45 protein-coding genes (1 of these 45 running past the window's edge) are annotated in these 57,671 nt (G+C 65.3%); 23 read left to right on the top strand and 22 right to left on the bottom strand.

Features of this window, described 5'->3' with window-relative positions; translation table 11 throughout:
* A protein-coding gene (locus ABB30_RS11215) for a sensor domain-containing protein (protein ID WP_057638399.1) crosses the window boundary here: on the top strand, nt 1-1,389 show its 3' portion. Its footprint begins 1,179 nt before the window's first position; the window shows 1,389 of its 2,568 coding nt (coding positions 1,180-2,568); its start codon lies beyond the left edge, outside the window; its stop codon occupies nt 1,387-1,389.
* A gap of 4 nt (nt 1,390-1,393) precedes the next feature.
* Here ABB30_RS11215 and ABB30_RS11210 read toward each other — a convergent pair whose 3' ends face one another.
* Genes ABB30_RS11210 through ABB30_RS11190 form a run of 5 tightly spaced genes read right to left on the bottom strand, consistent with a single transcriptional unit; the run spans nt 1,394 to nt 5,495 of the window.
* A complete protein-coding gene (locus ABB30_RS11210; RefSeq protein WP_057638398.1) occupies nt 1,394-1,828 on the bottom strand; it encodes a hotdog fold thioesterase in 435 nt (144 codons plus the stop codon).
* Nucleotides 1,829-1,863: 35 nt separating this feature from the next.
* Nucleotides 1,864-3,801, bottom strand: coding sequence for a phospholipase D family protein (locus ABB30_RS11205; RefSeq protein ID WP_057638397.1), 1,938 nt, complete (start codon nt 3,799-3,801; stop codon nt 1,864-1,866).
* Nucleotides 3,798-4,361 (bottom strand): YceI family protein, encoded by a 564-nt coding sequence (locus ABB30_RS11200; protein ID WP_083489842.1) that lies wholly within the window; start codon nt 4,359-4,361, stop codon nt 3,798-3,800. Before ABB30_RS11200 ends, ABB30_RS11205 begins: the two co-directional genes overlap by 4 nt.
* Before the next feature lie 3 nt (nt 4,362-4,364).
* Entirely contained in the window at nt 4,365-4,841 is a 477-nt protein-coding gene (locus ABB30_RS11195; protein WP_057638396.1) for a SixA phosphatase family protein, read from the bottom strand.
* A gap of 21 nt (nt 4,842-4,862) precedes the next feature.
* Nucleotides 4,863-5,495, bottom strand: coding sequence for a ParA family protein (locus ABB30_RS11190; protein WP_057638395.1), 633 nt, complete (start codon nt 5,493-5,495; stop codon nt 4,863-4,865).
* A gap of 118 nt (nt 5,496-5,613) precedes the next feature.
* Here ABB30_RS11190 and ABB30_RS11185 point away from each other — a divergent pair, with 118 nt between their 5' ends.
* Nucleotides 5,614-7,095, top strand: coding sequence for an AAA family ATPase (locus tag ABB30_RS11185; RefSeq protein ID WP_057638413.1), 1,482 nt, complete (start codon nt 5,614-5,616; stop codon nt 7,093-7,095).
* 223 nt (nt 7,096-7,318) lie between these two features.
* On the opposite strand, the gene ABB30_RS11180 is transcribed toward ABB30_RS11185, so the two are convergent.
* From ABB30_RS11180 to ABB30_RS11160, 5 genes are all read right to left on the bottom strand, one after another.
* A complete protein-coding gene (locus tag ABB30_RS11180) occupies nt 7,319-8,254 on the bottom strand; it encodes a hypothetical protein (protein ID WP_152980713.1) in 936 nt (311 codons plus the stop codon).
* Nucleotides 8,255-8,434: 180 nt separating this feature from the next.
* Complete coding sequence (locus ABB30_RS11175) at nt 8,435-9,349, bottom strand: AEC family transporter (protein WP_057638393.1); 915 nt, start codon at nt 9,347-9,349, stop codon at nt 8,435-8,437.
* A gap of 89 nt (nt 9,350-9,438) precedes the next feature.
* Nucleotides 9,439-10,077, bottom strand: coding sequence for a tetratricopeptide repeat protein (locus tag ABB30_RS11170; protein WP_057638392.1), 639 nt, complete (start codon nt 10,075-10,077; stop codon nt 9,439-9,441).
* 199 nt (nt 10,078-10,276) lie between these two features.
* Nucleotides 10,277-12,124 carry a M61 family metallopeptidase gene (locus ABB30_RS11165; protein ID WP_152980712.1) on the bottom strand — a complete coding sequence of 616 codons (1,848 nt, stop codon included), beginning with the start codon at nt 12,122-12,124 and terminating at the stop codon, nt 10,277-10,279.
* A 75-nt stretch (nt 12,125-12,199) separates the two neighbouring features.
* Complete coding sequence (locus ABB30_RS11160; RefSeq protein WP_057638390.1) at nt 12,200-12,820, bottom strand: DUF938 domain-containing protein; 621 nt, start codon at nt 12,818-12,820, stop codon at nt 12,200-12,202.
* 99 nt (nt 12,821-12,919) lie between these two features.
* On the opposite strand from ABB30_RS11160, the gene ABB30_RS11155 reads away from it, so the two are divergent.
* The 14 genes from ABB30_RS11155 to ABB30_RS11085 all read left to right on the top strand — a co-directional run bounded on the left by ABB30_RS11155 (nt 12,920) and on the right by ABB30_RS11085 (nt 34,570).
* Nucleotides 12,920-14,548, top strand: coding sequence for a TldD/PmbA family protein (locus tag ABB30_RS11155; RefSeq protein ID WP_057638389.1), 1,629 nt, complete (start codon nt 12,920-12,922; stop codon nt 14,546-14,548).
* A 124-nt stretch (nt 14,549-14,672) separates the two neighbouring features.
* On the top strand, nt 14,673-16,307 hold the full coding sequence (locus ABB30_RS11150; RefSeq protein ID WP_057638388.1) for a TldD/PmbA family protein: 1,635 nt from the start codon (nt 14,673-14,675) through the stop codon (nt 16,305-16,307).
* A 21-nt stretch (nt 16,308-16,328) separates the two neighbouring features.
* Nucleotides 16,329-17,663: a TldD/PmbA family protein gene (locus ABB30_RS11145; protein WP_057638387.1), complete on the top strand. Its 1,335-nt coding sequence runs from the start codon at nt 16,329-16,331 to the stop codon at nt 17,661-17,663.
* 63 nt (nt 17,664-17,726) lie between these two features.
* Entirely contained in the window at nt 17,727-18,491 is a 765-nt protein-coding gene (locus tag ABB30_RS11140; protein ID WP_152980711.1) for a DUF4159 domain-containing protein, read from the top strand.
* Between the two features lie 17 nt (nt 18,492-18,508).
* Nucleotides 18,509-19,501, top strand: a complete 993-nt coding sequence (locus ABB30_RS11135; protein ID WP_057638385.1) for an AAA family ATPase — start codon at nt 18,509-18,511, stop codon at nt 19,499-19,501.
* A gap of 3 nt (nt 19,502-19,504) precedes the next feature.
* Nucleotides 19,505-20,404, top strand: coding sequence for a DUF58 domain-containing protein (locus ABB30_RS11130; protein WP_057638384.1), 900 nt, complete (start codon nt 19,505-19,507; stop codon nt 20,402-20,404).
* Nucleotides 20,401-21,558 (top strand): BatA domain-containing protein, encoded by a 1,158-nt coding sequence (locus tag ABB30_RS11125; protein ID WP_057638383.1) that lies wholly within the window; start codon nt 20,401-20,403, stop codon nt 21,556-21,558. The genes ABB30_RS11130 and ABB30_RS11125 overlap by 4 nt, the downstream gene beginning before the upstream one ends.
* Entirely contained in the window at nt 21,555-23,714 is a 2,160-nt protein-coding gene (locus ABB30_RS11120) for a hypothetical protein (RefSeq protein WP_057638382.1), read from the top strand. Before ABB30_RS11125 ends, ABB30_RS11120 begins: the two co-directional genes overlap by 4 nt.
* The gene (locus ABB30_RS11115; RefSeq protein WP_057638381.1) at nt 23,711-25,501 is read left to right on the top strand and encodes a hypothetical protein; all 1,791 of its coding nucleotides are present in this window, start codon (nt 23,711-23,713) and stop codon (nt 25,499-25,501) included. Before ABB30_RS11120 ends, ABB30_RS11115 begins: the two co-directional genes overlap by 4 nt.
* Nucleotides 25,502-25,576: 75 nt before the next feature.
* Complete coding sequence (locus ABB30_RS15855; protein ID WP_083489840.1) at nt 25,577-27,025, top strand: ATP-binding protein; 1,449 nt, start codon at nt 25,577-25,579, stop codon at nt 27,023-27,025.
* Entirely contained in the window at nt 27,018-29,738 is a 2,721-nt protein-coding gene (locus ABB30_RS11105; RefSeq protein WP_083489839.1) for a Z1 domain-containing protein, read from the top strand. Before ABB30_RS15855 ends, ABB30_RS11105 begins: the two co-directional genes overlap by 8 nt.
* On the top strand, nt 29,722-30,678 hold the full coding sequence (locus ABB30_RS15850; RefSeq protein WP_161808858.1) for a PD-(D/E)XK motif protein: 957 nt from the start codon (nt 29,722-29,724) through the stop codon (nt 30,676-30,678). Before ABB30_RS11105 ends, ABB30_RS15850 begins: the two co-directional genes overlap by 17 nt.
* 14 nt (nt 30,679-30,692) lie before the next feature.
* Nucleotides 30,693-32,816: an AIPR family protein gene (locus tag ABB30_RS11090; protein ID WP_057638376.1), complete on the top strand. Its 2,124-nt coding sequence runs from the start codon at nt 30,693-30,695 to the stop codon at nt 32,814-32,816.
* A gap of 197 nt (nt 32,817-33,013) precedes the next feature.
* Nucleotides 33,014-34,570 (top strand): DNA cytosine methyltransferase, encoded by a 1,557-nt coding sequence (locus ABB30_RS11085; RefSeq protein ID WP_057638375.1) that lies wholly within the window; start codon nt 33,014-33,016, stop codon nt 34,568-34,570.
* Here the strand turns inward: ABB30_RS11085 and ABB30_RS15845 are convergent.
* Nucleotides 34,489-35,031 (bottom strand): very short patch repair endonuclease, encoded by a 543-nt coding sequence (locus ABB30_RS15845; RefSeq protein WP_083489837.1) that lies wholly within the window; start codon nt 35,029-35,031, stop codon nt 34,489-34,491. The genes ABB30_RS11085 and ABB30_RS15845 overlap by 82 nt on opposite strands.
* Before the next feature lie 76 nt (nt 35,032-35,107).
* Complete coding sequence (locus ABB30_RS11080; protein WP_057638374.1) at nt 35,108-37,015, bottom strand: M61 family metallopeptidase; 1,908 nt, start codon at nt 37,013-37,015, stop codon at nt 35,108-35,110.
* Nucleotides 37,016-37,161: 146 nt separating this feature from the next.
* Between ABB30_RS11080 and ABB30_RS11075 the strand changes: the two genes are divergently transcribed.
* The 3 genes from ABB30_RS11075 (at nt 37,162) to ABB30_RS11065 (ending at nt 40,553) form a co-directional block, all read left to right on the top strand.
* The gene (locus ABB30_RS11075) at nt 37,162-37,722 is read left to right on the top strand and encodes a hypothetical protein (protein ID WP_152980710.1); all 561 of its coding nucleotides are present in this window, start codon (nt 37,162-37,164) and stop codon (nt 37,720-37,722) included.
* 82 nt (nt 37,723-37,804) lie between these two features.
* The gene (locus tag ABB30_RS16665; RefSeq protein WP_211263485.1) at nt 37,805-39,772 is read left to right on the top strand and encodes an N-acetylmuramoyl-L-alanine amidase; all 1,968 of its coding nucleotides are present in this window, start codon (nt 37,805-37,807) and stop codon (nt 39,770-39,772) included.
* Between the two features lie 181 nt (nt 39,773-39,953).
* A complete protein-coding gene (locus tag ABB30_RS11065; protein WP_057638371.1) occupies nt 39,954-40,553 on the top strand; it encodes a nitroreductase family protein in 600 nt (199 codons plus the stop codon).
* Between the two features lie 576 nt (nt 40,554-41,129).
* On the opposite strand, the gene ABB30_RS11060 is transcribed toward ABB30_RS11065, so the two are convergent.
* From ABB30_RS11060 to glyQ, 5 genes are all read right to left on the bottom strand, one after another.
* Complete coding sequence (locus ABB30_RS11060) at nt 41,130-44,966, bottom strand: translocation/assembly module TamB domain-containing protein (protein WP_057638412.1); 3,837 nt, start codon at nt 44,964-44,966, stop codon at nt 41,130-41,132.
* Nucleotides 44,967-44,989: 23 nt separating this feature from the next.
* A complete protein-coding gene (locus tag ABB30_RS11055) occupies nt 44,990-46,810 on the bottom strand; it encodes an autotransporter assembly complex protein TamA (RefSeq protein WP_425477407.1) in 1,821 nt (606 codons plus the stop codon).
* A 121-nt stretch (nt 46,811-46,931) separates the two neighbouring features.
* Nucleotides 46,932-49,106 carry a glycine--tRNA ligase subunit beta gene (gene glyS / locus ABB30_RS11050; protein ID WP_057638370.1) on the bottom strand — a complete coding sequence of 725 codons (2,175 nt, stop codon included), beginning with the start codon at nt 49,104-49,106 and terminating at the stop codon, nt 46,932-46,934.
* The gene (locus ABB30_RS11045) at nt 49,103-49,363 is read right to left on the bottom strand and encodes a hypothetical protein (protein ID WP_057638369.1); all 261 of its coding nucleotides are present in this window, start codon (nt 49,361-49,363) and stop codon (nt 49,103-49,105) included. Before ABB30_RS11045 ends, glyS begins: the two co-directional genes overlap by 4 nt.
* The gene (glyQ, locus tag ABB30_RS11040; RefSeq protein WP_057638368.1) at nt 49,363-50,274 is read right to left on the bottom strand and encodes a glycine--tRNA ligase subunit alpha; all 912 of its coding nucleotides are present in this window, start codon (nt 50,272-50,274) and stop codon (nt 49,363-49,365) included. Before glyQ ends, ABB30_RS11045 begins: the two co-directional genes overlap by 1 nt.
* A 320-nt stretch (nt 50,275-50,594) precedes the next feature.
* Between glyQ and ABB30_RS11035 the strand changes: the two genes are divergently transcribed.
* Nucleotides 50,595-51,314, top strand: a complete 720-nt coding sequence (locus ABB30_RS11035; protein WP_057638367.1) for a glutamine amidotransferase — start codon at nt 50,595-50,597, stop codon at nt 51,312-51,314.
* A gap of 80 nt (nt 51,315-51,394) precedes the next feature.
* Entirely contained in the window at nt 51,395-52,306 is a 912-nt protein-coding gene (locus tag ABB30_RS11030; protein ID WP_057638366.1) for a BPSS1780 family membrane protein, read from the top strand.
* A 78-nt stretch (nt 52,307-52,384) separates the two neighbouring features.
* On the opposite strand, the gene tatC is transcribed toward ABB30_RS11030, so the two are convergent.
* From tatC to ABB30_RS11010, 4 genes are all read right to left on the bottom strand, one after another.
* On the bottom strand, nt 52,385-53,125 hold the full coding sequence (tatC, locus tag ABB30_RS11025; protein WP_057638365.1) for a twin-arginine translocase subunit TatC: 741 nt from the start codon (nt 53,123-53,125) through the stop codon (nt 52,385-52,387).
* Nucleotides 53,118-53,579 (bottom strand): Sec-independent protein translocase protein TatB, encoded by a 462-nt coding sequence (tatB, locus tag ABB30_RS15835; protein WP_083489836.1) that lies wholly within the window; start codon nt 53,577-53,579, stop codon nt 53,118-53,120. Before tatB ends, tatC begins: the two co-directional genes overlap by 8 nt.
* A gap of 14 nt (nt 53,580-53,593) precedes the next feature.
* Nucleotides 53,594-53,824 (bottom strand): Sec-independent protein translocase subunit TatA, encoded by a 231-nt coding sequence (gene tatA / locus ABB30_RS11015; RefSeq protein WP_057638410.1) that lies wholly within the window; start codon nt 53,822-53,824, stop codon nt 53,594-53,596.
* A gap of 83 nt (nt 53,825-53,907) precedes the next feature.
* Nucleotides 53,908-54,801 (bottom strand): YSC84-related protein, encoded by an 894-nt coding sequence (locus ABB30_RS11010; RefSeq protein WP_057638364.1) that lies wholly within the window; start codon nt 54,799-54,801, stop codon nt 53,908-53,910.
* 157 nt (nt 54,802-54,958) lie between these two features.
* Between ABB30_RS11010 and hemH the strand changes: the two genes are divergently transcribed.
* Nucleotides 54,959-55,918, top strand: coding sequence for a ferrochelatase (gene hemH, locus ABB30_RS11005; RefSeq protein ID WP_057638363.1), 960 nt, complete (start codon nt 54,959-54,961; stop codon nt 55,916-55,918).
* A 4-nt stretch (nt 55,919-55,922) separates the two neighbouring features.
* Here hemH and ABB30_RS11000 read toward each other — a convergent pair whose 3' ends face one another.
* Nucleotides 55,923-56,501 carry a biotin transporter BioY gene (locus tag ABB30_RS11000; protein ID WP_161808857.1) on the bottom strand — a complete coding sequence of 193 codons (579 nt, stop codon included), beginning with the start codon at nt 56,499-56,501 and terminating at the stop codon, nt 55,923-55,925.
* Between the two features lie 133 nt (nt 56,502-56,634).
* Here ABB30_RS11000 and ABB30_RS10995 point away from each other — a divergent pair, with 133 nt between their 5' ends.
* The gene (locus ABB30_RS10995; protein WP_161808856.1) at nt 56,635-57,504 is read left to right on the top strand and encodes an alpha/beta fold hydrolase; all 870 of its coding nucleotides are present in this window, start codon (nt 56,635-56,637) and stop codon (nt 57,502-57,504) included.
* Nucleotides 57,505-57,671: the final 167 nt, after the last annotated feature.

The raw sequence follows: 57,671 nt of genomic DNA, 5'->3' as shown, positions 1-57,671 counted from the left end.
CATCTGCGCCTGATCCAGACCTGCGTGCACCTGTGCGCGGTGGCCCTGGAGCGCGACCTGTCGCGCCAGCGCATCCACCACCTGGCCTACCACGACAACCTGACCGGCCTGCCCAACCGCAGCCAGCTCATTGCCCGTGCCGGCCAGGCACTGGCCGCGGCCGAACATGACGACCATGGCATGGCGGTGATGTCGCTGGACATCGAGCGCTTCAAGCAGATCAACGAGGTCATGGGCCAGGGCAACGGCGACAACCTGCTGCGCGAGATTGCCCAGCGCATCCAGTCGGTGCTGGGCGCGGCCGATATTGCCGGGCGCCTGTCCGGCGACGAGTTCGCCCTGGTCATCGCCCACTGCGATGCCGAACACGCACGCAGCATCAGCCAGACCCTGCTGGACCGTCTGCAGGCCCCGCTGACCCTGGGCCAGACCGAACTGCGCCTGCGCGCCGCCGTCGGCATCAGCCTGTTCCCGGACAACGCCAAGACCATCCCCTCCCTGATGCAGCAGGCCGACCTGGCACGGATGCAGAGCAAACTGCCCGGCGCCACCCAGGCACGCTTCTACAGCGAGGCCATGGACCACGCCATGCAGCAACGGCGGGCACTGGAGATCCACCTGCGCCAGGCCCTGCCGGACAACAGCCTGCAGCTGCATTACCAGCCACAGGTGAACCTGCATGATGGCCAGCTGCACAGCGTGGAGGCACTGGCCCGCTGGGATCACCCCGAACTGGGCAGCATCAGCCCGGACTGCTTCATCCCGCTGGCCGAGGAATGCGGGGTCATCGGTGAGCTGGGCATGTGGGTGATCAACCAGGCCTGCAGCGACCTGCGCCAGTGGCGCGAGCAGGGCCTGAACGTGCCGGCGGTGTCGGTCAACCTGTCACCGACCGACTTCCGTGACCCGGCCCTGCCGACCCGGGTCAAGCAACGCATCGATACCCACGGCCTGCAGGCCGCCGACCTGGTGCTGGAAATCACCGAGGCGGTGCTGCTGGACCGCCACCCGGATACCCTGCGCACCCTGCGTACCTTGGCCCAGCTCGGCGTACGCCTGTCACTGGATGATTTCGGCACCGGCTATTCCAGCTTCAACTACCTGCGCGAGCTGCCGGTATCGGAAATCAAACTGGACCAGAGCTTTGTGGCCGACATGGACAACGACCCGGTCGCCGAAGCCCTGGCCGAGGCGGTGTGCCGGATCGGTGCGGCACTGCAGCTGGCGGTGGTCGCCGAAGGCGTCACCACCACCGCGCAGATCGACAAACTGCGCCAGTTCGGTTTCACCGCCGCCCAGGGCTTCCACTACGCCTGCGCCCTGCAGGCCCAGGCCCTGGCGGTATGGCTCAAGCAGCGCCGGCTGGCCCAGTCGATATTGAGTGCCTGAGCGCTCAGCGCTGCTGGATCGGCACCACGGCCAGGGTCAGGCGCGACACACAGACACGCTTGCCGGCGGCATTGCGGATGCTGATTTCCCAGACCTGGGTGCTGCGTCCCACATGCACGGCGGTGGCGCGGCCGGTCACCACCCCGCTGCGCTCGCCGCGCAGGTGGTTGGCATTGATCTCCAGGCCCACGCACATCCAGCTGGCCGGATCCACGCACAGGTTGCCGGCGGTGCTGCCCAGGGTCTCGGCCAGCACCACCGAGGCGCCGCCGTGGAGCAGGCCATACGGCTGATGGGTACGCGCATCCACCGGCATGGTCGCTTCCAGCCAGTCCTCACCGGCGGCGGTGAACTCGATCCCGAGATGGGAAATCAGGCTGTCGTGGCTGAGCGCATTGACTGCGGCCAGATCCACCGGTGCCAGGAAAACACTCGCCATCGTCAACAACTCCCGTCAAAAGCGTCGAAAACCAATCAAAGAATCGGCACCAGGCCGGCGCCGAAGGCGGTCAGCATGCGTACCAGCACCCACTTGCCACCGAGGTTGACCTCGGGGAAATCACCCAGCGCGCGGTAGCAGTCGTAAAAGCCCGGATCACGGCTGGACAGCGGCTGCGCGCACTGCGCCGAGGGCTGGTATTCAAACACGGTGGCATAGCGCCAGGGCCACACATCCAGCACCGGCAGGGCTTCGGATGCCTTGCCGACGCTGTAGTTGAGCTGGCCCAGCACCGGCATGCGCTGGCGCGGCGCCACCACCCAGGAGTTTTCCGGCTGCATGTCGTGCTCGATGCTGCGCGCCAGGGCCTGGGCAAAGGCCTCGTCGGCAATCACCACCATCGCCTCGGTGTTGTAGTTCTCGCTGCGCGGGTCGAAGTTGTGGGTACCGATCACACCGATGCGGCGGTCGATCACCAGTGACTTGGCATGCAGGCCCATGCGCACACCGTCGCGGGTAACCGGCAGCGGGCGGTTGGTGGCGCCGGAGCCCAGGAACGAGGGCCGGGTTTCGGTACGCAGCACATCACGCTCGATCTCGCTGCCGCCGGGCTGACGCCGGCGCAGGTCACCGCGGGCATTGGGGGTGCTCGATTGCGGCGCCAGCACCCAACCGGGCAGGGTATCGGACAGCGCGCCCGGCTCCTGGTTCACCGGGGCCACCGGCGGATCGAGCGGGAAGGGTTTGTACTCGTGGATTTCCATCCCCAGCTCGCGCATGTTGCGGCGCTTGTACTTGTAGGACAGCGCATACACGATCGGGTTGTCGGTGGCGGCCAGGCTGTTGGTGGACACCCGCACGCGCACCTTCTGCTCGCGCTGGCGCAGCTGGCCGAACAGTTCGCGGGCCGCGTCGGACATGACCAGGTACGGGGTCTGCAGCAGCACATCCTGGCGGGCATTGCTGATCAGCCGGTCCAGGCGGAAGCTGGCGTGCTGCTCATCCACTGCGGCTTGGTGCTTGTCCGGCAGGTCGGCCACGTAATGGACCTGCCCCACCTCCAGCGCGGTATCGACAAAGCGCGCCTGCACCCAGGCCGGGTCATCGGCCAGGCGCTGTGCCCGTGCCACCCGCTCCGGGTTGCGTCCGGGCAGCGGCGGCAACGACGGCACCCCCTCACGCAGCAGCAGGCGGCCGACATCATTGAGCTTTTCCACCGCCACCGCGCGCGGCGCCGCCCAGTAGGCGTCGAAGTTGGCGGCCATTTCGCGCACCTCCGGCCCGCTGATGATGACGTCACGATCGCGGAAGTTGTACTCCGTATCCCAGTCGTAATAATCATCCTGGTAATTGCGGCCGCCGACCACGCCAACCGCGTGGTCAATCACCAGCAGCTTGTTGTGCATGCGCTGGTTGAAGCGGCGGAAGCAGCAGATCACGCTGGCCGCATAGTCCAGGTAATTGGGATCGGCCTTGCCGAAGGTCGGGTTGTAGACCCGCAGCTGCAGGTTCTGGTGGGCACCGGCCAGGGCACCCAGGGTCTGCAGGTCGGTGATCGCCGAGAGCTGGTCGATCAGCACGCGCACCTTGACCCCGCGCCGGGCCGCGGCCAGCAGCTCGTCCAGTACCAGCCGGGCACTGTCGTCGGTATCGAAGATGTAGGTCTGCAGGTCGATGGAGCGGGTGGCGCTGCGCAGCAGGTTGACGCGCGCCACCAGCGAGGCCTCGCCCTCGTCCAGGATGGTGGCGTAGTGCACCGGCCGGTCCGGCTGCGAGCGCACGAAGGCCTGCCCGGCCAGCGCCCGCAGCGGTGAATCAAGGGCGCAGTTGTCCTCGCGCTGGCATTCGCGCAGATCCGAACGGGCCTGCAGCGCAATGCCCGCAGCACGTTCGCGCTCCAGTTGCGACAACGAGCTGCAGCCGGTGCCCAGCAGCAGCACCGCCAGTGCCAGTACGCGCAGGACGCTGGTCACGACGGGTCGGCGCCATCAAGGCGGATCTGCAAGAGGAAAGTCACCCGATCACCCACAACCAACTGCCAGCCATCCATTCCATAGGCGGTGCGCGAAACCGTTCCGCGCCCGGAAACCGGGCAATCATAGCCGGGCGCCCCGCATTCAGCTGAATCGACGTGCATCTGGATTGCCCCGGTATGCCCGCGCAGGGTCAGTTCACCGGCCACCGAGCCGCCCTGCCGGGACAGCCCGGCGGCATGCGGCTGGGAGCGGAACACGATCTGCGGATGATGGGCCACGTCGAAGAAATCCTCGCCCAGCAGCCAGCGGGTGTAGCGCGAGGGCCCGTCCATCTGCGCGTGGCGGGCATCGATGTCCAGCACCACCTGCTGACGCCCGTCCGGCAGGTTCAGCAGTTGCCCGCTGAATACCGGGAAGCGCCCACTCAGGCGCTGCCCGTAACGGGTGCGGATCTCGAACCCGATGACACTGCGCTCGGTATCAATGGCAACCGGCGCGGCGCTGGCCCATGCCATCGGCGACAGCGCCAACAGGCACAGCCAGCGCCAGTTGCGCATGCCTCACGGCCACCAGAACTGGGTCAGGGTGGCCACCCCGGGCTCCAGCGCAGCCCCGGCCGGCACCGACAATACCGCGATACCGGCCGGCGGCATGCCGCGGTATTCGCCGGTGCGGCCGCTGTGCAGCAGGGCCACCAGCTGTTCCAGGCCCGGGTTGTGGCCGACCAGCATCAGCCGCTCGACCTCCCCGTGCTGCTCGACCAGGTTGATCAGGCTGCCCGGCATGGCTTCGTAGATGCGCTCTTCCAGCCGCTGTTCGACATAGCCGGTCTGGCCCAGCACCGCTTCCAGGGTCTCGCGGGTGCGCCGTGCCGGTGAGCAGATCACCCGGTCCGGCAACAGGTGGTTGTCACGCAACCAGCGCCCGGCCGCCTCGGCCTCGGCCTGGCCCACCGCCGACAGCGGACGGTCCATATCGGCCTGGCCGGTAGCCGCGGCTTCGGCATGGGCGTGACGCAGCAAAATCAGTTCCAGCATGGTGTTGCCTCCAGGGCGCCGTCAGGCGCGTTCAACCCAATCCAGCAGTGGCTGCCAGTCCGCCTGGTGCTCACGCACGGCGGCATTGTTGTAATCAAACAGGCTGCGCCCGTGGCTGGTCATCAGCACATAGCCCTGGCTGTCACGCAGCTGCGCCAGCACCGGATAAGGCCACTGCGCGAGCAGGCCGATGGCGGCCTGGCTGGTCTGGGTCCAGGGCTTGGTCCGGTTCAGCACCAGACCGACCGGCAGCGAGCCATTGCGTACACGCTCGTCCTCGGCCAGGGAATCCAGAAAGCCGATGATCGCCTCGATATCCAGCACCGACGGCAGCACCGGCACCACCACCGCATCGGCAGCGGCCAGAAACGGCGCCAGGTCCTCGGCATAGGCGCCGGCCGGGGCATCGATGACCACGGTATCGGTGCCATCGGGAATCAGGCCTTCCCAGGTTTTCTTGCGGTAGACATTGACCGGCAGCACCGCACTGTCCAGCTCGACCCGGCGCTGGGCCCAGCGGCTGGCCGAACCTTGCGGGTCGGCATCGGCAATCACCGTGTTGCGGCCCTGCAGGGCACTGTATGCGGCCAAATGGGTCGACACCGTGGTCTTGCCCACGCCGCCCTTGGAACCGGCCACCAGGATCGTCTTCATCCGTCTTCCTCACATGGCAACCAGCCGAGCCTACACCGTCGCGCGTTGCCGGCGGTAGAGCGGCGCGCCGATTGCCGGCTCTGCTATCGTGCCGGTTTGATTGCCGTTGCCGCTGGCCATGAGTGAATTGCAGGACCTGTCGGCACTGATCCGTGCCAATACCCCGCTGATCGTGATCCAGAGCGCCGACGAGGCGCAGGTGGTGGACCTGTTCCGGCAGAGCCTGATGCAGGTCTGGCGGGCCCTGCACCGCTGGTCCATCACCGAGGGCCTGCGCCGCCTGGACATCGACCGCGAGGACGAGGCCGAGGGGCCGACCGACCCCAGCTCGGTGCTGCGCCACATCCATGGCGCCGACCAGCGCGGGGTCTACCTGCTGCTGGATTTCCACCCCTACCTGGGCTATGCCAGCCACCAGCGCCTGCTGCGCGACATCCTGCTGCGCCGCCACTGCCAGCCACACGTGGTGGTGCTGGTCGGCACCAAGGTCGAGCTGCCGGCGGACCTGGAAGCGATGGCCACCCGCTTCAACCCGCGCCTGCCCGATGCCGCCGCCCTGCTGCGCATGCTGCGCGAGGAAGTGGCCAGCTACGCCCGTGAACACGGCGGCCGCCGGGTCGAGGTGGATACCGAGGCGGCCAAGGCGATCCTGCGCAACCTGCAGGGCCTGAGCCTGGGCGATGCCCGGCGCATCGCGCGCCAGCTGATCCATGCCGATGGCGCCCTGGCTGCCAATGACCTGCCGCAGCTGGCGCGGCTGAAGTTCGAACTGCTCAACCGTTCCGGCCATCTGCACTACGAGTTTGATACCGCCCGCTTTGCCGAGGTGGCCGGGGCCAACCGGCTCAAGCGCTGGATCAACCAGCGCCGGCTGCCCTTCATCGGTGGCAATGCCCCGCCCGGGCTGGACCCGCCCAAGGGCATGCTGCTGCTCGGTGTGCAGGGCTGCGGCAAGTCCCTGCTGGCCAAGGCCACGGCGGCCGGCTTCGGTGTGCCCCTGCTGCGGCTGGATTTCGGCACCCTGTACAACAAGTACCACGGTGAAACCGAGTCCAACCTGCGCGATGCGCTGGCCTCGGCCGAGCAGCTGGCACCGTGCGTGCTGTGGATCGATGAAATCGAGAAGGGCCTGGCCAGTGGCGGTGAGGATGGCGGCGTCTCACGCCGGGTCCTGGGCTACCTGCTGACCTGGATGGCCGAGCGCAAGGCGCCGGTGTTCATCGTGGCCACTGCCAACGCCGTGCACGAGCTGCCACCGGAACTGCTGCGCAAGGGCCGCTTTGACGAGATCTTCTTTGTCGACCTGCCCGGCGCCGATACCCGGGTCGAGCTGCTGCAGCTGCACCTGTCAAAGCGCGGCCTGGATGCCGAACAGTTCCAGCTGCCGGCCCTGGCCGCGGCCAGTGACGGCTTTTCCGGCGCCGAGATCGAGCAGGCCGTAGTCTCCGGCCTGTATGCCGCCTTTGCCGAAGCCAAACCGCTGGATACGCAACTGCTGATGGACGAGATCCGCGCCACCCGGCCGCTGTCGGTACTGATGGCAGAACAGGTACAGGCCCTGCGCGCATGGGCCCTGCCCCGCACCGTGCCGGCCGATTGAACCCGCACCGGAGCATCCGGCGCTGCCGGACAACACCCGGTCGCGCCCGGGTGCGCTCCCACAACATCCCCTAACCGCCCCGGCCTGCCCCCGTGGGAGTGGCCCAGGCCGCGATATACCGCCGCCCCGACACAAGCACATCGCGCCCGGGTGCGCCCCCCCCTAACCGCCCAGGCCTGCCCTGTGGGAGTGACCCAGGCCGCGACGCCGTACCCGGGGAACGTCAGTAGCCGGTCGGTTGGCCGGGCTGCCAGTGTGGCGGCGGGCTCAGCGGCAATCCGCGCTGGCGCAGCAGCCAGGTGATGGCTCCGCGCTCGCCCAGGCGTGCCACCTGCTGCGCATAACCCGGCTCGGCGTCCTGCCGCGGCGCGGCCAGCGCCGCTTGCCAGTACAACTGCCGCAGCTGCTGCCGCCACAGGGCCGCCTCGGCCGGGGACAGCGCCTGACGCAGCAATAGCGCCATGCCAACGCCGGCACTGGCATGGGTCGGGCTGTCGGCCATCCGCAGGAGCAACTGACGGCACTGCCGCACCCGCTCGGTCACCCGCGTGGTCGCCGGGCAACGCTGCCTGATCGTGTCCACGTCAGACATCCCCATCGCCGAGATGATGGCAAACGCCTCTACGGTGCGCAGCAGGTCGTTGGCCGGGCTGGTGGCCAGCGGCGCTGTGACCGCCATCAGCACCTCCAACTGGGACTCGAACGCATCGACGTAATACGGTGCCTGCACCGCTGCCACCCAGGCCGCCTCCTGCGCATCCGGCGCACTCAGGCGCAAGCGCAACAACTGCAGGTAAGCATCGTCCCGGGCCAGGGCGGCGGTCGCCACCAGCACCTGTTCCCGCGGGCAATCCGGCCACCGCGCGCAGGCGGCCAAGGCCTGGGAGGCCAGCGCCGGTTCGGCTGCATCACCGGCCAGCAGCAGCGCCACCAATTGCGCGTTACGCGCATCGTCGGGGAGCCCGTCCTGCAGCATCAGGGCCGCCAGCCGCTCCCGCGTCGAGCCAGCCGCCAGCAACGGCAGCAGACGCTGCTTGCTGGCCTGGTACGAAGCGATCTGGTCTGGACTCGGCAGGGAAGCCGGTGCCGACGACGGTGACACGGTGGCGGGTGCTACCGATGTCCTCCCAGCAGTTGCGGCGTTGTTGAGGCGGGCCACCCGCTCGGCGGTGCTCCCTGCTTGGTCTGTACCTGCCGATGGGGAACGCCCGCCGGTGCAGGCCGCCATTCCCAGCACAAGCAAGACTGCGGCAACTACATCCACCCCATATCGCATCCGTCATCCATCCGTGCATGAGCAGCTGCCGACGATGGCACAGGCGCCCGCAGGCTGTCTACGTCAGCCCAGTTGCTGCAGCAGCCACACCCAGGCCGGCAGGGTGAGCAGCGAAAACACGATGCCGTAGGCCACCAGGGCAGCAGCCAGGCGCGGGGCCAGGCCCTGCATCATCGCCAGCGCGGCGGCGGTGATCATGGTCGGCATCGCCGATTCCAGTACGTTGACCTGCAGCGCGGTGCCGTCCAGGCCGAACAGCAGACCCAGTGGCAGGGCCAACGCCGGCAGCAGCACCAGCTTGAGCAGCAGGCCATAGCCCAGGGCCGGCAACTCGGCCCGCGGCAGACGCAGCTGGATGCTCAGGCCCACGGCAAGCATCACCAGCGGCAGCATGGCATCGGCCAGGGTCTTCAGGGCGGCGCCAATCCAGTGCGGCGGCTGCGCCGGCATCAGGGTCAGGGCAAACAGCAGGGCCCACACCGGCGGGAAGCGCAGCACCCGCGCCAGCATGTCGTGCACGCCGGGGCGGCTGTCGCCGCCATGGCTGGCCAGCACATACAGGCCGAAGGTGGACAGCAGCACGAAGGTGCCGAACTGGTCGTACACCACCGCATACGGCAGGGCCGGCTCGCCCAGCAGCGCGCGCACCATCGGGTAGCCGATGAAGCTGGTGTTGCCCAACGCCACGCACAACAGCAGCACCCCGCGCTGGTCACGTGTCATCGGCAACACCCTGCTGCCCAGGCCCACCAGGGCCACGCTGGCCAGCATCAGCAACCAGGGGGTCAGGGCCAGCCCGAGCAGGGGCAGGCTGAACTGCAGGCGCGGCACATACAGCAGCACCGCGGCCGGCAGGCACAGGTACAACACCACCTTGTTGAGGGTTTCGGCCGCGTTGCCGGCGAACACCTGCAGACGCGCGAACAGCATGCCCAGACCGAGCAGCAGCAACATCAGGGCAAACGCATCAACAGCCATCGTGGCAGGCACCGTGCAACGTGCGAGGGTCGCCCCTCAGGAGCCGGCCAGTGTGCGCCGCACACGCAGCCGGCTCAAGGCCGCAGGGCTCAGGGCCAGGCCGGCGGTGCGGCCACCCAGGCCTGCTGGATCTTGGCCAGGGCCTGACGCTCGGCCGGTGTCCAGGTCGGCAGCAGGCGCTCGAAATTGGCCGGGTCCGACCACAGCTGTGGCTCGGTGCGTACTGCCGCAGCAAACCACTTCACGGCCTCGGCACGGTCACCTTCGGCATCGCTGAGCAGGGCCAGGGTCGGCGGCGCCCAGGAAGGGTCACCACGTACGTTGTCGAGCGCTTCCACCCACAACTGGCGTGCCCGCGCATGGTCGCCCTGGCGGAAGGCAAACCAGCCCATGTTCCAGCGCACGCTGCGGCCCTGCGCCGCATTGGGCGCACTGGATTGCAGTGCATCCTTGTACAGCGACTCGGCCAGCTCGATGCGGTTGTCGCTGGCCGCGATATCGGCCAGCTGCACGGTGGCCTCGATCACCCGCCGGCCGCGGTTGCGCTGGCGGGCCAGCTGGTCCACCACATCCGGCAGTGCGGGATCCACCGCCTGCATCGGCGCGGCGGCCGGGTCGGTATCGAAGTAGAACTCACGGATCTGCGGCAGGGCCTGGGCCGAAGCCGTGCAGGACACCCCCAGCAACAGGCTGACCAGCAACCCGGCAGCGTATTTTTCAATGCGCATCACTATTCCCCTGTGACCTCAAACACCTCCCCCAACGCTGGATCGTAACCCTTCATCTGCCCTTCATGCGAGCGGGGGGAACCAATCTGCGACCGACATCTCCCTGAATACGCGACCGCAGTCGCGCACAATCCGGGCCTGAAGCACATTGCACTGCCCCGGGTTGAGCCTACGCACAGGGTTCAATCCCCGGCCGGCATCAGCGCCGGGGGGCCAGCAGCGGGCCGAGACGGTCGCTGCTGCCGGGGATACGGCGCAGCTGCGGGTAACGCAGGCCGTCGCGGTACTCGATGCGCAGTTGCTGCACGGTCTGGTCCTGGCGCACCAGCAGCTGGATCGGGACCCCGGCCTTGGCATCGGTCACCGCCTGGCGCAGGCGGCTGCCGCTGTAGACCAGGCTGTTGACCGCCAGCACCTGCATGTCACGCGCCAGCCCGGCGGCAAAGGCCGGGCTTTCCCAGCCGACCCAGCGCACCGTGCCATCGGATGACAGCTTCAAGCCCAGCGAGAACTGCAGGTCGGTGCTGCCATCGGCCTGGGCATCGGCCACCAGCACATTGGGCTGCTCGCTCCAGGCCAGCTCCCAGCCCAGCCGGGCCAGACCATCCGGGACGCTGCCGCTGCGGTCGCCCAGACGCTGGTCGATGAAGCCCTGCCAGTCGCCGGACACCTGGGCCTGCAGGGTGCGCGCCACCTGTTCCGGTTCGAACAACTGCACCTGCCCGGGCACGCTGCCCTGGTGGAAGGCGGCAGTGAAATTATCCAGGCCCTGGGCACCGGCCGAGCGCTGCTGCAGCTCGGCCTGGATGGCCAGCCAGAACAGGATGCCCTCGTCGTAGAAATCAAAGCCGCGCTGCCAGTCCGCCCAGGCCTGCGGCTTGTCGTTGAAGTCGGCAATGCCCTGGTACTGGGTATCGGCCAGGTCACGCCACCGGCGCCCGGCCTGGGTGCTGAACTGGGCCTGCAGCTGGGCCAGGCGGGCCATCACCTGCTCGTGGTTCCACAACCCGGAACGGGCCGCCAGCACCAGCGCCCAGTACTGGGTCAGGCCTTCGTAGACCCACAGCCCACGGTTGTCCATCGGCCCGTTGTAATGGGCCACCCAGCTGCCGGCCGGACGCCAGGCCTTGCCGATCCAGGCATGCACGTACTCGTGCGCCAGCAGGTCGTTGTCGGCCACCGGCGGCTCCCCCTGCAGGTAGCCCTCGTGCATGCCGTTCTCGCTGGACTGCGCATGCTCCAGGCCGATGCCGGTGAAGGTGTCCGACAGCGCCAGCAGGAAATCGTAGTGCGCATACGGGCGATGGCCGAACAGCACATCGGCCTCGGCCACCAGCGCCTTGTGTGCGGCCAGCACCGGCGCACTGGGCTCGAGCTGGCCGGCCTGTTCGGCCACCGCATGCAGCAGCACCGGCTGCGCCTTGCCCGCATCCAGTGGCAGGGCGCGGTAATGGCGGCCGGCATAGACCGGTGAATCGATCAGGGTCATCAGGTCCACCGGGCGGTAGGCCAGGCAATCGCCCTGGCGCTGCCCGCGCAACGAGCTGCCCGCCTGCCAGGCCGCCGGCAGGCACAAGGTGGCATCCACCTGCAGCTGGCGGGTATCGATCCCGGCCGGGTAGAACAGCACGCGGTGCCACTGGATGGACAGCAGGTTGCGGGTCATCGCCACCCGGCCCTGGTCGGTGGCCGTGGGCGAAAGGTAATCAAAGGACAGCTGCAGCTGGCTCACCCCGGCCGGAATCTCGACCTGGATGGCGTACATGTTGTGCGGGTCGCGCTGCCAGGCCAGCGGCTTGCCGTTGCCCTGCAGGCGCAGGCCGGCGATCTGGTTGATCGGCCCGGTCGGGGCGTGGTGGCCGGGTATCCATTGCGGATACCACAGGGTCAGCGTGCCCGGCTGCACCGGCAGGGTCTGCTGCACCCGCTGCAGGCGCCGCTGCACGTCGCTGGCATCCACCCGCAACTGCATGCTGCCGGGCCAACCCGGCCCGGGCGCCGGCACCTGGGCCTGTGCCGCTACCGCCGCCATCGTGGCAACTGCCACCCCCACCCGTGCCAGCCAAGTCCCCTGCCTTGCCATCGACCACCTCCGTGAAGATGTGCCGATGCTAGCGCGTTGTCAGCTGCCTGCGCCGCGCTGCCAGACCAGCAGCTCGTTGTTGGCCGGCAGCTGATGGCTGTGCACACGCTGCAGGCCATGGGCAGCGGCCTGCGCATCAATGGCCTCACGGTCACGGATGCCCGAGGCCGCATCGCGCGCCTTCAGCCAGGCATCGAAGTCACGGTTGCTGTCACTGGTGAACCGGCCATCGCGTTTGAACGGGCCGTAGGCCGCAAATACCCCGCCTTGCGGCAGCAATGCGGCCACACCATCGAGCAAGGCACATACCGCCTCCCAACCCATGATGTGCAGGGTATTGGCGGTGAACACTGCATCGAACAGGCCTGCCGCCAATGCCGGTTGCAGGCCATGTCCGGGCACAGCCTGCAAGGCGATCGGTGGTGGCGTGTTGGGCAAGGCTGCCTCGTCCAGCCACAGGCGCATGCCCGGCAGATGATCGGCATGGTCACTGCATTGCCAGACCAGCTGCGGCATGGCCGCGGCGAAATGCACCGCATGCTGGCCGGTACCACTGCCGATCTCCAGCACCTGGCGGCGGCCGGCCAACAAGGGCTGCAGCACGGCCAGGATCGGATCGCGGTTGCGCTGGCAGGATTGCGCGAAAGGTTTGGTGTCCATGCGCACAGTCTGCCAGTGCGCACATGACCATGGTCACTTGTCGGCATACCCCTCCGCTGTGGAAAGTCGGTGATTCACACCGCGCCGGAGTCGTTACAGATGCAACGTCGTCAGTTCCTCACCGCCGCTGGCCTGGGCCTGACCGCACTGGCGATCAGCCCGGCCCATGTCGCCGCCGCGCAGCGTTTGCTGCAGCCGGTAGACACCGCACGCCGCCGCCAGCTGGCCGATGTTGCCCTGCAGGCCGCGCGCGAGAGCAAGGCCAGTTACTGCGATGTGCGCATCGGCCGCTACCTCAACCAGGCGCTGATGACCCGCGAGCACAAGGTGCAGGACATCGTCCACGGTGAGTCGGCCGGTATCGGCATCCGCGTCATCGTCGATGGGGCCTGGGGCTTTGCCGCCACCGCCGACCAGCGCAGCGATGCGGTGGCCGCCGCGGTGCGCCAGGCCGCGGCGATTGCACGGGCCAATGCACGCCTGCGCCAGGCGCCGGTGCAGCTGGCACCGACCCCGGCCCTGGGCGAGGTGAGCTGGGCCACCTCACTGCAACGCAATGCGATGGCGGTGCCGCTGGAAGAAAAGCTGGCCCTGCTGATGGAGCTCAACAGCGCGGCGTTGGGCGCCGGCGCCAGCTTCATCAACTCGCAGCTGTTTGTGATCAACGAACAGAAGTATTTCGCCTCCAGCGATGGTTCCTATGTGGACCAGGACGTGCACCGCATCTGGCTGCCCTTCACCGTGACTGCGGTGGACAAGGAAAGCGGCAAGTTCCGCACCCGTGCCGGCCTGTCCGCACCGATGGGCATGGGCTGGGAATACCTGACCGGCCAGGCCGGTGACGAGATCGTGCTGCCCGGCGGCGTGCTGGCCTATGACCGCCGCTACAACCCGGTGCAGGATGCGGTTGCGGCAGCGCGGCAGGCGCAGGAAAAGCTGCGCGCCCCGTCGGTGAAGCCGGGCAAGTACGACCTGGTGATCGACCCCTCCAACCTGTTTTTGACCATCCACGAAAACGTCGGCCATCCGCTGGAGCTGGACCGCGTGCTCGGCTACGAGGCCAACTACGCCGGCACCAGCTTTGCCACCCTGGACAAGCGCGATGCCGGCTTCCAGTGGGGCAGCGACATCGTCAACTTCTTCGCCGACCGCACCGTCAGCGGCTCGCTCGGTGCAGTGGGATATGACGACGAGGGCGTGCAGACCAAGCGTTGGGACCTGGTGCGCGATGGCAAGCTGGTCAACTACATGGCCACCCGCGACGAGGTGCACATCCTCGGCGAAAACGCCTCGCACGGCTGCAGCTATGCCGATTCGTGGAAGAGCGTGCAGTTCCAGCGCATGGCCAATGTCTCCCTGGCCGCCGGCAAGGCCGAGCTGACCCCGGCCCAGCTGATTTCCAGAGTCGAAAACGGCCTGTACTTCCATGGCCGTGGTTCGTATTCGATTGACCAGCAGCGCTACAACGCCCAGTTCGGCGCGCAGCTGGTGTACCAGATCAAGAACGGTGAAATCACCGGCCTGGTCGAGGATGCGGCCTACCAGATCCGCACCCCGGAGTTCTGGAATGCCTGCTCGGCGATCTGCGACCAGCGCGATTTCCGCCTCGGCGGTTCGTTCTTCGACGGCAAGGGCCAGCCTTCGCAGGTCTCGGCGGTGTCCCATGGTTCGGCCACCGCCCGCTTTGACGGCATGGCGGTGATCAACACCGCGCGCAACCTGGGATAAGCAGACCAACCGTGTCGAAAGTCATTTGACGCGGGTTTCACCGCATCGCAAGAATCGACGGTCAACGTGCGCGCCACGTTGCTGCCATCCCCGCCCGTAGTTTCCTTCGAGTTGGAGAGCCGCCTTGCAACGACGTGATTTCCTTGCCCTGTCCGGGCTGACTGCCGGTGGCCTGGTGCTGCCGGCCTACTTCGGCAAGGCGATTGCCGCCGAGCAACTGATCGAACAGATCGACCCGGCGCTGAAGAAGCGTCTGGCCGATGTCGCCCTGCAGGCCGCCACCAGTGCCGGTGCCAGCTACTGCGACGTGCGTATCGGCCGCTACCTGCGCCAGTTCATCGTCACCCGCGAGGACAAGGTGCAGAACGTGGTCAACGGTGAATCCACCGGCGTGGGCATCCGCGTGATCGTCAACGGCGCCTGGGGCTTTGCCGCCACCAACCAGCTCAATGCCGATGGCGTGGCCAAGGCCGCCCAGCAGGCGGCGGCCATTGCCCGTGCCAACGCGAAGATCCAGACCGAGCCGGTGCGCCTGGCCGCCGCCCCGGGCGTGGGCGAAGTGCGCTGGGCCACCCCGATCAAGACCAATGCCATGGCCGTGCCGGTCAAGGACAAGGTCGAGCTGCTGCTCAGCGTCAACGCCGCGGCCATCGCCGCCGGTGCCAGCTTCGTCAACTCGCAGGTGTTTGCGATCAACGAGCAGAAGTACTTCGCCTCCACCGACGGCTCCTACATCGACCAGGACGTGCACCGCATCTGGGCACCGATGACGATCACCGCGATCAACAAGGAAACCGGCAAGTTCCGCACCCGTGGCGGGCTGTCCTCGCCGATGGGCCTGGGCTGGGAATACCTGGACGGCAATGCCGCCGGCAAGACCGTGCTGCCCACCGGCGACACCGTCTATGGCAACTCCTACGACATGGTCGAGGACGCCATTGCCGCCGCCCGCCATGCCCAGGCCAAGCTGCGTGCACCCTCGGTCAAGCCGGGCAAGTACGACCTGGTGCTGGACCCCTCGCACACCTGGCTGACCATCCACGAAGCGGTCGGCCACCCGCTGGAGCTGGACCGTGTGCTCGGCTACGAGGCCAACTACGCCGGCACCAGCTTTGCCACCCTGGACAAGCGCGAGCAGCGTTTCCAGTACGGCAGCGACAAGGTCACCATGTTTGCCGACAAGACCCAGCCCGGCTCGCTCGGTGCGGTGGCCTACGACGATGAAGGCGTGGCCACCAAGCGCTGGGACCTGATCACCGACGGCAAGCTGGTGGACTACCAGACCATCCGCGACCAGGCCCACATCCTGGGCAAGACCGAATCGGACGGCTGCTGCTATGCCGACTCGTGGTCCTCGGTGCAGTTCCAGCGCATGGCCAACGTTTCCATGGCCCCGGGCAAGAGCCCGCTGAGCGTGGCCGATCTGGTCAAGGACGTGGAAAACGGCATCTACATCATCGGCGATGGTTCGTTCTCCATCGACCAGCAGCGCTACAACGCCCAGTTCGGCGGCCAGCTGTTCTACGAGATCAAGGACGGCAAGGTCACCGGCATGCTCGAGGACGTGGCCTACCAGATCCGCACCCCGGAATTCTGGAACGCCTGCAGCGCCGTGGCCGACGAGCGCGACTACCGCCTGGGCGGTTCGTTCTTCGACGGCAAGGGCCAGCCGGGCCAGGTCTCGGCGGTCTCGCACGGTTCGTCCACGGCCCGCTTCAACGGCATCAACGTCATCAACACTGCCCGCAGCCTCGGCTGATCGGCCTGGAGCCCAACACCCATGAGCATCTACACCGAACAACAGGCCAAGGCCATCCTGGACAAGGTCATTGCCCTGTCCACCGCCGATGAGTGCAGCGCCACCCTGGAAGGCAGCATCGACGGCAACATCCGCTTTGCCCTGAACAACGTCTCCACCAGTGGCGTGGTCGAAAATACCTCACTGATGGTGCAGGTGGCCTTCGGCAAGCGCGTCGGCAGCGCCTCGATCAACGAGTTCGACGACGCCTCGCTGGAACGCGTGGTGCGCCGCGCCGAGGACCTGGCCCGCCTGGCCCCGGAAAACCCGGAGTTTTTGCCGGCCATCGGCAAGCAGCAGTACACGCCGTCGGATACCTGGAGCGAAAGCACCGCAGCGATCGACCCGGAATACCGCGCCCAGGTGGCCGCCGATTCGATCACCCCGTGCCGTGGCAACGGCCTGATCGCCGCCGGCTTCCTGGATGACGGCCGCGGCTTCACCGCCACCGCCAACTCCAACGGCAACTTCGCCTACCAGCGCCAGACCAACTTCAACTACACCTGCACCGTGCGCACCGAAGACGGCCGCGGTTCGGGCTGGGTCGGCCGCAACCTGCAGCACGCCAACCAGTTCGATGCCGGCGATGACATCGAGATCGCCAAGCAAAAGGCGCTGGATTCGGCCGAGGCCAAGGCCCTGGAACCGGGCAAGTACACGGTGATCCTGGAGCCGGCCGCGGCCGCCGGCCTGGTGAGCTTCATGATGAACTTCTTCGACGCACGCAGCGCCGATGAAGGCCGCAGCTTCCTGTCCAAGCGCGGCGGCGGCAACAAGCTCGGCGAGCTGGTCTACGACCCGCAGGTCAACATGGTGGCCGATCCGTGGCACGCCGATGCACCGGTGCTGCCGTGGGACGGCGAAGGCATGCCGCGGCAGAAGATGGACATCATCAAGGATGGCCGTGTCGCCAACATGCTGTATTCGCGCTACTGGGCGCAGCAGCAGGGCAAGGAGGCGGTGGCCCGCCCGGGCAACCTGATCATGAGCGGCGGCACCAAGTCCACCGCCGAACTGGTGCGCTCCACCCAGCGCGGCATCCTGGTAACCCGCACCTGGTACATCCGCATGGTCGACCCGCAGACCGTGCTGCTCACCGGCCTGACCCGCGACGGCACCTTCTACATCGAGAACGGCCAGATCAAGCACCCGGTGAAGAATTTCCGCTTCAACGAATCGCCGGTGATCATGCTCAACAACATCGACGAACTGGGCAAGCCGGTACGCGTGGCCGGTGACGAATCGCGCTACGTGATGGTGATCCCGCCGATGAAGCTGCGCGACTTCACCTTTACCTCGCTCTCCGACGCGGTGTAAGAGCGAGAAGTGAGTGATGAAGCGAGGAGTGAGAAACGAGAAAGAGCAGCAGGCACGCACTCCATGTGCAGCAACGCTGCCGCTTCCTCTCGTTGCTCACTCCTCTTCCCTCGTTGCTCACGCACTGCGCCCGTGAACCGCCGCGATTTCCTCACCGTTCTCGCGGCGGCTTCGGCCGCGCTGGCCCTGCCCCGTGCAGGTGCCAGCGCGCGCTACGACTTCCACTTCACCCGGCTCAAGTACGACAGCGGCGATTGGGATGTGGATGCGCGCATGCCGTCCAACATCATCACCTCGCTGATCGACTACACCACGCTGCGGGTGGACCCCAACGAGCATGTGGTCGCGCTGAGTGACCCGGCCATGCTGCGCGCGCCGTTCTGCTATCTGGCCGGCCACAAGCTGGTGGATTTCAACCCGGCCGAACGGACCAATTTCGAGCGCTACCTGCGCAGTGGCGGTTTCATTTTTGTCGATGACTGCAACCATGACATCGACGGCCTGTTTGCCACCTCCTTCGAGCGCCAGATGGCGCAGATCTTCGGTGCAAACGCGCTGAAGAAACTGCCCAACAACCATGCGCTGTACCGCAGCTTCTTCGAGTTTCCCGACGGCCCGCCGGCCACCGCCTTCGAGCTCAACGGCTGGGGTGATGACCTGGTCCACGATTATCTGAAGGGCATCACCTTCAACAACCGGCTGGGCCTGCTCTACAGCAACAAGGATTACGGCTGTGAGTGGGACTTTGACTGGCGCAACAAACGCTTCCTGGCCGAAGACATCACCAAGTTCGGCGTCAACATCGTGATGTACGCCCTCACCCATTGATCCAACCCGGTGCCCCCATGACCTCCACCGCTCCCCATCAACTCGATGCCCTGCTGCCCCGCCTGGGCGAACTGCGTGCCGCTCTGGCCCAGGCCATCGTTGGCCAGGCCGAGGTGGTCGAGCAATTGCTGATCGGCCTGCTGGCCGGCGGCCACTGCCTGCTGGAAGGTGCGCCCGGGCTGGGCAAGACCCTGCTGGTACGCTCGCTCGGCCAGGCCCTGGCACTGGATTTCCGCCGCGTGCAGTTCACCCCGGACCTGATGCCCGGCGACATCATCGGCACCGAGGTGCTGGAAGAAGACCCGGCCACCGGCAAGCGTCATTTCCGCTTCCAGCAAGGCCCGGTGTTCACCCACCTGCTGCTGGCCGACGAGCTCAACCGCACCCCGCCCAAGACCCAGGCCGCCCTGCTCGAGGCGATGGGCGAGCGCACCATCAGCTACGCCGGCAGCACCCACAACCTGCCCAAACCCTTCTTCGTGCTGGCCACGCAGAACCCGATCGAGCAGGCCGGCACCTATCCGCTGCCCGAGGCACAGCTGGACCGTTTCCTGCTGCATGTGCGGGTGGATTACCCCAGCGCCGCCGAGGAAGAACAGATCCTGGCCAGCACCACCGGCAGCAGCCAGGCCGAGGTGCCGCAGGTGATGGATGCCGATGCGCTGATCGCCCTGCAGGCGGCCACCCGCCAGGTGCACCTGGGCCCGGACCTGCTGCACTGGATCACCCAGCTGGTGCGTGCCACCCGCCCCGGCGAAGGAGCCCCGGCGCGCATCAACCACTGGGTGCAGTTCGGCGCCGGCCCGCGTGCCGGGCAGTCACTGGTGCTGGCGGCCAAGGCCCGCGCCTTGCTGCAGGGCCGGCTGGCCGTCACCCGGCAGGACATCAGCGCACTGGCCGCACCGGTGCTGCGCCACCGCCTGCTGCTGTCCTTCAATGCCGAGGCCGAGCAGGTCAACGCCGATGCCGTGGTCGCCGCGCTGCTGGCCGATGTGCCGCACCCGCGCTGAGCCATGAGCACCCCCACCCCGCTGTTTCCGCTGCCGGCCAGCCTGCGTGCCGGCCTGCGCGGCCTGAGCCTGCGCCCACGGCGCGGCCGTGGCGTGCGTGGCCTTGGCCTGCATGCCAGCCGCCAGCAGGGCGAGGGGCTGGAGTTTTCGCAGTACCGCGGCTACCAGCCCGGCGACGAACCACGCCGGGTGGACTGGAAGCTCTACGCCCGCGCCGGAAAGCTGTTCGTGCGCCAGAGCGAGCGCGAGGCCCCGTTGACCATCTGGCTGCTGCTCGACGCCAGCGCCTCGATGGCCCAGGCCGACCGCGCCACGCCGGCATGGCGGCGCTGGGATGCGGCCTGCCAACTGGCCGCCTGCATCACCGAGCTGGCCATTGCCCAGGGCGACAACCTCGGCCTGGCAGTGGTCGGCCCGGGCGGCTTGCAGCTGTTGCCGGCCACCAGCGCCCTGCGCCAGCGCGATGCCCTGGCCCTGCAGTTGGCACGCATCACCCCGCAGGGCAGCTGGCCCGACAGCGACGTGCTTGGCCCGCTGTATGCCCGCATCGGCCGTGAGGACCTGCTGATTGCCATCAGCGATGGGTTCGAAGACGCCCTGAGCAGTGCCCTGATGCGGCTGTCGGCCAGCGGCCGCGATACCTGGCTGGCCCAGCTGCTCACCGCCGAGGAGCGCGACTTCCCGTTTGCCGCCGGCCACCGCTTTGTCGATCCGGAAACCGGCCTTGAGCTGCCCGGCCACGGCCCGGCCCTGCGTGCCGGCTACCTGCAGCGCTTCACTGCGGCCCAGGACGCCCTGCACGGCCGCCTGCACGCCGCCGGGGTGCATGTGGCCACCGGCCATACCGATGCGCCGGTCACCGCCCTGCTGGCGCGCCTGTGCGCCCAGGGAGGCCAGCGATGAGCTTCCTGCTGCCGGCAGGCCTGTTCGGCCTGTTCGCCCTGGCGCTGCCGCTGCTGGTCCACCTGGTCCGCCGCCCGCCCACCGAGACGGTGCCCTTTGCCGCCCTGCGCTGGCTCGGCGATGTGGCCCGCCCGCAACGGCAATGGCGGCTGCGCCAATGGCTGCTGTTGCTGCTGCGCCTGCTGCTGCTCGCCGTACTGGCGCTGCTGCTGGCCGAACCGGTGCGCCAGGCCGGCCCGGACAACCAACGCGTCCGTGCGGTCTCGCCGCAGCTGCCCGCACCGGCACCGGTGGAAGGTCTGCGTGATGTCTGGCTGGCCGAGGGCTTCCCCACCATTGCCGCCGACACGCCCGTGTCGCCAGCCGACCAGCCCATCAGCTCGCTGCTGCGCCAGCTCGATGCCCAGTTGCCGCCGGGCGCGTCCCTGCAGGTTTTTGTCGGTCCAATGCTCGATGGGACTGACGGGCAAAAACCGCAACTCTCCCGCGCAGTGGACTGGCAGGTGCAGGCCGCCCCCGACGCCACGCCGGCAACCGATGCCGAAACCGATGCCGGCCGCACCGCCGCCGCACCGCGCCTGGTGCTGCGCCATGACGACAGCGAAGCCCAGCGCGCCAGCCTGCGCGTGTGGCAGGCCTTGGCCGCGGCCTGGCAGGCCGATGACGCAGCCGGCAGCAACGCCGACATCGCCCCGCTCACCGCGCCGCTGCCCAGCCTCGATAGCGACACCCTGCTGGTCTGGCTCGCCGATGCCCCACTGCCGGAAGCCGCGCAATCGCACACCGCCAACGGTGGCCGCGTGCTGGTGGCCGCTGCCATCGATGCCGACACACCTGCCCTGCTGGACAACGGCCAGGGCGCCCCGCTGCTGGCCCGCGCCGCCGATGGCCGCTGGGTTCTTGCCGCCCCGCTCACCCCGGCCGCCGTGCCGCGTGTGCTGGAGGCCGATTTCCCTGCCCGCCTGCTGGCCGCACTCCAACCGGCAGTGACCGCCGCCCGGGCCGATGCCGCCGACCATGCGCCGCTCACCGGCGCGGCCTCGCTGTTTGCGCCCACACCGCAGCCGCTGGCACCGCTGCTGGCCGTGCTGATCGCCGCGCTCTTCCTGATCGAACGTCTGCTGGCCTGCTGGCCGCGCCGGGAGGCCGCATGAACCGCCACGTCCACACGCTGTGGCAAGCCGCCCGCAACGCACGCATCCGCCAGGCCGGCTGGCTGCTGCTGCCGCCGGCCATCGCGGCAACCATCGCGATCCGTCCGCTGGGGCACTGGGCGGTGGCGTGTTTCGCCGTCGCACTGCTGGTCACAGGTGTGTGGCTGTGGCGCAGTCTGCGCGCAATGGATGCGCGCTGGCTGGTGCGCCAGCTCAACCGCGACCCCGCCCTGTTCGACAGCGCCGACCTGCTGTTGGCCGATGCCGCCACCCTCAACCCGCTGCAGGCGCGGCTCAAACAGCAGCTGGAAGCGACCATCGCCCAGCGCCGTCAAGAACTGTCCACGCCCTTCCCGCGCCGTGGCCTGATCGCCAGCCTTGCCGCCGCCGTGCTGCTGGTCGCCATCGGCTGGTGGGCCGGGCGCCCTGCGGCACCGCCGGCACCGGCACGCACTGCCACACCTGCACCGGCCATCGCCGGTGATGCCCGCCCGCAGCTGCAGGCCATCGCCGTACACCTGGCCCCGCCGGCCTACACCGGCCAGCGCGCCGGCACCCAGGATTCGCTGGACGTGCGCGCCCCGCACAACACCGTCCTGCGCTGGGAACTGCACATCGCCCATGTGCAATCGGCCGCCCTGCACTTCCACGATGGCCGCCAGATCGCCCTTGAGCGCGGCGATGACGACAGCTGGCACGCCCGCCATACACTGGTCGCATCGGCCCTGTACCGCGTGGTCACCGAGCCGGCCCTGGCCGATGCCCCACTGCACCGCCTGGATGCCACCGCGGATTTGCCGCCACAGGTGCGGGTGATCACCCCGGAACAACCGCTCACCCTCGGCCGGCCCGGTCAGCGCCATTGGGAGCTGCTGTTCGAGGCCAGTGACGACTACGGCGTGCAGGCCGGTGCCAGCCTGCTGCTCACCCGTACCGAAGGCAGCGGCGAGAACATCAGCTTCCATGAAACCCGCATCGCCCTGCGCGGCAGCGGCCCGGCCACGCTGCGCCGTTTCAGCCAGCGGGTGGACATCGCCGCCCTCGGCGCGCAACCCGGCGATGACCTCATCGCCCGTCTGGACGTGCGCGACAACCGCGCGCCGAACGCCCAAGCCGGGCAGAGCCCGAGCCTGATCCTGCGCCTGCCAAGCGAGGCCGAGCAGCAGGCCAGTGACCTGGAAGGCGCGATCAAGAAAGTGCTGCCGGCCTACTTCCGCAGCCAGCGCCAGATCATCATCGATGCCGAGGCGCTGATCGCCCAGCGGCGCAGCCTGGATGCCGAGCGGTTCGTGGTACGCGCCGATGCCATCGGCGTGGACCAGCGCATCCTGCGCCTGCGCTACGGCCAGTTCCTGGGCGAGGAAAGCGAAGGTGAGCCGGAAGCGCCGCCGGGCTTGAGCAAGCCCGCTGGCGACCACGACGGTGAGAGCCACAGCGATGACGATGGCCACGACCACGCCAGCACTGGCCATGCCGGGCATGACCACGGCGAGCCGCAAGCCCCCAAGCCGATGGGCACCACCACGGTGAGTGATGTGCTGGCCGAATACGGCCACACCCATGACCACGCCGAAGCGGCCACCCTGCTCGACCCGCAGACCCGCGCCATCCTCAAATCCGCACTGGATGCGATGTGGCTGAGCGAGGGCGAGCTGCGCCAGGGCAGGCCTGAGCAGGCGCTGCCGCATGCCTACAAGGCGCTGGCCTTCATCAAGCAGGTGCAGCAGGCCGAGCGGGTTTATCTGGCCCGCCTGGGCCCGGAGCTGCCGCCCATCGACATGGCACGGCGCATGACCGGCAAGCGCGAAGGCGTAGCCAGCCGGCGCCTGGCCATTGATGCCGGCGCACCGGTGGATGCTGCCATCGCCCAAGCCTGGCTGGCACTGGACCGCGGCGCCGCACCGCCGGTGGAGGCCCTGCAAGGCTGGCTCAGCCGCCATGCCGGCGAACTGCGTGACCCGCTGGCGCTGGCCGCCGCACTGGACCCGTTGCGCAGCGACCCCACCTGCCAGCCCTGCCGCGACCACCTGCGTGCGGCGCTGTGGCAGGCCTGGACCCAGCCGGTGGCCCGCCCGCTGGCCCGCCCGGCTGCCGATGCCATGGGCCAGCGTTACCTCGATGCGCTGCAGCGCGATCCGACCAAGGCCCGCCGATGAGCACCGCCCTGTCCTGGCCGCTGGGCCTGATCCTCATCGCGCTGCTGATCGGCATGCTCGGCAGCCTGCGCCGTGCTGGCCTGTCGGCCATGCGCAAGGCCCTGCTTTGTGTATTGCAGCTGCTGGTGGCCGGCGCCTTGTGGTTGGCACTGTTCCCGCCCTTGCAGGGCGTGCCGGCCATCACGGCGCTGCTGCTGACCTCACCGGCTGCCAGCCTGCCGGCCGATGCCAACGGCCCGCTCTACGCCCTGCCCGAAGCCGGCGAGGTGGCCGGCGCACAACCTGTGGCCGACCTGGCCAGCCTGCTGCGCAGCCAGCCGCAAATCACCACGGTGCAACTGCTCGGCGATGGCCTGCCCGCGCGTGACCGCCTGCCGCAACGCGCCGTGCTGCGCCATGCACCTGCCGCCTTGCACGGGCTGGTGGATGTGCAGCTGCCCGACACCCTTGCCAGCGGCGGCCAGCTGCAGGTGCATGCCCGTGTGGCCGGCCAGGCGCGCGCCAATTGGCAGGCCGAACTGCGTGACCCGGCCGAGCGCCTGGTGGATCGCCAGGCCATTGCCGACAACGGCCAGGTGAGCCTGCAGGCGCCGCTGCGTGCTGCCGGCCTGGTGGTGTATGCCTTGCGCATCGTGGATGCCGACAACCGCCTGATCGACAGCACCCCGCTGCCCCTGCAGGTGGTCGATGGCCATGCCCTGCGCCTGCACCAGCTGGCCGGTGCGCCCAATGCCGAAAACAAGTTCATCCAGCGCTGGGCCAGCGATGCCGGTCTGGCCACCACGCGCCAGCTGCCCACCGGTGGCGGCGTGGCCCTGGGCGATCCGGCAACAGGCATGGATGCGCGGCAGCTGGCCAACAGCGATTTGCTGCTGCTCGACGAACGCAGCCTGCTTGCCCTGGGCAGTGCCGGCCGCGCCCGCCTGCGCAGCGCCGTGCAGGCAGGCCTGGGTGTGCTGGTGCAGCCACGCGATGCACTGCAGCCCAGCCATCGCCAGGCCCTGGCCGAACTCGGCCTGCGCGTGGATGGCGGCAACCGCACACAGCCCCTGCAGCTGGAAGCGGACAAGACCACACCCGAACGCCTGGACGTGCTGCGCGGCCCGCGTGCGCACACGCCAACACAGGCCGAGGCCGCCCCGGCACTGGAGCGCTGGAATGTCACGGCCGGCAATGCGCAGCCGCTGCGCCAGGGGACGCACCGCATCGGCCTGTGGCAGGCCGTCGGCCGTGGCCGTGTCGGCCTGCTCGCCCTGCCCGACACCCACCTGCTGGTACTGGCCGGCCGTGATGAACTGCATGCCGCCCTGTGGGCCGGCATCAGCAGCGTGCTGGGACGCCCGCAAGCCGGCAACACCACCTCGCAACAGCAGGCCGATGGCGAACAGACCGATGGCCGCCACACCCGCCTGCAGCACACCGGCATCATCTGGCAGCACGAACGCAGCACGCTGTGCGGCCTGCCTGCCGATACCGACGTGGTCCACAACGATACCCAGCAGTCACAACACCTGCGCATCGACCCGGCCACACCCGGCTGCGCCGCCTGGTGGCCGCAACACAGCGGCTGGCACCGCATCAACGATCAGGCCGTATACGTCACCGCCCCCACCCAGGCCCCCGGCCTGCACCGCGCCCAGACCCAGCGCGATACCGCTGACATCGTTGCCGCCTCCGCCCTGCCCACTGACCACGCCCTGCCGCAACAGCCCGGCCCACGCTGGCCGTGGTGGCTCGCACTGGTCGGGCTGCTGGGGGTGTTGTGGCGGGTGGAGCGGAAAAATTGAAGCTCCTCCATTCCCGATTTCACCCGGCCGTGACAATCCAATAGACTCCTTGAAATTGCTCTTTCAAGGAATGAGATGGAGACGCTTGAAGTAGTTCCGGACCCTGTATCGCTGGTCGAGTCGATGCGATCCGTCGGGTATTCAGTGGAAGCTGCGGTAGCTGACATCGTGGACAACAGTCTTTCGGCTGGAGCATCTACCGTTCGAATCCAGTACGACGCCAGCGAAAACCCCTTCGTTGCGATTCTCGACGATGGCAAAGGCATGGCTCCTGATGAGCTTACCAATGCCATGCGACATGGCAGCTCCAACCCTGTCGATCAACGAGGGACAGACGATCTCGGCCGATTTGGACTGGGACTCAAGACGGCCTCTCTTTCCCAGTGTCGAAAACTGACGGTTATCAGCAGCAAGACTGGAACCATCACTGCCCGGCGATGGGATTTGGACGTTGTACGGGAGACAGGACGCTGGCTGGTAGTTGTCCCTGATGAGCTTGAGTTTGAAAAAATGCCAATGTTCACGCGATTGCGTGCCCAGGATTCCGGAACCCTTGTGGTATGGCAAGATCTCGACAGGCTGACAGCTGGAGCAAGGGACGTCCAAAAGGAAATGACCTCCAAGATGGCCCCCTTGCTGGAGCACTTGGCGCTTGTATTCCATCGATTTACGCAGAAAGAAGGACTGCACTCTGCAGTATCGATAACAGTGAATGGAATGTCATTGCCTCTTCGCGACCCTTTTCTGGCCTCCAACCAGTTCCGGCAAGAGCTTGAAGGACAAACCATCCGCCATGATCGCGGCACTGTCGAGGTTTCACCCTTCGTTCTGCCTCCAATCAGCCGACTGAGCGAAGAAGAGATCGAGACTGCTGGGGGACGTGACGGCCTCCGCGGCACACAAGGCTTCTACGTTTATCGCGGACGACGTCTTGTAATCTGGGGGACGTGGTTTCGACTAGTTCCAAAACATGAGTTCTACAAGCTCACCAGGGTCAGGGTCGATATCCCTAATTCATTCGATGACTTGTGGGCATTGGATATCAAGAAGTCTGCAGCCTACCCACCTGATGCAATCCGCGATCGTCTCAAACTCCTGATCCCACACTTTGCTGAAAAGAGCAGAAAAGCGATTGTATATACAGGCCGACGATCAGGAAAAAATACTGAAGTCGTTCCACTCTGGGATCGATTCGAACCAAAACATGGCAGTTTCAGCTACCAGGTAAATATCAACCATCCATTGATCGCAAAGCTCTGCGAATCAATGGATGCAGACCAGCAGCGCCACATGCAGACAGTATTTGAACACCTGGCGGTTTCATTGCCCTACGACCAGATATATGCCGACATGTGCTCAGACAAGCCACAGGACGCTGATAATCAAATCGATCATCTCGTTGATATGGCCAGGATCATTCTTGAACTTACGGGACTTGATGTAGCCAAAGTTCTTGGAATTGATCCATTGGCACGTTTCCCGACCATGCATGAAGCAATCAAAGTGAGGCTAGCTGATGTCTGATCCATTTCTGACAGCGATGGGAATCATTGGAGTACAAGATCTGACTGACGACGTGCTTGTAAGTACGATGGATGTTCTCTCCAAGATTTTCAGCGGAATGGATCTTGAGCCGACAAGACGTCGACTCGAGGCGATGGTTGGAGTAAGCATGAGTCCTGGAGAAGGGCTTTCAAGCGGAGAGATCGAGCCTTGGCTGGATGACGCCAGATCCAGTATCACTTGGACTTACTGGGACTCCTACGTGCGCCAACTTCAGTCCCAAGGCTTCACAGGACCAGTGCTTCGAACAATCAATGAAGATACTGACAACATCCTGACGGAATGCGGAAACCCTGCTGACGTAACTGCCTGGAGGACTCAAGGCCTCGTAATGGGTGATGTCCAGTCTGGAAAAACAGCCAACTATTGTGGCTTGATCAACAAGGCAGCTGATGCTGGTTACAAGGTTGTTGTTCTTCTCACAGGAATGATCGAGGAATTGCGTTCACAGTCCCAAGAACGCATGGATGAAGGATTTGTAGGCCAGGATAGCAGCGAACTCATCGAAGGAATTCGCGGACGGACAATTGGGGCAGGAAGGTTTCGCGAAGCCACGCCGAACGTACTCACGTCCATCGATTCTGACTTCTTGGCAGCCAACCAGCGTGCCCTGCGAGGGATCCCTCTACAGAATCTCGGGGAACCCTTGCTCCTGGTTCTGAAGAAGAACACGACACCACTCACGAGGCTGATCAAGTTCCTCAAAGGCCAGATGCGCCATGGATCCACGCAACTGGATATCCCGCTGTTCCTGGTAGACGATGAGGCAGACAACGCATCCGTTAATTCCAAGAAAGATGAGGATCCCGCCAGGATCAACAGCCTGATTCGGGAACTCATGGACCAGTTCCGCAGATCAGCCTATGTAGGATATACGGCAACACCATTTGCAAACGTTTTCATAAATCCCGACACGGAGCGGAAGGACCTGTTCCCGAACAACTTCATCTACAGCCTAAGAGCTCCAAGCACATATATCGGCGCATCCTCGATATTTCTTGAAGATGGCGAACACGCGAACCAACTGGTCGATATCACTGATGCGCAGGCGATCTTCCCGGACAAGCACAAAAAGAATCTGGAGGTGGCTGAGCTTCCAAAGTCGATGCAGGATGCACTTAATGTATTCTTTCTTTCATGTGCCATACGGGATCTTCGGAAGGAAGGGTTACGCCACCGATCCATGCTGGTAAATGTCACACGATTTACAGAGGTCCAAGCTCGACTTGCGGAGACTGTGAAGAGCTACCTTTTTGATCTCACAAATGAGATCAAACAGTACCTTGTCGATGATGACTTGTGGTCGCGCCACGAACCGCTTTCTAGGTTGCATGAACTCTATATTGAACATTACCGTGAAAGCGGCGTAACTTGGGACCAGATCCGCAGAAAACTATACGATTCAATCGCATCGGTAAAAGTCGTAACCATCAATCAGAAGACTGAAGCCGAAGAAAGACTCAACTATCGACATTACAGAAATACAGAAAAAGGTCGACGAGTCATCGCGATCGGCGGTCTTACCCTGTCGCGCGGGCTTACGCTTGAAGGACTGTGCGTAAGCTACTTCTATCGCAACTCGAGGGCCTACGACACCCTGCTGCAAATGGGAAGATGGTTCGGCTACAGGCCTGATTACGATGATCTTTGCCGAGTCTGGATGGCTCCCGAGGCACAAGACTGGTTCGGGCATATCGCTGAGGTTGTCAACGAACTCAGGACAGATATCAGGCATATGCACATCAATCGTTTACCGCCCAGTCGTTTCGGTATTCGAGTGAAGTCGCATCCTGATTTATTGCTGGTAACCGCGAAGAACAAGATGCGCCATTCCAAGGAGGTCTTGATTGAGGCTTCCTTCAGTGGTCGAGGGGTAGAGACAACCAGTCTGCCCAAGTCTCCAGAAGCGAATAAGAGTAATGCAAGGGTTACAGAGGCATTCCTCAGGAGGCTGGGGCCGCCAGAACAAATGGGTAATCGATACCTCTGGCGACGGGTGCACTCCAGTCAAATTTCTGCATATCTAGCGGAATTGGAGATCCCGCCAGCAAATCAGGAATTCATGCCTGACAGCAAAACCAAAGACAAGCCCCTCTTGTCCTTCATTGCCGAGAACGAAATCGAATCCTTGCAGTACTGGGATGTATGCCTTCCTCAAGGTGAGGGTGATACCGCTGATGGCATCACCCTTGAGAATACCGATGGATCTCCGATCCGGGTCTCAAAACGCAAACGCCAGTTTGAAAAAAACAAATCATGGGGCACGGACTTCCTGAAAGTCAACAAGATGCGCCTGGGTGAAATTTCAGATGAAAAGACAGGCATTGAAAATGAACTGATCGATCAAGCCGAGAACTCTTGGAGGGCGTCGAATCCGGAGAGAAATTCCCAAACGCGCGTCCCAGGCGATGCATATCGACGCGTACGCGAGAATCCGCTTCTGACGGTCCATCTTGTACAGCCAACCGACCCGAAGCCGGGATCCAAAAGCGTCAACCGAATCATTCCTGCCTGTAAAATCAATACAAATTTCCTGATCGGCGTAAGTCTATCTTTTCCAATTTATGAGGATACCAACCTCTCACCCGTCCGGTATCGCCTGAACAAGGTCTATCTGCATAACGTTGGACTGATTGATGACGATGAGGATGATTCGTATGAAGACCTCGATTGAGAAAACCTGGGAAGTGGCATCCCAAAAGGCAAGCAACAACCTGCTAAATCCTGATGCCTACCTGATCTTTCTAGTCGATGAAAACTCAGACAAGAAGACCTATGGCGGCGTTGATGGTAGTGGCTCGCACCTCCTCGCAATCGAAGTCAAAACAAAGCCACCAACTGCAGCGATTAGATCAAACGTGCTGGACTACTTCAGGCATCAAAGAAAAGATTTTGATACGTGGCTGATGGTTCTCAGGCTGCGTAACAAGGAGCTTTCCCCCGTCTTTGGCCGACTATGTCAGGATCTGATAGACGAGATTACTGGAATACAACACGAGAAAGATCTTGTGAAACTCGTTCACAGACGCCTCACGCTTTGGCAAAAATTGTTCGATAGAGGCAACGCTGGATTGCTTGCAGATTTTCAGGTCAAGGGTCTTCTCGCTGAATTGCTCTCCATGAACTCCATACTTGATGAACAAAGGTATGGAATATCAGAGGTTGCCGCAGCATGGGTTGGTCCTTACGGCGGCGATCAAGACTTTCAATTTTCCGACACCGTGATCGAGATCAAGGCAGTTGGTCCTGGGGCACAAGGAATAAGCATAAGCTCTCTCAAACAACTGGACAGCCGGCTACCTATTTCATTGAGCGTATGGACATTGCGCCCAGCGGCTGCCAAGGAAACGGCTGCCATTACATTAAATGAAATAGTAGCCCAGCTAGAGCAGCGCTTGGCTCCGGAATCCAGCGCTTTGACCTTTTTTCGTGACGCGTTGCTTGAGGCAGGCTACGTCGAGCATACGCACTATGACGGAATCGCGTTCGAACCAATGCAGGTGGAGCACTTCACTGTTGACGATGATTTTCCACGACTGACCGTTGATACGGTTCCGGAAGGAATTGACTCGGCAGTTTACGTGATTTCATTTAAGAGACTGAGAAAGCAGTAACAAGGGGAATTGATATGGAAGATTCAGAGTTCTTGAATGAACTTCGCCAAATGGTAATGCGGCGCGGAGAAACCTCCAATCTTGTCGACACAATCGCCTTCGTCTCAGAGGTCGCTGAGCGTTTGGAAGAAGACCCCGTTTTCGGCGAATTCATCTTGGCCGAAGATTCAAGACAGGGCGCCAAGAATAAGCAGATAAAGCTCCATGGATTTACAGATATCGATGAGTCCGATGGAACACTTTCCATGGTTATCGGGCGCTGGATAGATGACGATGAACCAGCAATCCTGACGACTGCTGATGTGGATCAATTGCGCGGATGGCTAGAGAACTTTGCTGCAGAGGCTCTGGATGGCGGATTGGATGAGAAAATCACGGAGTCAAGTCCAGCCTATCAACTAGCAAGCACCCTGCGAAGGAAGCGCGCGTCCATTTCCTGTATTCGTCTTCATATTTTTTCAAACCAGCCTCTTAGCCGTGCCTACAAGCGCGAATCCAGATCTGAAGTTTGCGGTACTCAAACGGAAATCCACATTTGGGATCTCCAGCGCATCAAAGCACTCTATGAGTCCTCCCGAGAGCGGGAGATGCTGCAGATAGATCTGGACGAATTCGGATCAACCGGCATCGCGTGCATCGAGGCATCAAGAGGCGAAGGACTTCAATCCTTCCTTTGCGTTATCGAAGGGAACCTCTTGGCTGATCTTTTTGATCGTTACGGCAGCCGCCTCTTGGAAGGCAACGTTCGATCATTCCTTGGCATGAAGGGCGGGGTAAACAAGGGCATTCGGAAAACCATCCAAGATGCACCACACTTGTTCTTTGCTTACAACAATGGCATTGCAGCCACTGCGGCATCAGTGACACTTGATTCGATCGGATCGACTGCCAGGATAATGAAAATCTCTGACCTGCAGATCGTCAACGGTGGCCAGACCACAGCGAGCATCCTACGCGGCAAGAAGCAGGATCGGCTCAATCTCGCGGGTGTGAGCGTGCCCATGAAGCTTACGGTAGTTGCGAGCAACGACGCGCATGATCTCATCCCGAAGATAGCCGAATTTGCAAATACACAAAACAAGGTGGCAATTGCGGACTTCTTTGCCAACCATCCCTTCCACCGCAAGATGGAGGAAATTTCAAGACGTCTCATGGTTCCGGCGCGCACTGGCATCCGCGTGCAAAGCAAGTGGTTCTATGAGCGCTCTCGCGGGCAATACCAGAACGAGCGACTTTATCTTTCGAAAGCAAAGAAAGATTCCTTTGACCTGCAGTATCCGTCCGACCAAGTGATCAACAAGACAGATCTGGCCAAGTACGACAACGTACTGCATGAAAAGCCATATTGGGTGAGCCTTGGTGCCCAGAAAAATTTCATGAAATTCGCAACAAAATTCTCATCGAAAGGTGACCAGACGGAAGCACAACGATGGGAGGAATTGAGCCCTGACTTTGGCGATACCTATTATCAGAATATCGCTGCAATGGCCATACTATGGAAGGCTGGCGAGACTACGGTGTCCGCTGCAAAGGGGCAATGGTACGAGGGAGACTACCGTCCTCAGATTGTTGCCTATGCATGGTCATTTATATTCCATGCACTTCGCAAAGCGGGTCGTGAACCTGACTTGAAAAAGGTCTGGGAACAGCAGGAAGCAAATCAAGGCTTTTTGCAGGTTTTCAAAAGAGCGGCGGTTCTCGCGCAACGCACCCTTCTTGAACTGCCAGAGGGATCATCCAACGTCGGTGAGTGGGCGAAAAAGGAGTTGTGCTGGGGCAAGCTTTCAGCCATTCCATTTCGATTGGATACAACAGCCATCGAGTGGTCAATTGAAAAGAACGAGCACAAATCAAAAGCACGGGATGCACGACAGCAAGGAATTCAGGACGACGGAATATCTTTGCAACAGCAGATCCTGATGAAGGCAGAGAACGGATACTGGCAAGCACTTATGGAATGGCGCAGTATTGAAATCCATGTTTTTGGGCCGGACTTGGATTTGCTTCGCCGTGCATCCTCACCCGGAACCGCAGTCCGCCTGGCTACTGGCCGGGAATGGAAGCGACTCCGTGAAATCAGTGATCGATGTGAGGCTGAAGGTTTCCGACACCACGAAAATGTAGTTGGACAACCCTAGTTCGACCACCATTTCCACTTCTGAAATGTTGCATGCAGTACTGCGCGGATGAGTAAGGCGGCGCTACAAGACACATTGAATCAACGCCTCAGGAAAAGCATAGCGGCTGTAGGCCATCGTATGGACAGCATTTCCCATTGACTTTGTCGGCCCGTGATCCCATCCTGGCACGTCCAACAAGGCTCCATCCCAGCTCCATGTCCATCAAAGTAGTAGACATCTTCGCCGGTGCCGGTGGCCTCGGCGAAGGCTTTTCCGCGTTCAGGAACGAACAGGGTGAACAACCCTTCAAGGTTGTGCTTTCTGCCGAGATGGATGCACACGCCGCCAAGACCCTGCGCACGCGGGCTTTCTTCCATCAGTTCCCTTTGGGCCAAGCTCCTGACAGCTACTACGCCTATGTTCGTGGCGAAGTTCTGCAGCCATGGACGGAAGAAACCCGGGAGCAGTGGGAAGCCGCTTGTTCCGAAGCACACCAGCTGACACTTGGAGAAGATGACGTCCGGCTGGATCAGTTGCTCAACGAGAAGATCGGCACCAACGCCACCACGCCTTGGGTGCTGGTGGGCGGCCCGCCGTGCCAGGCCTTCTCACTTGCTGGCAGGTCCCGCAACGTCGGGATCAAGGACTACGATCCGGCCAAGGATCACCGTCACTTCCTGTATCGACACTACCTGCACATCGTTTCGAAGTACCAGCCTGCCGTTTTCATCTTGGAGAACGTCAAGGGCATGCTGTCATCACGTGTGGACGGGAAGCGAATGTTCCCGCGGATCATTGCTGACCTGAAACAACCCGGTGGTCCTGATGGCCCGAAGTATCGGGTTGTCCCTGTCGTCAGACATTCCGGCTTCGAACCGGAAGAACGTGACTTCCTTCTTCGTGCCGAAGAGCTGGGGCTACCGCAGGCGCGCCATCGTGTTGTCCTGATGGGCATCAAGGAAGATATCGCCCTTCCCGAAGACGCGCTTCTTCAACCGGGCAAGGCCGACGAGGTAACTGTTGCCCAGGCACTGAATGGGCTACCCAAGCTTCGTAGCCGCCCTACAGACCATCAAGTCCGAACTTGGTCCGAGACGGCATCGTTGATCTTCTCAAAGGTTGCAAAAAAGGCCAAGAAGCTTGCCCCAGCTGTCTCCGGCAAGCTCCTTGCGGAAGCTGAAAAGCTGAAGTTCAGCTCTTTCGACCCTGGACTCGGCGGAAACTATGTTTCTGATGCCGCCACGCGTTGGTCAAACGAATGTTCATTACCGGATGACCTTTACACGTGGCTTGTAGACCCCGCGATCGCGGGCACACTCAATCACTGCACTCGAGGCCATATGACTGCCGACCTTGAGCGCTATGCCTATGCCTCTGCTTACGCGCATGTCACGGAACGCGCTCCTCGCGGCCCTGCCGAGTTCCCTGAATCGCTTGCCCCCGTCCACAAAAACTGGGCCGAAGGAAAGAAGTTTGTGGACCGTTTCAACGTGCAGTGCATGGATGGACCAAGCTCCACCATCACCAGCCATCTGGCAAAGGATGGCCACTACTTCATCCATCCCGATTTCACCCAGATCCGCAGCCTGAGCGTCCGCGAAGCAGCCCGCCTGCAGACCTTCCCGGACAACTTCTTCTTTGAAGGTCCGGCCGGTGCGCAGCGCAAGCAGGTCGGCAATGCCGTGCCCCCCTACTTGGCCCGCCAGATTGCCTCGGTCGTCTTCGCTGCGATCAACGGCACTGCGTCAGACAAGGAAGCTCCGGCAAGCTGACTGAAACTTTCATTGCCTTCAACAAACGCCACTACCTTCTCCAAGGCAGTGGCGTTTTTGTTCTTCAACGCACATTCCCACACGGCCAACACCCGCCACCCCATCGCCAGCAGCTGTTCGATCTGCCGGGCATCACGCGCGGCATTGGCGGCCAACTTCTGTTCCCAGAATTCGGTTCGGGTAGCCGGTATACGGAAGTAGCGGCAGCCCTGATGGGCGTGCCAGAAGCATCCGTGCACGAAGATCACGGTCTTCCACTTGGGCAGCACGATATCGGGCCTGCCGGGAAGATCCTTCGCATTGAGCCTGTAACGGAAACCGCGTGCATGCAGTGCCGTGCGCACCTGCAGTTCCGGCTGGGTGTTGCTGCCCCGGATGCCGCGCATCATGCGCGAGCGCTGCTCCTGCGGCGTCTCGACCGGTCTGGATTTGGTTTTCTTCTTCCTGGGTGCAGGCTTCATGTCTGCATGGTGCAACGCTGCAACCTCCCCTTCCACCCACCGGGCCACTTCCGCAGCCCGGCAGGTGCAACGCGCGTCAGTCGCGGGGGGTGAAGATCGGGGTCAGGTAGTCGGTGCTGCCTTCGATGCGCTCCAGGTGCGGGTAGCGTAGGCCATCGATGTAGGTGATGGGCAGGCTGCGGTAGGTGTCCATTTCCTTCACCAGCAGGCTGATCGGCTGCTTTGCGTCCTTGGCGGCACGCACGGCGTCTTCCAGCTCTTCGCGGCTGTACTGCAGGCCGTTGATGGCCACGAGCTGCATGCCGGGGCCGATGCCGGCGTTGAAGGCGGGGCTGTCCCAGCGCACATCGCCAACCTTGCCGCTGCCATCGACGGTGAAGCCGAGTGAGTAGGTGAAGTTGGCACCACTGCCCTTGCTCATGGCCTTCTGGTAGGGGCTGGGCGTGTCGCGGTAGACCAGCTTCCAGCCGCTGGCTTCGATGCCGCCGGTCAGGCCGATGCGGCCTTCGACGCGGTCGCGCAGGAAGGTGTTCCAGTCGCCGCTGGGCTGCAGTTGTTCCAGCGTGGCCACCACGTCATCGAAGGTGTAGGTGGACGGGCGTTCCCATTCCCCGTCGTTCTGACCGAAGAAAGTGCGGGCGAAGTCATCCAGGCTGACCTTGCCGCCGCTGAGAGTGCGCAGGCGCACGTCGGTTTCCAGCCACAGCAGTTGGCCGCCCTGGTAGTAGTCCTCGCTCATCTGGTAGCCGCGGTACGGTTTCGGCTTGCGGCGGGCGATGACCGGGTCGTTGGTGGTATCGCCCATCGAGCGCCATTCCAGCCCCGGGCGGTTGTCGGCATAGGTGGCTGCGACCAGGGCCAGGGCATCACGCGAGGGCGCCAGCGGGCGCAGGCCGGCACGGGCAGTGAGCACGTTGCCCCAGTACTGGGTCTGGCCTTCGTACACCCACAGCAGGCTGCCCTGCATGGGCACGTTGTAGTGCGGGGTGGTCAGATCACGCGGGCGGCGGTACTTGCCGTCCCAGGAGTGGGCGTACTCGTGGCCGAGCAGGTCGGTGCTGCCGATCTTTTCATCCCAGCTGCTGAAGTAATCGCGGTCTTCGGTGTTCTCGCTGGAGCGCTGGTGCTCCAGGCCGATGCCGCCAAGCTGGCTGGTGACGGCAAACAGAAAATCGTAGTGGTCGTAATGTTCGGCGCCGAACAGCTTGCGGGTCTGCTCGATGAGCTGGCGGTGTTGCTGGAGGTGCTCGGGCTTGGCTTCCAGATCGCGGGCGCGGTCGGCAAACACGTTCAGGCGCACCGGGCGGCTGCCTTCAGGTGAAAGCGCGATGGTGCGGCTGTAGCGGCCGGCAAACACCGGCGAATCCACCAGCACTTCCAGGTTGGTGGGCACGTAGTGGACGGTATCGCCCTGGCGGCGGGCCACCGGCAACGCACTGGCGGCCTGCCAGCCGGCCGGGTAACGCACGCTTGCGGCGTAGGCGATGGCATTGGCGGCATGGCCGGCCGGGTACAGCACCATCGCGTTCCACTGCAGGTTGAGCAGGTTGGGCGTCATCACCGTGCGGCCCTGCGCCGGGTCGGTGGGGCTGAGGAACTGGTAGTCCATCTGCAGCTCGCTCACGCCTTCGGGCACACGCACGTTGAAGGTGTACACATCCAGCGGGTCACGCTGCCATTGCAGGCGCTGGCCCTTGGCGGTGATGACCAGGCCGGCGAGTTTTTCGATCTGGCCGGTGGGCGAATGGTTGCCCGGCAGCCAGGCCGGGTAATGGAAGCGGCGCTCGCCGACGCTTACCGGCACGGTCTGGCGCACGGAAAACACGCGCTGGCTCAGGTTGCTGGCATCGATCTCCAGGGTGATGGTGCCCGGGTAGTCAGCGCTGCTGATTTCCACACCGCGCGCATCCACCGTTACCGGCAACGGTGTTGCCATTGCGCCAGCTGCCGTGATCAAGGCCACTGCCAGTACCGTCCACCGCATTGCGCGCATCGTGCTTCCCCGGGAATTTGGAATATCGGCCATGGTGGGCCGACAGGCGGGCGCGGCGCATGGGTCAATCGGCATGGCCCTGTCCGGATATGACCGGCAACGGCAAGATGGTTTCATCGCTCAACCGGCTCACTCGCATGCCCGCCTTCCTGATCCCCCTGCCCGGCTGGCAGCACACCGCCAACACCGCCACCATCGCCTTGCTGCAAAGCTGGGGCGTGGATTGTGCGCAGGACAGGCCGATCCCCGTGGCCGGCATCATCCTGCAGCCCAAGGCCGAGCACCACCTCACCCTGGCCAATACGGCGCTGGTGGCCGAGCTGCAGCGCGCGTTGCGTGGCGATGTGCACGCCTGGCTGCAGCAACGGTGGCAGGCCGGGGATACCCGCATCCTGCCCACCGGGCAACTGACCCTGCTGCACAAACGCCCGGACCGCGCGCCCCATGGCACTGGTAGCTGGAGCCTGGTGGAGGCCGTCATCGTGCCCGGCCAGGAAGCTTTCACGCGCCAGCTCGAACACCGCCTCGGCCGGCAGCTGCCGCGTCCGCCGGCCCATGTCACTACCCATGTCGCGGGCCGGCTGCTAGGCATCGGCCTGCCGCGCACTCGGCTGTTTTCACGCTATGCCGGTGCCGCCGCGCGGGCGGCCAAAAGCGCCGATTCAATGACCCCCATCGCGCCACGGGCGGGCACTTGATCACATATTGTCCAGTTGGCCGTTAAGAGCTTTCCCACATGCGGTACAGATGGCCGGCTACCACACACATGGGGAATGTCCGATGTCGCATCGTCTTACCGTGTTGTCTGCCGTACTCGCCACTGTGATTGCCGGCCCTGCCCTGGCCCAGTCCAGCATCCAGTTGCCGCTCCAGCCGATCCTGATTGATGACACCGTCAGCAACGAGGAAGCCCAGCTGCAGGCCAGCCTGGACCTGGAAGAACGCCGCCTGGCCCCGCAGCGCGCGGCTTTTGTGCAGCACTTCCGCACCGCTTACCACCAGTACCCGTCGATCCCGGCCGGCACCCTGGAGGCACTGGCCTACGTGCAGAGCCGCTGGATGCACATGCTCCCCGAGCATGACTCGCAGGAAGAGGCGCACAACCGCATGCCGGCGGCCTGGGGCGTGATGGGCCTGTACCACGGTGAAGGTTTTGCCGACCAGGTCAGCGAAGGCGCACGCCTGCTCGGGGTGAGCAGCGACAAGGTGCGTACCGATCCGCTGACCAACATCCTGGCTGCGGCCGCCCTGCTCGATGCGCAGATCAAGCGCGACCACCCGCAGGCCGGCAGCGCGCGCACGATCAAAAGCGCCGCATTGAGCCCGGAAGCGATCCGCCCGGCCCTGGCACGTTATGCCGGTTACTCGGCCTCAGCGCTGGCCGGCGGTGAAGTGGACAGCTTCGCCCGCAACAGTTTTGCCTATGACGTGCTGCTGGCCCAGGACCGCGGCGTGAATGACCGCGGCATTGTGGTGCCCGAGCGTGCGATTGCCTGGGAAAACGCCTATGACGCCAACCAGCTGGTGGCCATGCGTGCGCCGATGGTGCGCCTGGATGTGGCCAGCGACCGCATCGAGATTGATGGCTACGCGGTGGACCCGGTCAACGAGACCCTGACCTTCAATGGCAATGCCAGCCCGGCCACCAATGTGGGCATTGCCTCCACCGATTACGGCCCGGCGATCTGGAACCCGGCCCATTCGACCAACTACACCGCCTCGCGCAGTGCCGCGGTCAGCGCGGTGACCGTGCACACCACCCAGGGCTCCTACGCCGGCTCGATCAGCTGGTTCCAGAATTCGACCTCCAACGTCAGTGCGCACTATGTGATCCGTTCCTCCGACGGCCAGGTCACGCAGATGGTGCGCAATGCCCACACCGCCTGGCACGTGCGCAACCAGAACAGCTACACCCTGGGCATCGAGCACGAGGGCTGGGTCAACAACAGCTCCTGGTACACCGATGCGATGTACAGCGCCTCGGCCGCCCTGGTGCGCAACTTCTGCTCCAAGTACAGCGCCATCGTCTGCACCAGCGCCTACAAGGGCGCGGCCAGCAGCGGCCTCAACGAGCTGGCCGCCTCGGTCAAGATCAAGGGCCATCAGCACTTCCCGGGGCAGAGCCACACCGACCCGGGCATCAACTGGAACTGGTCCAAGTACTACAACCTGATCAACCCCGGCAGCGGCGGCGGCACCACCCCGCCGACCGGCAGCACCACCTACCTGGACCGCTTTGAAACCAGCGTCGGCCGCTTCACCACCAGCCCCACCTATTCCGGCTCCACCACCGGCATTGCCACCACCTCCACCACCACCCGCGACTGCACCACGCGCAAGAACGGCAGCTGCTCGCTGCGCGTGCTGCTCAAGGACAACACCGCCACCACCGCCAACTGGTCGGTACGCCTGCTTTCGGGCGCCGGCACCCCGGCCAACAACGCCAGCCTGACCCGCAGCAACGGCAAGGTCGGCTTCTGGGTGTGGACTGGCGGCACCGGCATGAGCGTACGGGTGGGCATCGACGACAGCGACGGCACCGAGCGCTCCACCGCCCGCTCGATTCCGGCCAACAGCTGGACCTATGTGTCCTGGTCGCTGGCCGATGCGGCGCAATGGAGTGCATGGAGTGGCGGCAACGGCAGCATCACCGCCGCCAGCGTCACCCTGGACGCAATCTGGCTGGAGCGCGCCAACACCGCTTACGACGTGAACGTCTACATCGACGACGTGCAGGTCGTTTACTGATCCAGGCCGCACACAGGCCCCGCCCGATCCCGCATCGGGCGGGGCTTGTGTGAAATTTCGCTCACAAAAATATCGATAATTGGAAACACACCAACGAATTGTTCTATTTTTGATGTTTCCAAGGTGGCATCGGCTGCGTAACCTGCGCTCCTCCTTTCCCGATTCCGCCCAGAGGCATCCCATGAGCAACGCCTACCTTGATGCGATCACCAAGCGCCGCACGCAGTACGCGCTGGGCCGCAATGTCTCCCAGAGCAAGGACGAAGTGACCGCCCTGGTCCAGGAGGCCATCCGCCAGGCCCCGTCCTCGTTCAACTCGCAGTCCTCGCGTGCCGTGATCCTGCACGGCGAGCAGAGCATCGCCTTCTGGGACATCGTCAAGGAAGAGCTGCGCAAGATCGTGCCGGCCGAGGCCTTTGCCGCCACCGAAGGCAAGATCAACAGCTTCGCCGCCGGTACCGGCACCGTGCTGTTCTACGAGGACCAGGACGTGGTCAGTGGCCTGCAGCAGAACTTCCCGCTGTATGCCGACAACTTCCCGGTGTGGTCCGAACAGGCCTCGGGCATTGCCCAGTACGCGGTGTGGGTGGCCCTGAGCCAGGCCAACATCGGCGCCAGCCTGCAGCACTACAACCCGCTGCCCGACGCCGCCGTGGCCGCCAAGTGGGGCGTGCCGGCCAGCTGGAAGCTGCGCGCACAGATGCCGTTCGGCTCCAACGAAGCCGGCTTTGGCGAGAAGACCTTCATCGACGACGCCACCCGCTTCATCGTTGCCGGCTGATCCAGCGCCGCTGATGCGTGATGCAAAAGCCCCGCCAATGGCGGGGCTTTTTGTTTGTCTGGCGAAAAGCATCGCGCCGGGCGGCGCTCCTACAAAGGCAATCAGGCATCATGGCCTCGAAGCCCACAGCAGCGCTGCCCCAGCCCCTGCAGGAGCGGCTCCAGCCGCGACAAGCCACCCCACAGCACACCCCTGCAGCGGGCCACAACGCAGAAGCATCGCGCCGGGCGGCGCTCCTACAAAGGCAATCAGGCTCGCTGGCCTCGAAAACCCACAGCAGCGCTGCCCCAGCCCCTGTTGGAGCGGCTCCAGCCGCGACAAGCCACCCCACAGCACACCCCTGCAGCGGGCCACAACGCAGAAGCATCGCGCCGGGCGGCGCTCCTACAAAGGCAATCAGGCTGCTGGCCTCGAAAACCCACAGCAGCGCTGCCCCAGCTCCTGTTGGAGCGGCTCCAGCCGCGACAAGCCACCCCACAGCACACCCCTGCAGCTGGCCACAGCGCAGAAGCCTCGCACCGGGCACGTTCCTGCAACAAACCTGTGCCACACCACTCGGCGCAGCACGTGGCAGGGTTACTTCTCCGTACGCCAGTTGACCGAGCCGCGGTTTTCCACCGTGCTCGATTCGACTTCGATGTCAAAGCCCTTGCGCAGCAGGTACTTCAGGGTCAGCACCGAGCCGGAGCCGATCATCGATACGCCGTAGCCCACATAGAGTTTGGGCGTGATGTATTTGCCCACCCCCAGCACCGCGCCACCCAGCGCGCGTGACTGGCTGACACCGGCGTCATCGAAGCCGAGGCGCGCACCGATCTGGCTGGCCAGCAGGCCGCTGCCGGCCGACAACGCCGCCGACGCCGCACTGACCTGGTCCATCTGGTCAGACGAGGCCATCGACAGGCTGCGCCCCAGCACCAGATAGGACAGCGCCTCGGATTGGGACATCGACGGCTCCGACCAGATATCCACCTTGGGCTGCATCGCCCGCCCGGTGACGTAGATGCCGGCCGTGACATCACCGATCTCACGCCGGGCCCGGATCGAAATACGCGGGTCGGAGACCACGCCGTGGTTCCACAGCAGGCGGCCATCGGTGATGGTCAGGTCCTGGCCATAGGCCTTGTAGCGCCCGCCCACTTCCAGCTGGCCGTTGGCGGTCATTTCCCGGCCCGGGCGCGAGATCACCTGCAGCTCACCGGCCAGGGTGCCCTTGAGGCCGAAGCCGCTCATCTTGACCTGGTCGCCCAGGGCGATGGCAAGGTTCATGTCCAGCGGCGAGGAGGCTGCGGTTTCCGGGTCAACCGGGTCCAGCACCACCACATCGTCGGAGGTGGAGGTACCGCGGTCCAGGCGCTCCAGGTCGATGCTCGCCTCGGGCACCTGCACGCTGCCGGTGAGCTTCATCGCCTCGGCATCCAGGGTGAACTGCAGGTTGGGGTTGGCGATGATGCGCAGTTCCGGCGTGTTGGCCACCAGCACCTGCTCACCGGTGATGTTGAGCTGCAGCGGCTGCTCCTGGCCGAACAGGGACAGCCCGCCATCCACCCGCAGCGCGCCTTCGCCACCTGTCTTCACGTTGGCCTGGATGCGCGCACTGCCATCGGGCTGGGCCACCAGCTCGCCACTGCCCTCGCTCAGGTTCAGGCCCAGGGCCGGGAACTCACCGGCAAAGTTGCTCAGCTTGGCCTGCCCGCCGATCTGCGGCTGGCCACGCTCGCCGCGCAGGCTGACATGGCCTTCGAGCAGGCCGGTCGGGCGCACCAGGTCGGCGGAGAACAGCTCCAGCCAATACAGGCGCGACATGTTGAGGTAGATGTCGCCCACCAGCGGCGAGCTGTCCGACCAGCCGGTGGCCACCCGCGCATCGACAAAGCCGTCGCCGACAAAGCCGATACCCACATAGGCATTGATCGCCTGCGGGGTCAGGTCGATGGTGGAGTTGAAGTTGTCATAGCGCACCACCTCGCCACGCGAGTTGTCGCCCAGACGCACGCCGCCTTCGGGGGAGATGATCTTGAACTGGCCAACAAAGGCATTGCCCTGCGGGCGCAGCTGGCCATCGATGGTCAGCTCACCACGCAGATGGGTACGCCGGCCCTCGTTGAGCGGCAACCACGGCTGCACCAGCGACAGCGGCAGCGCATCGCCACGCACGCTCAGGCCGTTGCCCGGCCAGTCGGCGGCAACGCACAGCGCACCACCGGTGGCCGCACCCAGGCAGGCATCGGCCAGACGCAGGCGGCTGCCATCCAGGCGGAAGCTGGCCGGCGCACGCAACGCCCAGGCCGCGCCCTTGGCCGGGTCGATCTGCAAGGCCTGCAGGCTGCCGTCCCAGCCAGTGGCGGTCTGGCCCAGGTTGCCTTGCAGGGCCACCTTGCCCAGTTCGTTGTTGGCGTTGCCGCTCAGGGCCAGCTGCTGCAGGTTGCCGCTGGCATCGAGCTGCACACTGTCCAGCGCCATCCCGGCCTGCAAGGCAGTCGCGCGCAGGGCAATCTGGCCCTGGCCAGTGCGCCACGGCAGCTCGCCCACCAGGCTCAGGCTCTGGGCCTGGTAATCGCCCCAGCGCAGGCCACTACCGCGCAGGTCGGCGCGGATGTCCGGGCTGTCGGTACGCCCGCGCAGCTCCAGCGAGCCGGCCAGGCTGCCACTGCTGCCCGGCAACAGGTCATCCAGCTGCAGCGGCTGCAACTGCGCCTGCACATCGATCTGGCTGCCGACCTTGCCCTTGGCCTGGACATGGCTGTTGCCCAGCGACAGGTCGATATCACCCTGGGCCTGTTCGCCCTCCAGCTGCAACGCGGCCTTGGCCTGCAGCGCACGGCCACGCAGCTGCCCATGCAGGCGCGGGATGTCCACGTTGGCCTGCAGGATGCCCGGCTGTGGCGGGGCGGACGGATCAGCCGGCAGCGTGGCCGGCTGGCGCGAACCATCGGATACCACCTGGCCGGAGACCTTGCCGTCCCAGCCGGGCAGGAAATAGCCCGGGTCAAACCCGTCCAGGTCGGCCTTGGCCTCCCAGGCCAGCACCGGCTCCCAGCCGACCTTGCCCTCGACAGTGGCCTTGCCACCCGGGGTGGTGGCCACCAGTTCCTGGATGAAGGCGCCGCGCTGGCTGCCACGGGCGTCGATCTTCAACGCCGCCTGCTGCTGTTCGCGGGCAATGTCGGCGGTGCCATACACCGCCCAGGCATTGGCGGTACCGGCCACACCGAGCAGGGCCTGGCGCAGGAACACCGGCACCGGCGCAGCGTCACCTTCCGCTGCCGGGGTCCAGTTCAGGCCCTGCAGTGACAGCGACAGGCGGAACGCCGGGTTGCTGCTGTCACTGAAATCGGCGGTACCACGCGCACCGATGGTGCCGCCAAAGGCCTGCACCACCAGCGGGGCCACGCTCAGCACCTGGTTTTCGATGGCGATGTTGGACGGGGCCAGCACGATGTCCTGCTCGCCCTGCTGCACCCGCCCCTGCAGGCGGGCCTTGCCACCCTCGCCGCGGGCACTGAGTTGCAGCGACAACGGCGCAGTTTCCGCCGCGCCGGGCAACCAGTGCCCCAGTTCCAGCTTCTCGCCCCGGGCAAAGGCACGCCAGGTCGGCTGGTCACGCCCTTCCAGGATCAGCATCGCGTGCACCGGCTGCGGCGCATGCCCGGCCAGAGCCACTTCCATCCGGTCCAGGTCGCCGCGCATGGCCAGGCCCAGGCGCGCCTGCCCGCCGTCAGGCATCGGCACCAGGGCGCGCGCCACCAGGTCGGTGTCGTAATCCTTGCGCGGGTTGTAGTGGCCTTCCAGCAACAGGTCGCCCATGTCGGTGTTGGCCTTCAGCGCGGTGGCGCGCAGCTCGCCGTCGGCCAGGGTCAGGCCGCCGCGCAGCTTGTGCACGGTGACCATCGGCTCGCCGAGCTGGGTCACCCGCAGGTTGTCCACGGCGATGGTGTCGGCCTGCAGCGACAGGGGCACTTCCAGCGCGGGCAGCACATCGGGCCAGCGCGGCAGTTCAAAGGGTTCGTCGCTGGGCGGGCCCAGTTCCAGATGGGCATCGCGCAGCTGCAGCGCATCCAGGCGCAGCTTGCGCCCCAGCAGCGGGCGGATGTCCGGGTCCAGATAGGCCTGGCCGGCGCTGAAGCGCAGGCCGTCGTACATGAAATCCAGGTCATGCAGGATCAGCGGCCCGGCCAGCGGGCCTTCCAGCCTGGACCAGGTCAGGCTGGCTTCGGCGGGAAGACGTGCCTGCACCTGGGCCATCAGCACTTCGCGCCCGGCCACGGTCTGCAGCAGCCAGTAGGCGGCGATCAGCACCACCAGCAACAGTGCCACCACGCCGATGCCGGTGCCGATGGCGGCCTTGCGCAGGCGGGCGCGGCGGCGGGCCTTGAGTTCGGCCAGGCGCTCGCTGCGCTCTTCCGGGCTCATGTCCTTGACCGGCTTGGCCTCACTCACAGGTCCGCTCCGATGTTCAGGTACAGCTGGAAGGAGGAATCCGGGTCATTCAGGCCACGCGCGATATCCACCCGCACCGGGCCGACCGGGGATTTCCAGCGCACGCCCAAGCCGACACCGGTCTTCAGGGCGATGCTGTCGTCAAACGCACTGCCGGTATCGACAAAGGCGGCCACGCCCCAAGGGCCGGTGCCGAAGTAGTGCTCGTATTCGGCGCTGGCCACCACCACATGCTTGGCACCCAGGGCAAAGCGGTCCGGTGCCGGGGTGCGCGGGCCGATTTCGCGGAAGGCATAGCCACGCACCGAACGGTCACCGCCGGCGAAATAACGCAGGCTCGGCGGGATGGCCAGCACATCGCTGGTCCAGGTGGTGCCACCCTCGACCCGGCCGATCAGGCGGTTGTTCTGGCCGATCGGCAGATAGGCACGGGCCACCGCGTGGGCCTGCAGGAAACTGGCATCGGCACCGACACCGCCAATGCCACCACGAACGGTGGCCGAACCACCGTAGCCACGGCGCGGGAACATGCGGTCATCGACATTGACGTAGTCGGCGGTGATCTGCGGATAGAACAGGGTGCTGTTCTGGTACTGCAAGCCTTCGTAGCTGTCACCGGAGCTGTAGCGCCAACGCTCGTCCAGCACGTTGAGCGAGGCCACCACGGTGAGGTTTTCCGAGACCTCGCCACTGCGGCTGGCAATCAGCTTGTAGTTGCGCAGGTCGATGTAGTCGGTCTGCTCGTCATACACCGACGCGCTCAGTGCATACCAGCCATCGAGCCAGCGGAAGGCCGGCACCTTGTAGCTGGTGAGGAAGCTCTTGCGCTTCTGCGCGTAGTCCAGCTGGGTGTTGAGCTTGTGCCCGCGGCGGTTGACGTAACGCCGCTCCACCCCGCCGCGCACACCGGCGCCACTTTCGGTGCCGTAGCTGACACCGGCGGTGTAGATGTTGCGCTTGGCCAGGGTCAGGGTCACATCCACCGGCACTTCATCGTTGGGGTGGTCCCAGGCCTCTTCCGGACGCGGCTGGATGTCGATGACGCTGAAGTAATCCAGCTTGGTCAGCGACTCGCGCAGGCGGTCCAGCTTGCCTTCGTGCCAGTAGCTGCCCTGCTCCCAGTACACCAGCGGCTGGAACAGGTCATCGCGGAAGTAATCCTGGTGGAAGCGCACTTCACCGATGTTGTAGCGCAGGCCGGAATCCCAGCCCAGGTCGATGTCGGCCGCATTCTCGGCGCGGGTCACCGAAACCTGGCGCTGGGTGAAATCAGCATCGAAATAGCCGCGCTCGTTCAAGCGCCGGGTAATGGTGACCTTGCTGGCTTCGTAGGTGGTGTGGTCGAAAGCCTGGCCACGACGCGGCGAGAAGGCGGCCAGGTCACGCTGCAGGTACTGGTCGTCCTCGCCGGGGCCAACGATGCTGATGTTCTCGCGCCGCACCCGCACCGGCTCGCCCTTGTCCACGTGGATCTGCACCACGATGCTGTCATCGGTGCGCTGCGGGTCCACCCGGATCACCGGGTTGTAGTAACCGAACGGTTCCAGTGCCTGACGGGTCTGGCGCTCGGCCTGGTTGAGCAGGTATTCCAGACGCGATTCGCCCTGCACCTTGCCCAGCACCTGGTACAGCGACAGGGAGACCTCGATGTTCTCGATGATTTCCGCGTCATCGCCCTTGTCCAGGCCCTGGATGCTGACTTTCTCGATCGTGCCACGCGCCCAGGCCGGAACGGACAGGCTGGCAAGGACAAGGGCGGCGAGGAAAACGAATCGACTGGGCTGCATCGGGCCAGCATAACCGGGGCACAGGGGCATACAAAATGCACGCCGGTGCCGATATGCAAGGTGAAGGGCGTGTCACAAAAACATCAGCCAGCGCCGGATACAACACGGCCCGCTTGCGCGGGCCGTGTTGCTGCACGAAGGAGCGATCGGCTCAGTTGGACAGGTGCTCGATCGCCGCCACTGCGCCCAGACGATCACCCAGCGCCTTGAGCAGGGCCAGACGGTTGCCACGCAGGGCCGGGTCTTCGGCATTGACCATGACGCCGTCGAAGAACGCATCCACCTGCGCACGCAGGCCGGCCAGACGGGTCAGCACGGCCACGTAGTCCTTGCTTTCCAGCGCGCCGGCGGTGTCGGCCACGGCCGCAGTGACGGCTTCGGCCAGCGCCGCTTCGGCCGGCTCGCGCAGCAGGGCCGCATCGATGCCTGCGGCAATGGCGCCGTCCTCGGCCTTGCGCAGGATGTTGCCGATGCGCTTGTTGGCCGCAGCCAAGGCTTCGGCTTCGGGCAGGGCAGCAAAGATGCCGATCGCCTCGATGCGGCGGTCAAAGTCGTACAGCGAGGCCGGCTTGAGCTCGGCCACCGCGTTGAAGTGGGTGGCCGGCACGCCCTTGTCGGCGTAGTAGCCCTTCAGGCGGTCGATGATGAAGTCATACAACTCGTCGAAGATGCTGGGATCGAACGAAGCTGCTGCAAAAGCACCACCTTTTACTTGTACGCCCTGTTTCTTAGCCTCTGCCGCCGCCTTCAACTGCGAATTGGCCTGACTGTTTACGATTGCGAACTTCGCCTCATTGATTGCCTGCTCCAAAAGCTTACGCAGGTCCAGGTCATACCCGGATTCGATCAGGGTACGGGCCAGGCCCAGGGCGTTGCGGCGCAGGGCAAACGGGTCCTTGTTGCCGGTCGGCTTCAGGCCGGCGGCAAAGCCACCGGCCAGGGTGTCGGCACGTTCGGCAATGGCCAGCACCTTGCCCAGGGCCGAGGCGGCGATGTCATCGGCGGCAAAACGCGGCTGGTAGGCCTGATCGATGGCCAGCGCGACATCGGCATCCTCGCCTGCGGCCACGGCGTAATGGCGGCCGGCAATGCCCTGCAGCTCGGGGAACTCGCCGACCATGTAGGACTGCAGGTCGTTCTTGGCCAGCTGCGCGGCGCGCGCGGCCTTGGCCGCATCCACGCCCACCTGCGGGGCGATGGCCTGGGCCAGGGCGGCCACGCGGGCCACCTTGTCGGCCACGCTGCCCAGCTTGGCCTGGTAGGTCACCGTGGCCAGGCCGGCACCCATCGCTTCCAGGCCCTGCTTGAGGTCTTCGTCGAAGAAGAACTTGGCATCGGCAAAGCGCGGACGGATCACGCGCTCGTAGCCCTTGGCCACCTCGGCCACGTCCTTGGACTCGATGTTGGCGATGCCGATGAACTTCTCGGTCAGCTTGCCCTCGGCCGAGAGCACCGGGAAGAACTTCTGGTTGATCTCCATGGTCTCGATCAGCGCTTCCTGCGGCACGGCCAGGAATTCGCTCTCGAAGCGGCACAGCACCGGGGCCGGCCATTCGCACAGGTGCACCACCTGGGCCAGGTTGTCCTCGGTGATGCGGGCCACGCCACCGGCGGCGGTGGCCGTTTCGGTGACCTGGGCGACGATGCGCTCACGGCGCAGCTCCACATCCACCAGCACCTTGGCACCGGCCAGGGCGTCGACGTACTCGCCGGCCTCGCTCAGCCAGACCTGCTTGTCGTGCATGAAACGGTGGCCACGGCTGAAGCGGTCGCTGCAAAGGCCCAGCAGCTGCACCGGCACGATGTCCTTGCCGTGCAGCACCACCAGCCAATGCACCGGACGGGCGAAGGCGTGGGTATGGGCACCCCAGCGCATCGGCTTGGGGATCGGCATGGCGGCGATGGTTTCGGCCAGGATTTCCGGAATCAGGGCCGCAGTGGCCTGGCCCGGCTTGACCGAGCGGGCGACGAAACGCTCACCCTTGGCGTCGCTGGTGCGTTCCAGCGCAGTCCACTCGACCCCGGCCTTGGCGGCAAATCCGGCCAGTGCCTTGGTCGGGTTGCCGTCGGCATCCAGACCGATGTTCAGATACGGGCCCAGCACTTCGGAGTGCTGTTCCGGCTGCTGGGCGCCCACGCCCGGCAGCAGCACGGCCAGACGGCGCGGGGTGGACAGCGGCTTGGCAGCGCCACGCTCCACCACCACACCACGCTTTTCCAGGCCGTTGACGATGCCGTCAAAGAACGCCTGGGACAGGCCCGGCAGCGCCTTGACCGGCAGCTCTTCCACGCCCAGTTCGATCAGAAGCGGTTTGTTCTCACTCATATGACGTCCTTGCGCGTCGACATCAGGTCACCGCGCCCAGTTTGGGGAAATACGGAAAACTTCGGGTCCGTGGTGTTCGCCTTGATGTGGCGGCGATGCAGGATGAGCATCACCACACCGGCCACCGGCGCCAGGACCCAGCCGAACAGAAACCAGAACAGGGCACTGCGTTGATGGCTCATTGCCCAGGCCGCCAGGCCCAGGCCGAACAAGAAGTTCACATAACCGACGCTGGCCCAGCCCGGGTCGATGCTCATTACTGAGCCTCGCCCTTGGCGGCTACGGCTTCGATGCGCTTGGCCTCGTACAGCTTGGCCACGGCCATGGCCAGGGTGCGCACGCGCAGGATGTAACGCTGACGCTCGGTCACCGAGATGGCGCGGCGGGCATCAAGCAGGTTGAAGCTGTGGCTGGCCTTGGTCACCTGCTCGTAGGCCGGCAGCGGCAGGCCGGCTTCGATCAGCTTCTGCGCCTCGCGCTCGCAGGCGTCGAAGCGGTGGAACATTTCTTCCACGTCGGCGTACTCGAAGTTGTAGGTGCTCTGCTCCACCTCGTTCTGGTGGTAGACATCGCCATAGGTGACCGGCGAGCCGTCCGGGCCGTAGGTCCAGACCAGGTCGTAGACGTTGTCGCAGTTCTGCAGGTACATGCACAGGCGTTCCAGGCCGTAGGTGATCTCACCCAGGACCGGCTTGCACTCCAGGCCACCGGCCTGCTGGAAGTAGGTGAACTGGGTCACCTCCATGCCGTTGAGCCAGACTTCCCAGCCCAGGCCCCAGGCGCCCAGGGTCGGCGATTCCCAGTTGTCCTCGACAAAGCGCAGGTCGTGCACCAGCGGATCGATGCCCAGCGCCTTGAGCGAATCCAGGTACAGCTGCTGGATGTTGTCCGGGCTCGGCTTCATCGCCACCTGGTACTGGTAGTAGCGCTGCAGGCGGTTGGGGTTTTCACCGTAGCGGCCGTCGGTGGGGCGGCGCGAAGGCTGCACATAGGCCGCATTCCAGCTTTCCGGCCCGATCGAGCGCAGGAAGGTGGCCGGGTGGAAGGTACCGGCGCCCACTTCCAGGTCCAGCGGCTGGATCAGCACGCAGCCCTGTTGTGCCCAGAATTCATTGAGGGTCTGGATCAGGCCCTGGAAAGTGATCGGTACGCGGGAAGTGACGGACATCGGCCGGCTTGTCAGTTCGTGTGGATTGCCCAGTATAACGCCGCACTGCCGCACCGCCCTGCGCTGCGCAGCCGGGCCCGGGGCCCGTCCACCGAGCGCGGCGTGCTCATACCCAGCGCTTATCAGGCCATGCAGGCAGGGCATGTCCACGCCGCGGCGGCAATCGCGCCAGCCCTTGCCGGGCAAGGCTTGCGCCAGAATCGGCAAGGCCGCACCCGCTCGCCGGCGCCCCGCCCTGGCCAGAGTGCGCCGGCAAGCGGCTTGCAGCCCGGCGCCGGGCACGGCACAACAGGGGCGAACCCACCCGCTGTTGATTGCCCATGGCCGCCCCGCTGCTGATCATCGAAACCGGTAAACCGCTGCCCTCGCTCAACCGCTACGGCGGCTTTGCGCACTGGATCCGCGTGGCTGCCGGCCTGTGTGTGCGGCAGACCCGGGTGGTGGATGTGACCGCTGGCCAGGCTTTGCCGGCGCTGGCCGAGGTGTCCGGGGTGGTGATCAGCGGTTCGGCCGCCTATGTCACCGACCGCGCCGACTGGAGCGAGGCCACCGCCGCCTGGCTGCGCCAGGCCGTGGCCGCCGGCCTGCCGGTGCTGGGCATCTGCTACGGCCACCAGCTGCTGGCCCATGCCCTGGGCGGCGAAGTGGCGTTCAACCCGGCCGGGCGCGAGTCAGGCACGATCGCCCTGACCCTGCATGCCGAAGCGGCCGATGACCCGCTGTTTGCCGGCCTGCCGGCGACCCTGCCGGCCCATGCCACCCATCTGCAGACCGTGCTCACCCCGCCGCCGGGCGCCACCGTTCTGGCCCAGTCCGCGCGCGACAACTGCCAGGCCTTCCGCATCGGCGAGCGCGCCTGGGGCGTGCAGTTCCACCCGGAATTTGCCACCCACCACATGCGCGGCTACCTGCGCGAGCGCGCCGAGTGCATCGCCCGCCATGGCGGCGATGCGCGCCAGCTGGCGCGCCAGGTGCATGCCGCCCCGCAGGCCCGGCACCTGCTGCGCCGCTTTGTGCGCCAGACCCGCCTGGCAGCGTGAGCCGGTTCCGACGCCGCGCTGGAAAACGGCGATAATCAACCGGCGCCGGCACGACCGGCGCCCCGTTGATCGAAGGACGTATGACTGATATCCGCAAGGTGCCGGCTTCAGCCGGTGCACGCTGGCTGATGGCCGGCTTTGATGTGTGGCGCAGTGCACCGCTGCGGCTGGGACAGCTGGGCATGCTGTTCGGCCTGGTGGTGATGCTGGGCGTGAGCCTGTCCGCGTTCAACCCGGCCCTGGGCATCGTGCTGCAGCTGCTGATCCTGTTCGCGGTGCCGGTGATGATGGGCGGCCTGATCTGGGCCGTGCGCGAGGCCGAACACGGCCGCCTGCCGCGCCCCGGCCACCTGCTCGAAGGCACCCGCCAGGGCCGCCTGCCGCACCTGATGCTGGCCGTGCTGCCCTACTTTGTCGCCGGCATCGTGCTGGGCCTGCTGCAGCTGATGCTGGTGGGCCAGGAAGGCGTGCAGCGCTGGCTGGAAGTGCAGCAGGAGCTGCAGCAGATCAGCCAGAGCGGCGAACAGGTCAGCCCGGAACGGCTCAACGAGCTGGCCGCCACCCTGCCGGTCTACCGCACCCTGCTGTGGATGGCGATCAGCCTGCTGACCACCCTGGCGGTGGCCCTGATGCTGGCCCTGATGCTGCCGCAGGTGATGTTCGAGCAGCGCAGCGGCCTGCAGGCACTGGCTGCCAGCCTGCGCGCCGGGCTGAACAACCTGCCGGCAATGGTGGTGCTGTACGCCAGCGTGCTGGTCAGCCTGGTGGCACTGAACATCGCCGCCTTCATCGTGTTGCTGCTGCTGTCGCTGATCCTCGGCCCGGCGCTGGCCCTGGTGCTGATCCTGATGCTGTACACCGGCACCCTGCTGCCGATCCTGGCCGGCGCGGTATATGCGGCCTGGAAGGACCTGTTCGCGGTCCCCCCGCTGCCGGGCCAGGGCAGCGATGCCCCGCGTGCCGGCACCGCCCAGGACGTGTTTGAAGCCTGAGCCCGGTACGCGTTGCCGGCATGAAAAAACCCCGGCCAAGGCCGGGGTTTTTTGTTGCTGCCTGGCGCAGGCGGGCGCTCAGCCGGCCGCGTCGCGGGTCTGTGGCCCGGGCAACAGCCAACGCGAGGCGTGGATGCCGATTTCGTAGAGCAGGCACATCGGGATGGCCAGCATCAGCTGCGAGATCACATCCGGCGGGGTGACGATGGCGGCCAGCACGAAGATGCCGACGATGGCGTAGCCACGCGCTTCTTTGAGCTGGGCCGGGCTGACCCAGCCCAACTGCACCAGGATCACCATCGCCACCGGCAGCTCGAAGCTCAGGCCAAAGGCCAGGAACAGGGCAATCACGAAATCCAGGTAGGCCCCGGCATCGGGCGTCACCGCAATCACATCGGCGCCGAAGCTGGTCAGGAAGTGGAACACCGCCGGCAGCACCAGGAAGTAGGCAAACGCGCAGCCGGCGTAGAACAACAACACCGCCGAGGCCAGCAACGGCAGGGCCAGGCGCTTTTCGCGTGCATACAGCGCCGGGGCCACGAACGCCCAGGCCTGGTACAGCAGCCACGGCATGCTGATGAACAGCGCGCTGAACATGGCCAGCTTCAGCGGCGCGAAGAACGCCCCGGCCGGATTGGTGGCAATGATGCTCTGCCCGGCCGGCAGCAGCGAGATCAACGGCTCGGCCAGCCAGCCGTAAAGCTTGGCGGCAAACGGCAGCAGGCACAGCAGGATCAGGAAAAAACCGGCCAGCGCGCGCAGCAGGCGGCCACGCAGCTCGATCAGGTGTTCAATCAAGGGCGCATCGGTATCAGCCACCGTGGCGTTCTCCCGGCTTGGGGCTGTCCGTGCCTGGCACGGGATCTTCCAGCGACACGCTGCGCCCGGGCTCGATCACCGGTGCGGCAGCGGCCGCCTCGGCATCGGCCGCCGTGGTTGCCACCACCGGCGCGGCCTCGTTCGCCACCAGCGTGCCCGCAGCGGCGATGGGCGCATCGCTGCTGGCCGGCGCGGCCTGGCGTACGCCATCCTCGACGCTGCCCATCTGCTGCGCGACCTCACTGGCCTGACGGCGGGCGCTGTCGATGCTGCGCTTGAGATCCTCGGCGGCAATCTCACGCTCGAACTCGGTCTTCACCGAATCCCACTGGCTGCGCGCACGCCGCACCCACAGCCCGGTGAAGCGCGCGGCCTTGGGCAGGCGTTCGGGACCCAGCACCAGCAGGGCCACCACGGCGATCAGCAGTATTTCGGAGAAGCCGACATCAAACACGGGCGTGCAACCGCTCAGTCACGCGGGCTGGACTGCTCGGCCTTGGCAGCCTGGTCCTTGGTGGCATCAGCCGCGTCGGTACCCAGCTGCGCAGCCGGCTTGTCGTCCTCGCGCATGCCCTTCTTGAATTCCTTGACCGCACTGCCAAGGTCCTTGGCGCCGCTGGTCAGACGCTTGGTGCCGAACACCAGCAGCACCACCGCCAGCACTACCAACCAATGCCAAATACTGAAGCCACCGGGCATGACGATCACCATCGCTATTACATAGGGTGAACCAAGCATACCCCAGGGTAATTACAAGATCGCCATGACCTGTGGCCTAGGTGTCAGTCCAGGGTCTCGGTACGGATTTCACCCTCGCTGACCGGCTGGAAGCCCTGCTGGGCCGGTTCGGCGGCCGGGCTGCTGTTCAGCGGCGCGGTTTGCGCACCGTCCTGGGCCGGCTGCGGGGCATTGACCACCACCGGGGCCGCACGCGGCGGGGCCACCGTGGCCGAACCCGCAGCGGCGCCGGGGGTGCCATTGCGGTTGCCGTTGGCGGTGTAGCTGGCCTCTTCCAGGCGGTCACGGAAATTGACCACGTCCTGCGACGGAGACTCGGCCAGACGGCCCTCGATGATCATGCGCGGCGTGGTGCCCGGGCCATAGGCCTCCAGGTTGGCCGCATCATCGATCTGCAGCACGGCGCCATCCAGGGCCACGCCGGCAAACAGGCCACGGGCGCGCGACCACGACCAGATCTCGGCCTTGAGCTGGCCATCGGTGGCGGCCGAGGCACTGCGCCCGACCGGGCCGGCGGCCACGCCGGCATCGGCGCCGAGGGTGAACTTGCCGTTGACGATGTTGTCCAGCGAGCGATCGTTGCGGAACACCAGGATCACATCGGAAGACTGCACCCCGGCCTGGAAGCCGATGCTGCCGCCGGTGAGCTTGATGAACACCGGGCTGGACCAGCTGCCGTCGGCGGTCTTGACCGACATCAGGCCGTGGCCACGACGGCCACCGATGACCAGGCCGGCCTTGATCGTGTCCGGAATCACCACCACCGCGCGCGCTTCATCGAGCAGCTTGTCGGGAATGGCCTGTTCGGGAATGTTCTGGATTTCGGCCAGAACACGGATTGCATTGCGCGAGCGCTGGTCTTCCTGCGGGCCGGCAAGCACCGGGGCAGTGGCCGCCAGGGCAGCGGAAAGCAGGATCAAGCGGGGCAGGCGACGCATGGGCCATCTCCAAAAAGTCTGGACTGCAAGATAAAGCAAGATGCCGCAATTGGGCGGTGCTGGATGAATCGCATCCAACCCGATCCGCATGCCCGGCTATCGCCGCCATAGCCACGATCAGTTCGATTGATGGCAGCGGCAATGTCAGAATTGTCCGATGGATACCGCCAATACCACTGTCATCCTCGTCAACCTCGGCACCCCGGATGCGCCGACCGCCCCGGCCGTGCGCCGCTACCTGGCCCAGTTCCTCAGTGACCGCCGGGTGGTGTCGATCCCGCCGCTGCTGTGGCAGCCGCTGCTGCGCGGGATCATCCTGCCGCTGCGCTCGCGCAAATCGGCCGAGAAATACGCCCAGGTCTGGCTGCCGGAAGGCTCGCCGCTGGCGGTGTACACCGAGCGTCTGGCCGGCATGCTGGGCCAGCAGCTGCCCGGGCTAACGGTGCGCCATGCCATGCGCTATGGCCAGCCGGCGCTGGACAAGGTGATGGACCAGGCCGTGGCCGACGGTGCCAAGCGCATCGTGGTGCTGCCGCTTTACCCGCAGTACTCCACCACCACCACAGCCTCGGTGCTGGACGTGGTGCAGCAGTGGCGCCTGCGCAACCAGCTCACCGAGGTGGTCAGCATCAACGACTACCCGGTGCAGACGCAGTGGGTGGAGGCGGTGGCCGGCTCGATCCGCGCTTACTGGCAGGCCCATGGCCGGCCGGAAAAGCTGGTGTTTTCCTTCCACGGCATCCCGCAGCGGGTGGCCGACAACGGCGACCCCTACCCGCAGCAGTGCCAGGCCAGTGCCCAGGCCATTGCCGATGCGCTGCAGCTGCAGCCCGGCCAGTGGGCGATGGGCTACCAGTCGCGCTTCGGCAAGGAACAGTGGCTGCAGCCCTACGCCGAGCCGATGCTGTGGGACATGGCCGAGGCCGGGGTCAAGCGCATCGACGTGGCCTGCCCGGGCTTTGCCACCGATTGCCTGGAGACCCTGGAGGAAGTGGCCATGGGCTTCACCGAAACCCTGGCCGAACGTGGCGCGGCGATGCGCTACATCCCCTGCCTGAACGACTCCCCGGCCCATGCCCAGGCCCTGGCCGCGGTGGTGCGCCAGGCCATCGCCTGATACCTCAGCCGCCCGCTGCCGTTGACACAGGGCCGCCACGCAGGCCCGGCCAACGCCGGTGTGCGGCCGTGGCCAGCAGGGCCATGATGGTGTTCTTGAGCACATCACCGGGCCAGAAGCGCAGGTCGATCATCAGCGCCTGGGCAAGGCCGATGTCCAGCGCGCGCATCAGCCCGGCCACGCCCAGCGGATGCACCAGGGCCAGGCTGCTGCCCAGGCCACAGGCAAACAGGATCAGCGGCCGCGCCGGGCGGCCAGCAGCCATGCACCTCCACACCAGGGCGCCACACAAGGTGGCCACCAGCGGGAAGGACAGCAGGTAGCCACCACTGGGGGCAGCAAAACTGGCCCAGCCACTGGCACCACCGGCAAACACCGGCGCGCCCACCCCGCCCAGCAGCAGGTAGACCAGCGCCACCAGGCCACCGCGCCAGGGCCCGAGCACGGCCCCGGCCAGGATCACCGCCAGCGACTGCAGGGTGATCGGCACCGGTCCCAGCGGCAGCCCCGGCAAGCGCGCGCACAGGCAGATCAGCAGCAGACACAGCAGCATCGGCAACAGGGTCGGGATGATCCGCTTCATGGCAGGCTCGCAGGCACACAGCCGGCCACACTGCCGGGCAATGCCGCCTTCGGCAAGTGCGTTGATGCAGATCATTGCCGCTGCCTGCCGGCCCACCTACTGTGCAAGGCACCGCTACTGCCTGATGCCTGCCATGGCCTGCCCCGCCACTGCCACCGACCTGGTTCTTGACCTGCCCTGGGGCCGGGTGGCCGCACGCCGCTGGGGCCAGGCCGGCGCACGGCCGCTGCTGGCCTGCCATGGCTGGCTGGACAATGCCGCCAGTTTCGACCGCCTGGCACCGTTGCTGGCCGCCCACGGCGGGCTGGACATCCTGGCCATCGACCTGCCCGGGCATGGCCACAGCAGCTGGCTGCCCGGCGCTTACAGCCAACCCGGCCAGGCCGCCTGCGTGCTGGCCGTGCTCGATGCACTGGGTTGGCAGCAAACCACTTTGATCGGGCATTCCATGGGCGCCGGCATCGCCTGCCTGCTGGCCGCCAGCGTGCCCGAACGGGTGACGGCGCTGGTCTGCCTGGACGCGCTGGGCCAGCTCAGTGCACCGGTTGATGCCACCGTGCCGCGCCTGCGCAAGCACCTGCTCAGCTGTCCGCCCGGCCTGTCCAGCACACCCCGGCCACTGGACAGCCCACAAGCCGGCATCGTCCTGCGCCAGCAGCGCAACCAGCTCGATGCCGCTGATGCCGCCTGCCTGGTACAGCGCGGTGTGGTCCAGCGTGACGGCCAGTGGTACTGGCGTTACGACCCGCGCCTGACCGAACCCAGTGCGGTCTACCTGCACGAGGCGCAGGTCCAGGCCGTGCTCGGCGCGATCACCTGCCCGACCCTGCTGCTGGAAGCCGACCCACCCAGCCGTTTCATCGATGCCCAGGCACAGCAGCAGCGCCGCGCCTGCATTGCCCAGCTGCAGCATCGGCGCCTGGCCGGCGGGCACCACCTGCACCTGGGCAACGCCGAGGCCGCCGCTGCGGCCATCGCCGGCTTCCTCGGCGACACCGCATGAGCTGCCATACGCGGCGCTGACTGTTCCATTTTTTCACCCACCGGCCGCTATCTCCCTGATACCTGCCCCACGCTGCGCGGCCTTGCCCGGCTGCGTCCGGGCCGATACCAGCGCTGCGCTCACCGGGCCGTCCGCCCACGCTTTCCTCCCCCTCCCCAGTCCAATCC

Source organism: Stenotrophomonas ginsengisoli, from assembly GCF_001431485.1.
GTDB lineage: Bacteria > Pseudomonadota > Gammaproteobacteria > Xanthomonadales > Xanthomonadaceae > Stenotrophomonas > Stenotrophomonas ginsengisoli.
The sequence above is the reverse complement of the archived record's forward strand: the minus strand, read 5'-3'. Positions and strand labels throughout refer to the sequence as shown.

Bases quoted from the DNA above. Each gene is read 5' to 3' on its own strand.
- ABB30_RS11210 (WP_057638398.1), bottom strand. From the start codon at position 1,828: ATGGCGAGTGTTTTCCTGGCACCGGTGGATCTGGCCGCAGTCAATGCG.
- ABB30_RS11200 (WP_083489842.1), bottom strand. From the start codon at position 4,361: ATGCGCAACTGGCGCTGGCTGTGCCTGTTGGCGCTGTCGCCGATGGCA.
- ABB30_RS11195 (WP_057638396.1), bottom strand. From the start codon at position 4,841: ATGCTGGAACTGATTTTGCTGCGTCACGCCCATGCCGAAGCCGCGGCT.
- ABB30_RS11190 (WP_057638395.1), bottom strand. From the start codon at position 5,495: ATGAAGACGATCCTGGTGGCCGGTTCCAAGGGCGGCGTGGGCAAGACC.
- ABB30_RS11185 (WP_057638413.1), top strand. From the start codon at position 5,614: ATGAGTGAATTGCAGGACCTGTCGGCACTGATCCGTGCCAATACCCCG.
- ABB30_RS11175 (WP_057638393.1), bottom strand. From the start codon at position 9,349: ATGGCTGTTGATGCGTTTGCCCTGATGTTGCTGCTGCTCGGTCTGGGC.
- ABB30_RS11170 (WP_057638392.1), bottom strand. From the start codon at position 10,077: ATGCGCATTGAAAAATACGCTGCCGGGTTGCTGGTCAGCCTGTTGCTG.
- ABB30_RS11160 (WP_057638390.1), bottom strand. From the start codon at position 12,820: ATGGACACCAAACCTTTCGCGCAATCCTGCCAGCGCAACCGCGATCCG.
- ABB30_RS11155 (WP_057638389.1), top strand. From the start codon at position 12,920: ATGCAACGTCGTCAGTTCCTCACCGCCGCTGGCCTGGGCCTGACCGCA.
- ABB30_RS11145 (WP_057638387.1), top strand. From the start codon at position 16,329: ATGAGCATCTACACCGAACAACAGGCCAAGGCCATCCTGGACAAGGTC.
- ABB30_RS11140 (WP_152980711.1), top strand. From the start codon at position 17,727: ATGTGCAGCAACGCTGCCGCTTCCTCTCGTTGCTCACTCCTCTTCCCT.
- ABB30_RS11135 (WP_057638385.1), top strand. From the start codon at position 18,509: ATGACCTCCACCGCTCCCCATCAACTCGATGCCCTGCTGCCCCGCCTG.
- ABB30_RS11130 (WP_057638384.1), top strand. From the start codon at position 19,505: ATGAGCACCCCCACCCCGCTGTTTCCGCTGCCGGCCAGCCTGCGTGCC.
- ABB30_RS11125 (WP_057638383.1), top strand. From the start codon at position 20,401: ATGAGCTTCCTGCTGCCGGCAGGCCTGTTCGGCCTGTTCGCCCTGGCG.
- ABB30_RS11120 (WP_057638382.1), top strand. From the start codon at position 21,555: ATGAACCGCCACGTCCACACGCTGTGGCAAGCCGCCCGCAACGCACGC.
- ABB30_RS11115 (WP_057638381.1), top strand. From the start codon at position 23,711: ATGAGCACCGCCCTGTCCTGGCCGCTGGGCCTGATCCTCATCGCGCTG.
- ABB30_RS15855 (WP_083489840.1), top strand. From the start codon at position 25,577: ATGGAGACGCTTGAAGTAGTTCCGGACCCTGTATCGCTGGTCGAGTCG.
- ABB30_RS11105 (WP_083489839.1), top strand. From the start codon at position 27,018: ATGTCTGATCCATTTCTGACAGCGATGGGAATCATTGGAGTACAAGAT.
- ABB30_RS15850 (WP_161808858.1), top strand. From the start codon at position 29,722: ATGAAGACCTCGATTGAGAAAACCTGGGAAGTGGCATCCCAAAAGGCA.
- ABB30_RS11090 (WP_057638376.1), top strand. From the start codon at position 30,693: ATGGAAGATTCAGAGTTCTTGAATGAACTTCGCCAAATGGTAATGCGG.
- ABB30_RS11085 (WP_057638375.1), top strand. From the start codon at position 33,014: ATGTCCATCAAAGTAGTAGACATCTTCGCCGGTGCCGGTGGCCTCGGC.
- ABB30_RS15845 (WP_083489837.1), bottom strand. From the start codon at position 35,031: ATGAAGCCTGCACCCAGGAAGAAGAAAACCAAATCCAGACCGGTCGAG.
- ABB30_RS11080 (WP_057638374.1), bottom strand. From the start codon at position 37,015: ATGCGGTGGACGGTACTGGCAGTGGCCTTGATCACGGCAGCTGGCGCA.
- ABB30_RS11075 (WP_152980710.1), top strand. From the start codon at position 37,162: ATGCCCGCCTTCCTGATCCCCCTGCCCGGCTGGCAGCACACCGCCAAC.
- ABB30_RS16665 (WP_211263485.1), top strand. From the start codon at position 37,805: ATGTCGCATCGTCTTACCGTGTTGTCTGCCGTACTCGCCACTGTGATT.
- ABB30_RS11065 (WP_057638371.1), top strand. From the start codon at position 39,954: ATGAGCAACGCCTACCTTGATGCGATCACCAAGCGCCGCACGCAGTAC.
- ABB30_RS11060 (WP_057638412.1), bottom strand. From the start codon at position 44,966: ATGAGCCCGGAAGAGCGCAGCGAGCGCCTGGCCGAACTCAAGGCCCGC.
- ABB30_RS11055 (WP_425477407.1), bottom strand. From the start codon at position 46,810: ATGCCCCTGTGCCCCGGTTATGCTGGCCCGATGCAGCCCAGTCGATTC.
- glyS (WP_057638370.1), bottom strand. From the start codon at position 49,106: ATGAGTGAGAACAAACCGCTTCTGATCGAACTGGGCGTGGAAGAGCTG.
- ABB30_RS11045 (WP_057638369.1), bottom strand. From the start codon at position 49,363: ATGAGCATCGACCCGGGCTGGGCCAGCGTCGGTTATGTGAACTTCTTG.
- glyQ (WP_057638368.1), bottom strand. From the start codon at position 50,274: ATGTCCGTCACTTCCCGCGTACCGATCACTTTCCAGGGCCTGATCCAG.
- ABB30_RS11035 (WP_057638367.1), top strand. From the start codon at position 50,595: ATGGCCGCCCCGCTGCTGATCATCGAAACCGGTAAACCGCTGCCCTCG.
- ABB30_RS11030 (WP_057638366.1), top strand. From the start codon at position 51,395: ATGACTGATATCCGCAAGGTGCCGGCTTCAGCCGGTGCACGCTGGCTG.
- tatA (WP_057638410.1), bottom strand. From the start codon at position 53,824: ATGCCCGGTGGCTTCAGTATTTGGCATTGGTTGGTAGTGCTGGCGGTG.
- ABB30_RS11010 (WP_057638364.1), bottom strand. From the start codon at position 54,801: ATGCGTCGCCTGCCCCGCTTGATCCTGCTTTCCGCTGCCCTGGCGGCC.
- hemH (WP_057638363.1), top strand. From the start codon at position 54,959: ATGGATACCGCCAATACCACTGTCATCCTCGTCAACCTCGGCACCCCG.
- ABB30_RS11000 (WP_161808857.1), bottom strand. From the start codon at position 56,501: ATGAAGCGGATCATCCCGACCCTGTTGCCGATGCTGCTGTGTCTGCTG.
- ABB30_RS10995 (WP_161808856.1), top strand. From the start codon at position 56,635: ATGGCCTGCCCCGCCACTGCCACCGACCTGGTTCTTGACCTGCCCTGG.